General features: G+C 59.8%; 57 protein-coding genes and 2 pseudogenes (1 of these 59 running past the window's edge). 29 read left to right on the forward strand and 30 right to left on the reverse strand.

Annotated features, from left to right (window positions below; all coding sequences use genetic code 11):
• Both AC1DXW_RS15525 and AC1DXW_RS15530 read right to left on the reverse strand, forming a co-directional pair.
• Window positions 1-2,395 (reverse strand): beta strand repeat-containing protein (locus AC1DXW_RS15525; RefSeq protein ID WP_477760169.1); only part of this gene is annotated, 2,395 nt, incomplete at its 3' end.
• Between the two features lie 88 nt (window positions 2,396-2,483).
• On the reverse strand, window positions 2,484-2,771 hold the full coding sequence (locus tag AC1DXW_RS15530) for a PilZ domain-containing protein (RefSeq protein WP_477760170.1): 288 nt from the start codon (window positions 2,769-2,771) through the stop codon (window positions 2,484-2,486).
• A 263-nt stretch (window positions 2,772-3,034) separates the two neighbouring features.
• Here AC1DXW_RS15530 and AC1DXW_RS15535 point away from each other — a divergent pair, with 263 nt between their 5' ends.
• From AC1DXW_RS15535 to AC1DXW_RS15555, 5 genes are all read left to right on the forward strand, one after another.
• Window positions 3,035-3,640: a LuxR C-terminal-related transcriptional regulator gene (locus AC1DXW_RS15535; protein ID WP_477756561.1), complete on the forward strand. Its 606-nt coding sequence runs from the start codon at window positions 3,035-3,037 to the stop codon at window positions 3,638-3,640.
• Between the two features lie 139 nt (window positions 3,641-3,779).
• Window positions 3,780-4,232, forward strand: coding sequence for a thiol-disulfide oxidoreductase DCC family protein (locus tag AC1DXW_RS15540; RefSeq protein ID WP_477756560.1), 453 nt, complete (start codon window positions 3,780-3,782; stop codon window positions 4,230-4,232).
• A 489-nt stretch (window positions 4,233-4,721) separates the two neighbouring features.
• Complete coding sequence (locus AC1DXW_RS15545) at window positions 4,722-5,000, forward strand: DUF2790 domain-containing protein (RefSeq protein ID WP_477756559.1); 279 nt, start codon at window positions 4,722-4,724, stop codon at window positions 4,998-5,000.
• Window positions 5,001-5,277: 277 nt separating this feature from the next.
• On the forward strand, window positions 5,278-5,931 hold the full coding sequence (locus AC1DXW_RS15550) for a hypothetical protein (RefSeq protein ID WP_477760171.1): 654 nt from the start codon (window positions 5,278-5,280) through the stop codon (window positions 5,929-5,931).
• An 82-nt stretch (window positions 5,932-6,013) separates the two neighbouring features.
• Window positions 6,014-6,220 carry a co-regulatory protein PtrA N-terminal domain-containing protein gene (locus tag AC1DXW_RS15555; protein ID WP_218433307.1) on the forward strand — a complete coding sequence of 69 codons (207 nt, stop codon included), beginning with the start codon at window positions 6,014-6,016 and terminating at the stop codon, window positions 6,218-6,220.
• A 184-nt stretch (window positions 6,221-6,404) separates the two neighbouring features.
• Here AC1DXW_RS15555 and AC1DXW_RS15560 read toward each other — a convergent pair.
• Window positions 6,405-6,758: pseudogene (locus tag AC1DXW_RS15560) on the reverse strand (TonB-dependent receptor domain-containing protein); the annotation flags it as partial.
• A gap of 381 nt (window positions 6,759-7,139) precedes the next feature.
• Here AC1DXW_RS15560 and AC1DXW_RS15565 point away from each other — a divergent pair.
• The gene (locus AC1DXW_RS15565; protein ID WP_477756784.1) at window positions 7,140-7,460 is read left to right on the forward strand and encodes an isochorismate lyase; all 321 of its coding nucleotides are present in this window, start codon (window positions 7,140-7,142) and stop codon (window positions 7,458-7,460) included.
• A 142-nt stretch (window positions 7,461-7,602) separates the two neighbouring features.
• Window positions 7,603-8,091, forward strand: coding sequence for a GNAT family N-acetyltransferase (locus tag AC1DXW_RS15570; RefSeq protein ID WP_477756782.1), 489 nt, complete (start codon window positions 7,603-7,605; stop codon window positions 8,089-8,091).
• Between the two features lie 123 nt (window positions 8,092-8,214).
• On the opposite strand, the gene AC1DXW_RS15575 is transcribed toward AC1DXW_RS15570, so the two are convergent.
• Window positions 8,215-9,084: an AraC family transcriptional regulator gene (locus AC1DXW_RS15575; protein WP_477756783.1), complete on the reverse strand. Its 870-nt coding sequence runs from the start codon at window positions 9,082-9,084 to the stop codon at window positions 8,215-8,217.
• Window positions 9,085-9,307: 223 nt separating this feature from the next.
• Here AC1DXW_RS15575 and AC1DXW_RS15580 point away from each other — a divergent pair.
• Both AC1DXW_RS15580 and gfa read left to right on the forward strand, forming a co-directional pair.
• A pseudogene (locus tag AC1DXW_RS15580) lies at window positions 9,308-9,628 on the forward strand (tyrosine-type recombinase/integrase); the annotation flags it as partial.
• Window positions 9,629-9,973: 345 nt separating this feature from the next.
• The gene (gene gfa, locus AC1DXW_RS15585) at window positions 9,974-10,552 is read left to right on the forward strand and encodes an S-(hydroxymethyl)glutathione synthase (protein WP_477757159.1); all 579 of its coding nucleotides are present in this window, start codon (window positions 9,974-9,976) and stop codon (window positions 10,550-10,552) included.
• 299 nt (window positions 10,553-10,851) lie between these two features.
• Here gfa and AC1DXW_RS15590 read toward each other — a convergent pair whose 3' ends face one another.
• Window positions 10,852-12,303 (reverse strand): DUF1254 domain-containing protein, encoded by a 1,452-nt coding sequence (locus AC1DXW_RS15590; protein ID WP_477760180.1) that lies wholly within the window; start codon window positions 12,301-12,303, stop codon window positions 10,852-10,854.
• Window positions 12,304-13,040: 737 nt separating this feature from the next.
• Here AC1DXW_RS15590 and AC1DXW_RS15595 point away from each other — a divergent pair.
• On the forward strand, window positions 13,041-16,433 hold the full coding sequence (locus AC1DXW_RS15595) for an Ig-like domain-containing protein (protein ID WP_477760172.1): 3,393 nt from the start codon (window positions 13,041-13,043) through the stop codon (window positions 16,431-16,433).
• A gap of 239 nt (window positions 16,434-16,672) precedes the next feature.
• Here AC1DXW_RS15595 and AC1DXW_RS15600 read toward each other — a convergent pair whose 3' ends face one another.
• From AC1DXW_RS15600 to AC1DXW_RS15610, 3 genes are all read right to left on the reverse strand, one after another.
• Window positions 16,673-17,242 carry a YceI family protein gene (locus AC1DXW_RS15600; protein WP_477753154.1) on the reverse strand — a complete coding sequence of 190 codons (570 nt, stop codon included), beginning with the start codon at window positions 17,240-17,242 and terminating at the stop codon, window positions 16,673-16,675.
• Between the two features lie 136 nt (window positions 17,243-17,378).
• Window positions 17,379-18,050, reverse strand: a complete 672-nt coding sequence (locus AC1DXW_RS15605; protein WP_477753155.1) for a phosphoribosyltransferase — start codon at window positions 18,048-18,050, stop codon at window positions 17,379-17,381.
• 169 nt (window positions 18,051-18,219) lie between these two features.
• Window positions 18,220-19,578, reverse strand: a complete 1,359-nt coding sequence (locus tag AC1DXW_RS15610; RefSeq protein WP_477760173.1) for an MATE family efflux transporter — start codon at window positions 19,576-19,578, stop codon at window positions 18,220-18,222.
• Window positions 19,579-20,018: 440 nt separating this feature from the next.
• Here AC1DXW_RS15610 and AC1DXW_RS15615 point away from each other — a divergent pair, with 440 nt between their 5' ends.
• Window positions 20,019-20,291 carry a hypothetical protein gene (locus AC1DXW_RS15615; RefSeq protein ID WP_095946406.1) on the forward strand — a complete coding sequence of 91 codons (273 nt, stop codon included), beginning with the start codon at window positions 20,019-20,021 and terminating at the stop codon, window positions 20,289-20,291.
• Between the two features lie 256 nt (window positions 20,292-20,547).
• On the opposite strand, the gene AC1DXW_RS15620 is transcribed toward AC1DXW_RS15615, so the two are convergent.
• The 4 genes from AC1DXW_RS15620 to AC1DXW_RS15635 form a co-directional block, all read right to left on the reverse strand.
• A complete protein-coding gene (locus AC1DXW_RS15620) occupies window positions 20,548-20,820 on the reverse strand; it encodes a hypothetical protein (protein WP_056725156.1) in 273 nt (90 codons plus the stop codon).
• Window positions 20,817-22,592 (reverse strand): S-type pyocin domain-containing protein, encoded by a 1,776-nt coding sequence (locus tag AC1DXW_RS15625; protein ID WP_477760174.1) that lies wholly within the window; start codon window positions 22,590-22,592, stop codon window positions 20,817-20,819. The genes AC1DXW_RS15620 and AC1DXW_RS15625 overlap by 4 nt, the downstream gene beginning before the upstream one ends.
• A 259-nt stretch (window positions 22,593-22,851) precedes the next feature.
• Window positions 22,852-23,037, reverse strand: coding sequence for a hypothetical protein (locus tag AC1DXW_RS15630; RefSeq protein WP_477753158.1), 186 nt, complete (start codon window positions 23,035-23,037; stop codon window positions 22,852-22,854).
• A gap of 55 nt (window positions 23,038-23,092) precedes the next feature.
• Complete coding sequence (locus tag AC1DXW_RS15635) at window positions 23,093-23,287, reverse strand: hypothetical protein (RefSeq protein ID WP_477753159.1); 195 nt, start codon at window positions 23,285-23,287, stop codon at window positions 23,093-23,095.
• Between the two features lie 294 nt (window positions 23,288-23,581).
• Here AC1DXW_RS15635 and AC1DXW_RS15640 point away from each other — a divergent pair, with 294 nt between their 5' ends.
• The 4 genes from AC1DXW_RS15640 (at window position 23,582) to AC1DXW_RS15655 (ending at window position 26,446) form a co-directional block, all read left to right on the forward strand.
• Window positions 23,582-23,719, forward strand: a complete 138-nt coding sequence (locus AC1DXW_RS15640; protein WP_177413232.1) for a hypothetical protein — start codon at window positions 23,582-23,584, stop codon at window positions 23,717-23,719.
• A 999-nt stretch (window positions 23,720-24,718) separates the two neighbouring features.
• Window positions 24,719-25,123, forward strand: a complete 405-nt coding sequence (locus AC1DXW_RS15645; protein WP_477753160.1) for an antitoxin Xre-like helix-turn-helix domain-containing protein — start codon at window positions 24,719-24,721, stop codon at window positions 25,121-25,123.
• The gene (locus AC1DXW_RS15650; RefSeq protein ID WP_477753161.1) at window positions 25,117-25,809 is read left to right on the forward strand and encodes an RES family NAD+ phosphorylase; all 693 of its coding nucleotides are present in this window, start codon (window positions 25,117-25,119) and stop codon (window positions 25,807-25,809) included. The genes AC1DXW_RS15645 and AC1DXW_RS15650 overlap by 7 nt, the downstream gene beginning before the upstream one ends.
• 235 nt (window positions 25,810-26,044) lie before the next feature.
• Window positions 26,045-26,446, forward strand: coding sequence for a hypothetical protein (locus AC1DXW_RS15655; protein ID WP_477753162.1), 402 nt, complete (start codon window positions 26,045-26,047; stop codon window positions 26,444-26,446).
• A gap of 69 nt (window positions 26,447-26,515) precedes the next feature.
• Here the strand turns inward: AC1DXW_RS15655 and AC1DXW_RS15660 are convergent, their stop codons facing one another.
• The 4 genes from AC1DXW_RS15660 to AC1DXW_RS15675 all read right to left on the reverse strand — a co-directional run bounded on the left by AC1DXW_RS15660 (window position 26,516) and on the right by AC1DXW_RS15675 (window position 30,497).
• Window positions 26,516-28,108: a DHA2 family efflux MFS transporter permease subunit gene (locus AC1DXW_RS15660; protein WP_477753163.1), complete on the reverse strand. Its 1,593-nt coding sequence runs from the start codon at window positions 28,106-28,108 to the stop codon at window positions 26,516-26,518.
• Window positions 28,105-29,190, reverse strand: a complete 1,086-nt coding sequence (locus AC1DXW_RS15665; RefSeq protein ID WP_477753164.1) for an HlyD family secretion protein — start codon at window positions 29,188-29,190, stop codon at window positions 28,105-28,107. Before AC1DXW_RS15665 ends, AC1DXW_RS15660 begins: the two co-directional genes overlap by 4 nt.
• 96 nt (window positions 29,191-29,286) lie before the next feature.
• Window positions 29,287-29,700, reverse strand: coding sequence for a cupin domain-containing protein (locus AC1DXW_RS15670; protein WP_477754284.1), 414 nt, complete (start codon window positions 29,698-29,700; stop codon window positions 29,287-29,289).
• A 44-nt stretch (window positions 29,701-29,744) separates the two neighbouring features.
• Window positions 29,745-30,497, reverse strand: a complete 753-nt coding sequence (locus tag AC1DXW_RS15675; protein ID WP_477754283.1) for an SDR family oxidoreductase — start codon at window positions 30,495-30,497, stop codon at window positions 29,745-29,747.
• A 259-nt stretch (window positions 30,498-30,756) separates the two neighbouring features.
• On the opposite strand from AC1DXW_RS15675, the gene AC1DXW_RS15680 reads away from it, so the two are divergent.
• From AC1DXW_RS15680 to AC1DXW_RS15710, 7 genes are all read left to right on the forward strand, one after another.
• Window positions 30,757-32,346, forward strand: a complete 1,590-nt coding sequence (locus tag AC1DXW_RS15680; RefSeq protein ID WP_477754282.1) for a winged helix-turn-helix domain-containing tetratricopeptide repeat protein — start codon at window positions 30,757-30,759, stop codon at window positions 32,344-32,346.
• 246 nt (window positions 32,347-32,592) lie between these two features.
• Entirely contained in the window at window positions 32,593-33,966 is a 1,374-nt protein-coding gene (locus tag AC1DXW_RS15685; protein ID WP_477754281.1) for a glutamine synthetase family protein, read from the forward strand.
• 7 nt (window positions 33,967-33,973) lie between these two features.
• Entirely contained in the window at window positions 33,974-35,365 is a 1,392-nt protein-coding gene (locus AC1DXW_RS15690) for an aldehyde dehydrogenase family protein (RefSeq protein ID WP_477754280.1), read from the forward strand.
• A gap of 3 nt (window positions 35,366-35,368) precedes the next feature.
• Entirely contained in the window at window positions 35,369-36,529 is a 1,161-nt protein-coding gene (locus tag AC1DXW_RS15695) for an iron-containing alcohol dehydrogenase (protein ID WP_477754279.1), read from the forward strand.
• A gap of 56 nt (window positions 36,530-36,585) precedes the next feature.
• Entirely contained in the window at window positions 36,586-38,139 is a 1,554-nt protein-coding gene (locus tag AC1DXW_RS15700; protein WP_477760175.1) for an amino acid permease, read from the forward strand.
• A 217-nt stretch (window positions 38,140-38,356) separates the two neighbouring features.
• Window positions 38,357-38,647 carry a DUF7693 family protein gene (locus AC1DXW_RS15705; protein ID WP_477754277.1) on the forward strand — a complete coding sequence of 97 codons (291 nt, stop codon included), beginning with the start codon at window positions 38,357-38,359 and terminating at the stop codon, window positions 38,645-38,647.
• A gap of 81 nt (window positions 38,648-38,728) precedes the next feature.
• Window positions 38,729-39,301 (forward strand): chorismate mutase, encoded by a 573-nt coding sequence (locus AC1DXW_RS15710; RefSeq protein ID WP_477754276.1) that lies wholly within the window; start codon window positions 38,729-38,731, stop codon window positions 39,299-39,301.
• Between the two features lie 66 nt (window positions 39,302-39,367).
• On the opposite strand, the gene AC1DXW_RS15715 is transcribed toward AC1DXW_RS15710, so the two are convergent.
• Window positions 39,368-40,333 (reverse strand): GlxA family transcriptional regulator, encoded by a 966-nt coding sequence (locus tag AC1DXW_RS15715; protein ID WP_477760176.1) that lies wholly within the window; start codon window positions 40,331-40,333, stop codon window positions 39,368-39,370.
• 104 nt (window positions 40,334-40,437) lie between these two features.
• Here AC1DXW_RS15715 and AC1DXW_RS15720 point away from each other — a divergent pair, with 104 nt between their 5' ends.
• From AC1DXW_RS15720 to AC1DXW_RS15740, 5 genes are all read left to right on the forward strand, one after another.
• The gene (locus AC1DXW_RS15720; RefSeq protein ID WP_477754274.1) at window positions 40,438-41,007 is read left to right on the forward strand and encodes a thioesterase family protein; all 570 of its coding nucleotides are present in this window, start codon (window positions 40,438-40,440) and stop codon (window positions 41,005-41,007) included.
• Between the two features lie 136 nt (window positions 41,008-41,143).
• A complete protein-coding gene (locus AC1DXW_RS15725) occupies window positions 41,144-41,518 on the forward strand; it encodes a hypothetical protein (protein WP_477754273.1) in 375 nt (124 codons plus the stop codon).
• Complete coding sequence (locus AC1DXW_RS15730) at window positions 41,515-41,715, forward strand: helix-turn-helix transcriptional regulator (RefSeq protein WP_007988375.1); 201 nt, start codon at window positions 41,515-41,517, stop codon at window positions 41,713-41,715. The genes AC1DXW_RS15725 and AC1DXW_RS15730 overlap by 4 nt, the downstream gene beginning before the upstream one ends.
• Window positions 41,716-41,742: 27 nt before the next feature.
• On the forward strand, window positions 41,743-42,486 hold the full coding sequence (locus AC1DXW_RS15735; RefSeq protein WP_477754272.1) for an SGNH/GDSL hydrolase family protein: 744 nt from the start codon (window positions 41,743-41,745) through the stop codon (window positions 42,484-42,486).
• Window positions 42,479-42,907: a nuclear transport factor 2 family protein gene (locus AC1DXW_RS15740; RefSeq protein ID WP_477754271.1), complete on the forward strand. Its 429-nt coding sequence runs from the start codon at window positions 42,479-42,481 to the stop codon at window positions 42,905-42,907. The genes AC1DXW_RS15735 and AC1DXW_RS15740 overlap by 8 nt, the downstream gene beginning before the upstream one ends.
• 137 nt (window positions 42,908-43,044) lie before the next feature.
• On the opposite strand, the gene AC1DXW_RS15745 is transcribed toward AC1DXW_RS15740, so the two are convergent.
• From AC1DXW_RS15745 to AC1DXW_RS15760, 4 genes are read right to left on the reverse strand one after another with little or no spacing between them, the layout of a single operon-like run.
• Window positions 43,045-44,169 (reverse strand): agmatine deiminase family protein, encoded by a 1,125-nt coding sequence (locus AC1DXW_RS15745; RefSeq protein ID WP_477754270.1) that lies wholly within the window; start codon window positions 44,167-44,169, stop codon window positions 43,045-43,047.
• A 49-nt stretch (window positions 44,170-44,218) separates the two neighbouring features.
• Window positions 44,219-45,319 (reverse strand): extracellular solute-binding protein, encoded by a 1,101-nt coding sequence (locus AC1DXW_RS15750; protein ID WP_477760177.1) that lies wholly within the window; start codon window positions 45,317-45,319, stop codon window positions 44,219-44,221.
• A gap of 1 nt (window position 45,320) precedes the next feature.
• Window positions 45,321-46,229 (reverse strand): N-carbamoylputrescine amidase, encoded by a 909-nt coding sequence (gene aguB, locus AC1DXW_RS15755; RefSeq protein ID WP_477754268.1) that lies wholly within the window; start codon window positions 46,227-46,229, stop codon window positions 45,321-45,323.
• Window positions 46,230-46,233: 4 nt separating this feature from the next.
• A complete protein-coding gene (locus AC1DXW_RS15760; RefSeq protein WP_477754267.1) occupies window positions 46,234-47,286 on the reverse strand; it encodes an agmatine deiminase family protein in 1,053 nt (350 codons plus the stop codon).
• A gap of 134 nt (window positions 47,287-47,420) precedes the next feature.
• Here AC1DXW_RS15760 and AC1DXW_RS15765 point away from each other — a divergent pair, with 134 nt between their 5' ends.
• Window positions 47,421-48,296 carry a LysR substrate-binding domain-containing protein gene (locus AC1DXW_RS15765; protein ID WP_477760178.1) on the forward strand — a complete coding sequence of 292 codons (876 nt, stop codon included), beginning with the start codon at window positions 47,421-47,423 and terminating at the stop codon, window positions 48,294-48,296.
• Here AC1DXW_RS15765 and AC1DXW_RS15770 read toward each other — a convergent pair whose 3' ends face one another.
• From AC1DXW_RS15770 to AC1DXW_RS15795, 6 genes are all read right to left on the reverse strand, one after another.
• Window positions 48,297-48,686: a c-type cytochrome gene (locus AC1DXW_RS15770; protein ID WP_477754265.1), complete on the reverse strand. Its 390-nt coding sequence runs from the start codon at window positions 48,684-48,686 to the stop codon at window positions 48,297-48,299.
• Between the two features lie 124 nt (window positions 48,687-48,810).
• A complete protein-coding gene (locus tag AC1DXW_RS15775; protein WP_477754264.1) occupies window positions 48,811-49,206 on the reverse strand; it encodes a DUF1801 domain-containing protein in 396 nt (131 codons plus the stop codon).
• Between the two features lie 62 nt (window positions 49,207-49,268).
• On the reverse strand, window positions 49,269-49,712 hold the full coding sequence (locus AC1DXW_RS15780) for an arsenate reductase ArsC (RefSeq protein WP_477754263.1): 444 nt from the start codon (window positions 49,710-49,712) through the stop codon (window positions 49,269-49,271).
• Between the two features lie 24 nt (window positions 49,713-49,736).
• Window positions 49,737-50,666, reverse strand: coding sequence for a Ppx/GppA phosphatase family protein (locus tag AC1DXW_RS15785; protein WP_477754262.1), 930 nt, complete (start codon window positions 50,664-50,666; stop codon window positions 49,737-49,739).
• Between the two features lie 275 nt (window positions 50,667-50,941).
• A complete protein-coding gene (locus AC1DXW_RS15790; protein WP_477754261.1) occupies window positions 50,942-51,280 on the reverse strand; it encodes a YgdI/YgdR family lipoprotein in 339 nt (112 codons plus the stop codon).
• Window positions 51,281-51,347: 67 nt separating this feature from the next.
• The gene (locus AC1DXW_RS15795; protein WP_477754260.1) at window positions 51,348-52,010 is read right to left on the reverse strand and encodes an ATPase; all 663 of its coding nucleotides are present in this window, start codon (window positions 52,008-52,010) and stop codon (window positions 51,348-51,350) included.
• Between the two features lie 230 nt (window positions 52,011-52,240).
• Between AC1DXW_RS15795 and AC1DXW_RS15800 the strand changes: the two genes are divergently transcribed.
• Window positions 52,241-52,558 carry an NIPSNAP family protein gene (locus tag AC1DXW_RS15800; RefSeq protein WP_477754259.1) on the forward strand — a complete coding sequence of 106 codons (318 nt, stop codon included), beginning with the start codon at window positions 52,241-52,243 and terminating at the stop codon, window positions 52,556-52,558.
• 1 nt (window position 52,559) lies between these two features.
• Here AC1DXW_RS15800 and AC1DXW_RS15805 read toward each other — a convergent pair whose 3' ends face one another.
• The 3 genes from AC1DXW_RS15805 to AC1DXW_RS15815 form a co-directional block, all read right to left on the reverse strand.
• The gene (locus AC1DXW_RS15805) at window positions 52,560-53,018 is read right to left on the reverse strand and encodes a GNAT family N-acetyltransferase (protein ID WP_477754258.1); all 459 of its coding nucleotides are present in this window, start codon (window positions 53,016-53,018) and stop codon (window positions 52,560-52,562) included.
• Between the two features lie 211 nt (window positions 53,019-53,229).
• Window positions 53,230-54,918, reverse strand: coding sequence for a choline dehydrogenase (gene betA, locus AC1DXW_RS15810; protein WP_477754211.1), 1,689 nt, complete (start codon window positions 54,916-54,918; stop codon window positions 53,230-53,232).
• A 2-nt stretch (window positions 54,919-54,920) separates the two neighbouring features.
• Window positions 54,921-56,069: the 3' portion of a purine-cytosine permease family protein gene (locus AC1DXW_RS15815; protein ID WP_477754212.1), read on the reverse strand. 426 nt of this gene lie beyond the right edge of the window; only the last 1,149 of its 1,575 coding nucleotides appear in the window; the start codon falls outside the window, past its right edge; its stop codon occupies window positions 54,921-54,923.

The following is a 56,069-nucleotide window of genomic DNA, read 5'->3' on the forward strand; positions in this document are numbered from 1 at the left end:
AACCGTAGGTGCCCGTATCCGTACCCGCAATGCTCCAGGTCGCCGTGGCATCGTGATCGATGTCGGCCGCGCTGAACTGGCCGTTCACGCTGAGCGTGGTGTCTTCCTGCACCGCGCCGGCCGCATTGCCCGTCGCGAAGCTGAGCACGGGCGCGTCGTTGCTGCCGGTAATGGTGACGGTCACCAGCTGGGTGTCCACGCCGCCCAGGCCGTCGCTGACTTGCACCGTGAACACGTCATCGTGGCTCTCGTCAGCCTTCAGCGACTGCACCTCGCTGGCGACCCCATCGGTGCCATTGGCCAGTGTGTAGGTCCACTGGCCGCTGCTGTCCACGGCGATCGCGCCGTAGGTGCCCGTATCCGTACCCGCAATGCTCCAGGTCGCCGTGGCGTCGTGATCGATGTCGGCCGCGCTGAACTGGCCGTTCACGCTGAGCGTGGTGTCTTCCTGCACCGCGCCGGCAGCATTGCCCGTCGCGAAGCTGAGCACGGGTGCGTCGTTGCTGCCGGTAATGGTGACGGTCACGTCCTTGGTCACCGTCGCCCCGAAGTCATCGGTCAGCGTCACCGTGAACACTTCGGTCTTGGTCTGGCCCGCGGCCAGGTACTGCGCCGCGCTGTTGTTCAGCGTATAGCTCCAGCCCACGCTACCCGCCGCGTCGCCGGTACTCTCGTCGTTCACAGTGGCCACCAGCGTACCCAGCGCACCGGACGGAGCACTCACGCTGGCCAGATGGGCGTGATCGGCCAGGTCCACGTCGCCGAAAGCGAAGCTGCCGCTGGTCACCGTGGTGCCGTCTTCGGTCACCGCCGCGCTTTCGATTTCTGCCGCCGTCACCGTCGGCGCGTCATTGGTGCCGGTCAGGGTGATCGTCACATTCTTGGTCACCGTCGCCCCAAAGTCGTCGGTCAGCGTCACCGTGAACACTTCGGTCTTGGTCTGGCCCGCGGCCAGGTACTGCGCCGCGCTGTTGTTCAGCGTATAGCTCCAGCCCACGCTGCCCACCGCGTCGCCGGTGCTCTCATTGCTGACAGTGGCCACCAGCGTACCCAGCGCACCGGCCGGCGCACTCACGCTGGCCACATGCGCGTGATCGGCCAGGTCCACGTCGCCGAAGGCGAAGCTGCCGCTGGCCACCGGGGTGCCGTCTTCGGTCACCGCCGCGCTTTCGACTTCTGCCGCCGTCACCGTCGGCGCGTCGTTGCTGCCGGTAATGGTGATCGTCACGTTCTTGGTCACCGCCGCCCCGAAGTCGTCGGTCAGCGTCACCGTGAACACTTCGGTCTTGGTCTGGCCCCCAGCCAGGTACTGCGCCGCGCTGTTGTTCAGCGTGTAGGTCCAGCCCACGCTGCCCGTAGCGTCGCCGGTGCTCTCGTTGCTGACAGTGGCCACCAGCGTACCCAACGCACCGGCCGGCGCGCTCACGCTGGCCACATGGGCGTCATCGGCCAGGTCCACGTCGCCGAAGGCGAAGCTGCCGCTGGTCACCGTAGTGCCGTCTTCGGTCACCGCCCCGCTTTCGATTTCTGCCGCCGTCACCGTCGGCACGTCATTGGTGCCGGTGATAGTGATGGTCACATTCTGCGTTACTGACGATCCATGACCATCGTTGATGGTGACCAGGTAAGTTTCGGTGACTGTCTGTCCCTGGGCCAGGTACTGCGCCGCCGCATTGCTCAGGTTGTACGTCCATTGCACCGAACCGTTGGCTGCATTCGCTGCTTCGCTTACCGGCGAGAGTACGAACGTACCAAGATGAGTAGCGTTGCCCGCCGCCGGCGCGAACGTCGCCATGTGCGTGTCACTCAGGTCGACGTCGTTAAAGACAATCGTGCCGCTGGCTGTCTGCGAGTCGGTCGTGCTCGCCGTGGTGTCGGCGTCTTCGGTCACCGTGCCGGCCTGCGCGCCGATGCTGATCGTCATACCATCATTCACGCCCGAAAACTGCACCGTCGCAGTGGCCCAACTGAGCGTTCCGTTGCCAAGACGAATCGCATAGGTAAAGCTGTCCGTCAGGAGCTCGCCAGTAGCCAGCGCCTGGAGTTGTGCCTTGAAAGCAGACGAGAAAGTAGTGGCGTCGTAGCCGACCTTACCGTCCGAGGTGATCCAGATCTTTGCACCATTCAAACTGGTGTCAGAACTCGTCGCCTCAGCCCTCGCCGTATCCTGGGTCAGGAGGTCGGCCGGAGCATAAGCCTTGGTGGCAGTAGAAAGACTGTCCGCGTTGTCGAGTGACCAGAGTGTCTTCGCGTTGCCACCGAGGTCATTGGACATGACGTCCCAATACACGACCCCCAACAGATTTTCAGTGGTGGTGAAGATGTCATCCTTCGCCTGCGGCGTATTGGAAAACGAGGTAACGGTTCCGCCGCTGGTAGTTGTAGTGCTAGCCATGTCTTTCTCCCAAGAATGTCACCCTGAGCAAAAAACCGCCGTGGGCCGCTAACAGCCACAAGCGCTTCTTCCTCAACCCACGAAAACCTCATTCCACCGGCACCAGCCGGCTGGCCAGCAGCTTCACGCCCGCCCCGGTCCTGCCGCCTTGTGGCTCAATGCGCACAATTTGTCCTTGAGCCTTGAACTTCATGGGGCCGCCGGGAGTGTCGAGCTCGATCTCGAAGTCAATCAAGCTACCCACCTGCAGCTCACTATCGGTTTCGAAATACAAACCGGAGGCGCTGATGTCACGGGTGACACCGTTGCCCCCGCCGATCAGTTGCAGCGGCAGGGTGATTTGCTCACGGGGCTCAATTCGGTATGTGCCTTTCATGGTTGCAGTCTAAAAACGACCGCTGTTTTATACATGGGAGCGCTATCCCTTTTTTCTGGGAGTCAATCAGCCATGAAAACAGGGCTTTACGGGACAAATGTCATGGGTGGGGCTACCTGAAGCGTTATAGAAAAAAGCTACAGGCTGCAACGATTGCTATCATGATCAGCTAACACAACCCGCCTAAAGAGGCAGCGACCCGCATGCCAATTCAAGTCCTGTTAGTAGCTCTACCGCTCGTGGCCTGGGGCCTTGAGCGTCTGGTGGAAAGCGCTCAACCGAGGTTGACGCTGGCGGGCTCGGTGGCGTCGGTGGCGGAGTACCTGCTTTCGCTTCACCAATACGCGCCAGATGTGGTGGTGCTGGACCTGGACAGCGAGGACTGTATCGAGTCGCTGGTCGACTTGCACAGCCAGACCAAAGCCAGGATTCTGGTAGTGACAGGGTCGAGCGACGTGGCGCTGCATGACAGAGCGGTGCTGGCGGGCGCACGTGGCGTGGTGGATAAGCGGGAGTCGGCCTCCGCATCGACATTGCTCAAAGCCATAGAAAAAGTGCATGACGGCGAACTCTGGATTGACCGCAATGCGACCAGCCGTATCTTCCTTGAACTGGCGCGCAAGAAAGCCGAGCGCGATATTGACCCGGAGCAACAAAAAATCGCCAAGCTAACGCGCCGCGAGCAGCAAACCATTGCATCGCTGGCCAGCGACCCCTCAGCCCCTGGCAAATTGGTGGCCGAGAAGTTGCACATCAGCGAGCACACGCTGCGCAACCATTTAACATCGATCTACAGCAAGCTGGGCCTGACGAACCGCGTAGATCTGTACGCCTACGCACACAAGCATGGCCTTTCCACAGGCGACTGAGGACTGCGGCAATACTCCTTCTGCTTACACAGAATTCAGTTTTGTTGCATCGACCGGTTGAATCCACAGCCAAATGCAGACTTTAACGCTGGCACGTGGTTATGATCCGGGATAACCAGGATCCCTTGGACCCACGCTTATGCCAGCCTCGCAAATCCGCCCCTCACCCGCGCCACTGCTCAAACCAGGAGAAACGGTGGTCCTGTTCGACGGTGTCTGCAAGCTGTGCAATGGCTGGGTGAGGTTCTTGATTCGCCATGACCGCCAGCGGCGAGTGCGGTTGGCGGCGGTTCAGTCACCCGAGGGGCAGGTTCTGCTCGCGTGGGCAGGTTTGCCCGTGGATCAATTCGACACCATGGCGGTGATCCGCGACCGACACTACTGGGACCGTTCGGATGCATTTTTCGAAATCATCGCCCAGTTTTCCGCACTCTGGCGCCCCGTGAACCTGTTGCGTATCTTCCCTCGCAAACTTCGAAATTGGGCATACGACCGCATTGCGCTTAATCGTTATCGGCTCTTCGGGAAATACGACACGTGCCTATTGCCGGAGCCTGATCATGAACAGCGTTTTTTGAAAGCGCCCCTATGAACGCCCTCACACGCATTAACCGGATCACCCGTTCCACATCTGGCATCACCGCCAAATGCCTGCAAACGATGCTACCGAAATTTCCGTAGCCACCGACCACCATCACCCTGAATACCCTTCAGCTATTCCCTGACTGACAGGCTGCTTTCGGCTGTGGATTCAACCGGTGGTGAAAGGCAACAATCGGCCAATACCCGACATTTCCCCCTGGCTCGATAGCAGGCGTTTTCGGTCCACGTACTGTCACAACCACCGCGCGAAAAATCCGTCATGACATGTCATGACCTCCTTCAGAAACGGACTTTGACCAACAAATACGGGGTTTAAAGGACGAATGGTCGAGAGGCGTCAAGCGCGGGGAATTGCCGGGAGTTTGCAGCCACTACAGGCTTTTCAGGCAGGCACGTTCGTCGCGGTGCAGTGAACTTCACTCTCATCACGTGTCACATTAGGTCCTTGTCAAGCCAACTACAGAAGAGGTACAGCCTTATGAGCATGGCCACAATTGTCAGTGCCGTGATTTCCAGTCTCGCACCCAGTGTCTTCGACCAGAACAGCCTGCAAGACCCCGGCGCGCATGTTTCGGCCGTTGAATACCACTATGGGATGGACATCGATGTGAAACGCGTACTGCAGCGCACCGATACATCCGACAAGACCGGCGTGGTACCGGTGACCCTGGTCTACGAAGACAGCGAGGGCGAGGTTCACAAGATCCGTTTCCTCGAATGGGGTGCAAGCCCCACCGCCCCCACCAGCATTGCCTGATCCGCTCGCCGACAGGGTTCCGGGCCTCGCCTGCCCCCCCAGAAGCGGAAGCTAAACCTCATAGGCACCCAGTGCGGATGATGTTTTTGTTACCTGAAAATTAAAATAATCGAATGATTAAAAGTTCATTCGTGAAAATCACTATTATCTTGGCCGCGTCATGCCGCAAGATTAATTAATAGTAATTACTGGATCTTGACTGCCATCAGCAACGGCAAACTCCAATTATGCCGTGCCGAGAGCCAAGTTGATTCACTATTACAACCAAGAGGTCACCATGGAACTTAGTATGTTTTCTTCGTCCACCGTGGAATATGTGCGTTTGGGCGTTGTATATTTTCATCTTATCGCCTGCTGCGTGGCAATCGGGCTGGTTTTGACCAGTGACATTGCAATGGTCAAACAACTCCTGAAGGGCGATGCATCAGGTCACCATGATGACGCGCACATGGACAGTCTTCAAAAAACCGTATCGCTTGCACTTGTCGCGCTCTGGATTACAGGCATTGGTATTGTCGGGATCGATTATGCCGGCAAGGGGATGGAGTATTTCCTCAATCCAAAAATACAAGCCAAAATCGGCATCGTTGTGCTGTTGACCGTTAACGGCTTCGTGTTGCATCGCGCTGTATTGCCGGCGCTGAAAAAAGCCGGTTCGTTACTGAAACTCTCCTTCAACCTGCGCATGCTGGCGCTGTTCTCGGGGGCGTTCTCTGGCGTGTCGTGGTTCTATGCCGCCATGCTGGGCGTTGGTCGTCCACTGGCCTGGAAGTACTCGCTGGTGGAGTTGCTGGCAGCCTATCCGGTGCTCATCGTCGCTGGATTCGGGATGATGGTATTGCTCACTGCCTGGGCCAAAAACAGAGACACCGAAGCGCACATGGAGCAAGGCACCAGGACTCCAGGAAACGCCGCCCTGGCTGGCTGGTAACTCCAGGTTGAACAAGGACGTTCAGCGCTAGCCAATGAATCCCGCTTTAACTGTTAATAAAGTCTCACTTGAGGATACCCAAATGAAATCCATGAAAGTTCTCTTCGTAGTCGCCACTCTGACCGCTTCTTCTCTGGCGATGGCCACAGGTGGCGGTGATCGGACCTTCGCACGCATGGAGTCGGCCCGCAAAGTCTCGATGGAAACCTACCAGGTTGCCCAGAAACAGAAGGCTGAAGCCGCTGTAGCTCAAAGCAAAGCCAAGGCGACCGACCGCAGCAATAGCTGATCCGTATAGCGCGTCCCCGGGCTGACAGAAATGTGCGGCCTCAAGCTTCGAATGCAGCACCCAAGGTGCTGCTTTTGCTTATTTAACCGAAATCCCGCTAACACAAAATCCAGTGTGTTGAATCCACAGCTATAAGCAGCCTTTCACGAAGGGCTGCTTTGGGGCCTGTTCTTCAGGTCTGGGCTCAGAAGCGATAGTTGGTGCTCAGCTCCAGCGTCCGTGGGGCACCGGGCGTGATCAGATCCACCGAACCATGCGCCGAAGCGTAATACTCCTTGTCGAAGACATTGCGCAGACGCAGGGCCATGTCCCATTTCGGCTGGTTGTACAACAGCGCGGTGTCCACTGTTGTGTAAGCCGGCATGACCACATTGTTATCCAGCGCGGTATAGCGATCATCGACATAGTTGGCCCCCATGCCCACACGCCAGGTTTGCGTCAGCGAACGCACCAACCACAGGTTGGCGCTGTGGCGCGGCGTCAAGGTGGGTACCTGGCCTTCGTTGACGACACCGTTAGTAAGGCTGTTGGACTTGGATCACGTAGAGGGGCATCGATCTTCAGCGCGCTCCTGCTCTCGAATGAGTGGAGTCACTTAAGGCGACAGGCAGAAATCGGCCGATTCTGTTGAAAAAGTCGGCCGTGGTTTCCACGGCAGAAAAATACGCGCCTGAGATTGAAGTCTTTACTTTTGGGCAGAGGCTTCCGGGCTCAGATTTCACGTAGCAGCGTGTAAAAAAGGCATATTCACCACTCAATATTCAGGCCATTTGGGCGGGCCGACTTTTTCAACGGAATCTGYCAGAAGCAGCCACTCAAACACCGACTTATGGTATTCAGTCTGTATCACTCATGGAAAACAGCGCGCCGATACTTCTTCCGAAGGCCGACGATTTTTTCAGTAAACGGAGTCACCTACATGGACGTCATCAATCAGTTGCAACCCGAAGAGTGTGCAGGCATGGAGGATATTCGACGCGAAATCGATGCCCTTGATCAGGTTGTTATCAAGCTGTTGGGCAAGCGTTTTCACTATGTACTGGCTGCCTCGAAGTACAAGACCTCAGCAACTTCGGTGCGTGCTCCGGAGCGTTTCAAGGCCATGTTGGAGACACGACGCGAGTGGGCCGAGGCTGAGGGCCTGAGCCCGGATGCAATCGAGAAGATGTACAGTGACCTGGTGAACCACTTCATTGCAGAAGAGATGAAACACTGGGCGGCTCATCAATCCAACACCTGACTCTAGTGTCCGCCATGGGGCGTCAACCGCCCTTCATGTCTGCTGTAATCGGCCATTTGCGGGCATGCCATTGCTTTCCATCACCCTGCGCTAGCCTTGGGACTCAGCTAAAGTACCGATTCATGGAGCTTAGAGACGAGCAATGAAACTGAACCACAGGCCAGTGAAGGCTAGCGACGTTAAAATGATCTGCGGCTTTCCTCAGAACGCTCAAGAGTTGTTTTTCATGTTTCCAAAGGCGCACTTCCCGCTAACGGAAACGCAGTTGATTACCGCGATCTCCCAACGCTTTGACTCTACCGTCGTGGAGATCAATGGGACTGTCGTTGGGTTTGCAAATTTCTATCGAGCTGAACGCAATGGCGTTTGCTGTATCGGCAATGTCATCGTCTCGCCGAGCGCTCGGGGTGAAGGAGTGGCCACGTTCATCGTAGAGACGATGACCGGCTTGGCATTCGAGCGTTACGGAGCCAACGAGGTGCAGATTTCCTGTTTCAACGAAAACACCGGAGGGCTGCTGCTCTACCCCAAGCTTGGGTTTGTGCCTTATGCAATTGAGGAGCGACCTTCTTTGGGAAACGGCCGATCGGCCCTCATACACATGACGCGCAGCAGAATCTCGACAGGTTGAATACGCGGTCGATTGTTACCCTGGAAGACAGGCAGAGATCGGCCAATAGCTGCCCCTTGGCGAGAGGCAGATTACAACGATGAACTCAACGACGATCGTTTCAAACCAGCAGCGACCTGTCCGCTATTGCAAAGGCACATAAATATCGGTCTGCCATTGATCCTGCGGTGTCTCGGGGGAAATGCTCAGATAATCGAAGAACAGCGGCTGGTCTCGAAGCTCCTCGCCGCTGGTAGGGAGCCAGTCGCGATAGATCGGATAGATCGATTCGCCGATGTGATCCGTCGAGCCCACGTGACGCACCACGACGCAGCGCCCGCCGGGGATAACCCTCTCGGTTACGCCGAACTCATTCGCTGCTACCGCCTCGTGAATCTCGCCGCAGATTGCAAACCGGAACGCTTCGGCCGGGGTCGTATCGGGGTTACCGAAAGGAATACCAAAGCTGCGACTTGATGCCACCGGCGACTGTCCGCTCTGCATGCGCCATTCGATAAATTTACGCACGCTCTCATTAATGAGCCCGGGCGCTCCGCAATGCTCCAATGCTGCAACCCTGACTTCGCGAAACTCCACAATTCGTATCTGCATGATGATGCTCCTGGAAAAATGAGGGATGGTGAACACCGCACTCCAGACCTGCCAATTCGGTTGCTTCCTGAATGCACTCGGCGTCATACCGAACGCCCGCCTGAACGCTCTGGAAAATGCTTCGGGGCTTTCGAAACCCGCACCGAAAGCGGCGTCCAGCACCGAGTAATTCGCGAGGGAAGACAAGCAATGCGCCGCGCGTCGTAGTCGCATCAGTTGTACATAACGTGAAACAGGCACGCCCACGAACGCGGTGAATTGTCGATGGAAGTGACACGCCGAAAAATTCGCGACTTGGCTCAACGTCTTCACGGACAAGTCACCTTCGAGATTGGCGTCGATGTAGGCGAGTACCAGGTCGAAGCGTTTTGTGTAGGCGGCGTTGCTCAGCAAGTCAGACACTGGATGGAGGCTCCGGGAAATACGGTAGGCAATAGAGTCGACTATACCGGCGTGCCCGCGCCTAGCCGTGTTTGCTCAGGTCGCGTTTGAATTGCCTGTTCGACGTGGCCGCCTTGGATGCACCGTCTTGAAGGCTACCGGGCGGTTCATCTGAGCCTCCGATTGTAAATCCTGTGCGACCGCCAGCTTCACGCCCTGAGGAAGTCAGTCAACCAGAATCGAGGTTCTGGAGGCCTGGATTCATCAGGCCCACCTCCGTGGTGAGGAGTTCTTGTTTCCGACCCGGTTGCATGGCTCAGATCATCTCTCCACCGGGCAATACGCTCGAATAGTCAAAGCGTGGGTGACAGCCATTGGCCTTGACCCAACCATGTACGGTACCCACACGCTACGGCGAACCAAGGCATCGTTGATCTATCGCAGGACGAAGAACTTGAGAGCTGTCCAACTCCTGCTTGGTCATACGAAGCTTGAAAGCACTGTCAGATACCTGGGAATCGAAGTCGATGACGCCCTGGAAATGGCGGAACAGACGGAGGTCTGATCACCTGCTGCGACGGTCAATGCTTGGCCGTCGCTGTCCAGCCAGAAGCAGACCTGAAAAACCTTGGGCGTGTGTGGATTCCATCTGAATTCGACACACTCGCCCGTGCGCTGGTCCTGGCCGCGCTCGAGACATCATCGCAGACTATTCTTGATCTGGGTAACCGACCGGTCGCACCGAAGGAGGTCACTCGTTTATGCACTGTGTCCTTTTCGAAATCCGCCGCGGTTCGATCGGATGCATGAAGGCAAATCGATCCGCGCCGGCATCGAGTTCCGATGAACTACCGGTCTGGGGCACGGCCCCAGGCACTTTTGTCTGACACCCTGAAACGGAGACGCCAGCATGAGCACTTTGCAACTTCACCCTGTACTGGACAATGGTATCCAACCCGCCGCCGCGAATTTCACAGGTGGCACCCTGCAATGCCTGTGTGCGACTGACAAGGTCGAGGTCAAGATCGACGCACAAACTCTGCATAACCACGCGTGCGGCTGCAGCAAATGCTGGAAACCACAAAACGCGACATTCGCCGTCATCGCCGTGGTGCCTCGAGATAAGGTCAGCGTGATTGCCCACGGCGAAAAACTGGCGATTGTCGACGAATCCGCCACCATCCAGCGCCACGCCTGCAAGCAGTGTCACGCCCATCTCTTTGGGCGCATCGAGAACAAGGACCATGCGTTTTATGGCCTGGACTTCGTCCACACCGAGCTTTCGCCACAGAGCGGATGGGCTGCGCCGGGATTCGCGGCGTTCGTGTCCTCCATCATCGAAACCGGCACACCGCCCGCGCAAATGAAGGCTATCCGCGAGCGCTTGCGCTCGATCGGCCTGGAACCCTATGACTGCCTGTCCCCGGACTTGATGGACGCACTGGCGACTCATGTCGCCAAACAGAAAGGCCTGCTCCCCACCGCCTGATTGATCGGTTGCCGCGGTTTCTTTTCCGGACCGCGGCTCCGATTCACCTTTGATGTTGTGCGCCCCACATAATTAACTGGGGGGCTGTGGGCATTAAGACAATGGATTACGCCAGTTTTAAATTCCGCTCGTACCAATTTTGTACCACCAGGCTCTCTCAACCCACCTTTTCGCTATGGCTAACTGCATCTACATCAGGCAGATAGCGGCCAATAGCAGCCCTTCATGATCGGCTGCTATTGGCAAAAACGCAGGACTGGCCGACACCTGCCCACGGCGGGTGTCAGCAATGGGTCGCACTACTTCGATACCACCAACGCCGGTGGCTGCCAGCTGCCTTCGCCGGCGGGAAGAATCGAAGGCGGTGCGGTCTTCGGCCAGTAGAGGCGCATTACCAGAAAGACCGTGTCGTCAGGCGCGGGCAACCAGTTTGCCTCCTTGGCCTTGCCGGGGGAGTCTTTCTGGATGTACAGCGTCAGTGAACCATCCGTGTTTTTCTTCATCGCCGACAGCATCGGCGAGTTGATCAGGTAACGGTTGAGCGGATTCTTGATCAGCAGCTGGCTCTTGCCGTCGTACATGGTCACCGACCAGAAGGCATTGACTGGCGGCAGTTTGCCGGCCGGGAAAGTCAGCGTGTACTTGCGCTTGCTGGTATCCAACGTCTGGCCGGTGCCGTCGGTGCGCGTGTTGGGATACATCGCCTCGACGGCGTCGTTACCGTAGAGGCCGCCTTTCGCGGCACCGGCACGCTTCAGCCAGTCGGCCTTGTAGAACGTTTGGTCGCCGAAGTACGCGCCTACGTTCCAGCCGTTGATTATCTTCGTCCCGCTCGCGAGGAACTTGTCGACCTTCTCGTCACCGGCCTTCATCCCGAGCAGGACCACGGCCTTGTGCTCGAGCGAGAGGTCCTTGAATTCGAAGCTCCGACCGGGGCCTACGCCGATGCTGGCCAGCTTCGCCCGAATCTCCTTGTCGTCAGCCGATGGCGGCACATACTCCATCGCGGCCGACAGGTACTCGAAGAAGTTGGCCTTGATGCCTTCCGTCGTAGCCGGCACGAAATCAATCTTCGGCGCAGTGGGCGGCGCGGGTTGATGGAGGAAGGCGGACAGCGGCTGGACCTTGTAGCCCGCTTGCACCTTCTCGACATTCGGCATGTCCTTGGCATTGTAGAGCTGAGTCCGAATGGCGCTCACGGCGAAGGGAGTGGTCGAGGTGAAGACTTTTTTGATACCGGGAGGGGGCGCGCCTTTCCAATCGGGACCGACCACCATGTATTGGCCTGGCTCGTTGCCGGTGGTACGGCTGCCGATGTAACCATAGTTGTAAGTGTTGCCGTCGATCATCTGCACCGAGTAGTAACGCCGCTTGTCCACTGCCGGCACCGAGATCACCATCGGCTCCGCGCGCAGGTCCAGCCAGACAAACGAATACGGGGTGTCGCTGTTCGGAGTGATGATGGCCGTGTCTTGGTAGGTGAAGACGCGAGGCTCGTTCTTGATCTGGTTGAACGGCGCCTTGTATTGCGGGCCGCCCTTGTCCACAGCATATTCGTTCATCACGGCGTAGTTCATGACCAGCGGTAAGCCGTAGATAAAGCCTTCCTCGGCGATCGCCTTGGTCTGCTCGAGACTCGGCGCGGGTACGCCCTTGGTCACATCCGTCTTGTCTGCCTGCGTGATCGGATCGTTCTTGCTCGCACACCCCGCAAAAAGCGTTGAACCCACTACGACGAGTGCCGCAGCCATTGTCCAGCCCCGGTTAGACTTCCTGTTCATTTCCACCTCGTTAGTTTTGAGCAAGCTGGCACCGTGAGCGTTCATGGCCACGGTGAAATAATTTGAATGCTTGAAACCCTCCCGACTTTTCAGTAGTGCCAAGTCATATTGGCGATCTGGGCTTCAATCCAGGCGTTGTCGAACTCGCCTGATACACGATAGCCAGACAAGGTTTTTTGCTGATCGACTGGCATGCCCCATCCAGACCGCGGCCCAATGGAAACCAAGGTCTGTCTCCCGACTAAGTAAATCCTGTGGCGAAGCGCCAACTCACACGCCCTGGGAGGGTAGATCACAAAAAGCCAGCATCCCCTTGCGCAGCTGAAATAGTGCCCGCTATTTGTACGTCCTGTCACCACGATAAATACGAGAAGCCGGTCTGATTCAGTTATGTAACATTATCCATGTCGCCCTAGGGCGAGCAGCCCCTGCCAAAAGCGGGCGGTGAAATAGGGCCGCTACTATTTCCATAAATGGGGCACTACACCCACCCAACCGGGCGTTTACTACCTCATTTGAGGAATATCCCCCCACCCAGCACTTACCAAAAAAAAACACGTTGAAACAACTTACTAATTACTCGGAATTTTCATTCCCCCTCTCGTCCATGGCCCGGTGGTTGCATGGCGCCTTGCAACGCAGGCAGTTACTGTCACCAGGTGGGGATGGCTGGGTGCGCCGTTTTGCTATGTCGCGGAGGGAACCTCATGAGAATCCTTGCATCGCCATTCAATTCGATCCGTTCCTCAAGGGTTTCGGGCGCAGTTTCTGTACTGTTGATCACCTTCGGGTTGGATCCGGTCAGTGCCGCACCGCTGGATGATTTCGGCCTGCCACCACCGACGGACCCCTCTGCGTTTACCAACCCGCCGGCCGACCCCAAGGCCGCGCTGGATTCGATACTGACCATGCCGCCCACCAATCAGGGCGCCATCGCCCTGCCCAATGGCATGTACGGCACCCGCACCACGCCAACGACCGACAACGTGCTGCAGCCGGCCCAGCAAACATCCTTCAAGATCCCCACCAATGGCAAGCCCAGCCCATTGTTCGGGGCCGCGCCGTACTCTCAGCAGCTGCTGCTGTTCGAAGAATTCGGCACGGAGAAACTCGACCCGACACTGCCRGCACCGCCYCTGACYTTCCCGSYTCCGACCGTCGGCCCGGCKCCCGTGCAGGACCCGAACARCATCGCCCGCAGYGGCCCTTCGGCCGCGGCGCTGGAAGCCTTCATGCGCCAGCCGGGGCTGTACCCGTWTCCGTCGCAGTATTCCAACKYGCTGGACCGCAACCCGTGGAAAGCGCAGATCGAAGCCTTCCTCAACCGCCATCCGGTCGGCTCGCCGGCCGAAGGTCGTCCGCCWGGAAAAGGCTGGTCGCACCAGCGCTGGAACGAGTTCTACCCACAGGTCGCCTTCAAGACCGCTCAAGCAGGCGCCAAGCTCAACGGCGGCATGCGCGACCGCCGACAGTTGCACAACTACGCCGTCGGTGAGTTCGGGCCTGGCGGACTCTACAACCAGACCTCGGACACCCCGGTCATTGCGGGCACCACCAAAGGCATCGACACCCGCTTTCACCCCAACATGCCGATTCAGAACCACAAGGCGCTCTGGACCTTTGACGGCACCTTTCCGCCAAAACTGTTGATGGTACGTTACGGCCAACCGGTGCTGATGCGTCACTACAACGCCCTGCCGATCGATCCGTCGGCCAACATGGGTTTTGGCCTGCACACCCTCAGCACCCACGAACACAACGGCCACTCCCCGGCTGAAAGCGACGGCTATGCCAATGCGTTTTTCTTTCCGGGGCAGTACTACGACTATCGCTGGCCRGTCCAGCTGGCCGGTTACGACACCATCAACACCAGCGCTCAGGATCCGCGCGCGGCGTTCCCCTGCGCCCCGGGCGAAACCCTRTATGTCAACGATGCCACGCCGGGCCTCAAGACCTGCAACAACGGCAGCATCAAGATCCGTGGCGACTGGCGCGAAACCATGAGCACCCACTGGTTCCACGACCACATGCTCGATTTCACTGCGCAGAACGTCTACAAGGGCAACGCGGTGATGATGAATTACTACAGCGCCATGGATCGCGGTAACGAAGCGCTCGAAGACGGCGTCAACCTGCGCCTGCCCAGCGGTTCGGCGTTGCCCTGGGGCAACCGCGACTACGATGTGAACCTGATGATTGCCGACAAGGCCTGGGACGCCAATGGCCAGCTGTGGTTCAACCCGTTCAACACCGATGGCTTTCTCGGCGATCAGATCCTGGTCAACTGGCAGTACCAGCCGCGCCTGAACGTGCGGGCGCGCAGCTATCGCTTCCGCATTCTCAATGGCTCGGTGTCGCGCTTCTTCAGGATCGCGCTGGTGCGTGAAGTCGTTGGCACCGGCGGCGAATTCCCCGGCCCGGCAGGTTCCGGCTTGTCGTATACCCGCGTGCCGTTCCACATGATTGCCAACGACGGCAACCTCATGGAACACGCCGTGCCGTTCGACGGCAGCATGGACCTGGACGSTGACGGCGACCTGCAGAACCACAACGCCATCCTGCCCACCATAGGCATCGCCGAACGTTACGACATCATCGTCAACTTTGCGAAAAACGGGATCAACACCGGTGACAAGCTGTACTTCGTCAACCTGATGGAGCACCAGACCGGCAAGGGTCCGGAGATTACACCGCTGAGCCTGGCCGATGTGCTGTCCGGGAAGTACAAAGCGGTGCTCAAGTCGGGCAGCAAAGGACTGGAATGGGACAATGGCGACCCGGTGGTGGGCAAGTTCCTGCAGCTGGTGGTCAAGCCTTATGCCGGCCAGGACGTGAGCATGAACCCCGCCGACTACGAACCCGCCAAACCGGGTAAAGCGGCCGGCAAGGTCATGATCCCGCTGACCCTCAACCGCGACGATCCAGTGGTGCAGGCCACGCTCAAGGCAGCGCGGCATCGTGAGTTCATCTTCGGTCGCTCCGACGGCACCGACGCAGCCCCCTGGACCATCAAGACCGACGGCGGTTTCGGCTACACAATGGACCCACGCCGGATCAGCGCCGCTCCGCAACTGGCCAACGGCCCGACCGATGCCGGGTTCTCCGGCGACGGCACCCTCGAAGTGTGGAAAATCAAGAACGGCGGCAACGGCTGGAGCCACCCGGTGCACGTGCACTTCGAAGAGGGGATCGTCCTCTACCGCGATGGCAAGGCGCCACCAGAATGGGAAAAATGGGCCCGCAAGGACGTCTATCGTATCGGCGAGGGCATCGACAGCTCGCAGGACGTGGAAATGGCGATCCACTTCCGTGAATTCGCCGGGACCTACATGGAGCACTGCCACAACACCCAGCACGAGGACAACGCCATGCTGCTGCGCTGGGATATCGAGCACCCCGGCCAGTTCCAGTTGATGCCAACGCCCCTGCCCGGCTGGGACGGTGTCAACTACGTCAACTCCGCCGCGCTGCCAACCTTCCGCACTGGCGATACCCGTGTCAACGATGGCGATAACAAAAACCCGATCGCCAACCCCGACAGCGCCGTCAGCGACAACGGCCAACCACTGACCATCAACGTCCTGGCCAACGACAGCGACCCTGACGGTAACGTGCCACTTAAAGTGGTGGGCCTGGCACAACCGGATTCCGGCAAGGGCACGGTCACCACCGATGGTGCGCGCGTGATCTACACACCACCGGCCACGGTCCCCGCGCCGTTCACCGCGACCTTTACCTATAAGGCCGCCGATACGAAGGGCGCGGAGTCGGCATCGGCAACGGTGTCCGTGGCGGTCTCGGCAGCGGTCAACGAGAGCCTGATCGTCACCAGCGCTACCGTCACCGCCCGCAGTAACAGCCGCTACTACTGGGTCCTGTCCGGCACCACCTCGCGTGGCACGGGCAATACCATCACGGCGACTGCCACGGTCGCAACCGGTACGGCGAACCTTGGCACCGCCACCCTGACGCCTACGGCGACAGGCGCGCGCTGGAATATAGCGGTGACGACCGTCGGCAGTGGCCCGTCGGCTAGCCCGACGGCGACCATCAAATCAGCCTTCGGCAAAACCGTGACGGTGCCAATAGTGGCGAACTAGAGCGGATTGATCGGCGCCCGGTCCATGCAATGTGGATCGGGCGCTTTTTTTTGTGCAGCTCCCACCTTTGAATCAGCGTCGTACACAGATTTTGCATTCACCAAGGATCAAATGTGGGAGCGAGCCTGCTCGCGATGGCGGAGTGTCGGGCGACATCTCTTCGACAGTTCTGCCGTCTTCGCGAGCAGGCTCGCCCACAGGAGGAATGTCGTCGACCGGAAGTTAACGTTCAGCCCGAGTCACCGCTGCGGCGCCACCATCCGAAAGCGGATATTGATCTCGTTGGACACCACACTGTCCGCCCACTCGCCATCGCCGATCTTGAAGTCGTCACGCTTGAGCACCAGTTGGCCCTCGAAGATGCCGATGGCGCTCTCCGATTTCAGCAGCACCGGTACACTCACTTCCCGAGTGAGCCCCCGCAGGGACAGTTTGCCGGTGATGGTGTAGCGGTTATTGCCCAGGGCCTTGATGGATGTCGACTCGAACGTCGCCACCGGATAAGTCGCGGTGTCAAACCACGCCGTTTTTTGCAGCTCGGTGTTGGCGTCGCTGCTGCCGGCGTCGATGCTCTTCAGGTAGATGGTCAGCGCGGCATGGGCGGCGCCAGGGTTATCGGTGTCGAAGTCGAGATTGGCCTCGAACTTGCCGAAAGTGCCGTAGCTTCGCGAACCCATCTGCTGATAGGTGAAACTCAAGGTGCTGGCCCTGGCGTTCACTTTCTTGTATTCCACGGCTTCAGCGAACGGCACCAGGCCGAACACCAACGTGCCGGCCAGAGCGACACAACGCGCGGATCGAAGGTTCATGACACTCTCCGGGAGGGCTCCCGTGTTGAGTTGGCGTGCCGCACACGAGGGGTGGCATCAGTTGACTAAAGCAAACAACCGGCCTTTATTCCACCTCACGCGGCGATTTGCGACCACCTGCAGATGGCCGCCAGCGCTATCCGCACTCCCCGCGTTGCCACGCCCGCTGCAACAGCTCGATCACCTCGGCATCCGAGGTCTGGGTAAAATCCATGTACCAATGCCCAATCGACGTGAACCACTCGGGCAGCAGCGGGCAGACCAGTTCATCCACCTCGCTGCGCAGCGCCTGCACCGTCTCGATCGGCGCCACCGGCACCGCCACCACGATGCGCGAAGGCGCCTGCACCCGCAGCGCCTGGATCGCCGCCCTCATTGAGGCACCGGTGGCCAGGCCGTCGTCGATCAGGATCACCACCTGATCCTTGAGCTGCACCGGCGGCCGCGTGCCGCGGTAGACCTTCTCGCGGCGCAGCAGCTCGCGGGTTTCACGTTCGACCACGGCGTCGAACGCAGCGCGATCAATCGGGTGCACGCGCAGTGCCTCTTCATTACGAATCTGGATACCGCCGCTGGCAATCGCACCCATGGCGTACTCCGGGTGGGACGGCACGCCGAGCTTGCGCACCAGCATCAGGTCAAGGCGAACCTTCAGCGCCGTGGCCACTTCATAAGCCACCGGCACACCGCCACGGGGCAAGGCCAGAACGATGACATCGGGGCGGTTAGCGTAAGGCAGCAGCGGCTCTACCAAACGCCGCCCGGCCGCTGGCCGGTCTTGCAGGATGGAATGGGACAAGGGGTTCATATGAAAACCTCCCCAGGCAGGCATGCCTGTCGTGCACAAGTACTACGAACACCGCTACCCCTGTGGGAGCGGCGATGCGGCGATCCGACTTGCCCGCGAAGACGTCAGTACAGTCAACCTCTACATCAACTGAACCACCACAATCGCGAACAGGCAATCAAAAAAACCACTAAACCAACCGCTCAATCTTCTGATGCTGCCACACCAGTTTGTAATACAGCGTCTGCAACACCAGCATCCCCAGATACGCCACCGGAAACGCCATCCACACCCCCTGCAACCCGAACTTCGCATCCAGCAGATACGCCGCCGGCAACTGAATCCCCACCACGCAGACAATGGAAATCGCCACCGGCACCATCACCGTGCCACTGGCGCGCATGATGCCGCCGATGATCGCCTGGAAACCAAACACCAACAGGCTCCAGAGCATGATGTGCAACAGGTGCTGGGCCATGGTTCGCGTCGCCTCTTCGGTGAGGAACGACGCCAGCAACCAGTGCGACAGCAAATACCCGAGCACCACCAGACCACCGGTCAGGCACACATTGATCATCAGCCCGGTCTTCAAAATCGGCCCCATGCGCTCGATGCGCCCGGCCCCGATCGCCTGCGCCCCGAGGATCGACGCGGTAATCGCAATGGACAGCGCCGGGAACTGCACATAATTGACGATCTGCGTCACCGCACCATACGCCGCCGTCGCCTGGGAACCGTGCTGGTTCACCAGCGCCAGAATCACCAGCTCCGACAGCGACAACACCACCATCTGCAAGCCGGTGGGCAAACCGATGCGCAGCACCTTGCCGAGAATCGCCATGTCCAGCTTCATCGCGGCAAAGAACTCCCGGTCCGGCGCCAGTGGATGGCCCTTGCCAATCAAGCGCCACGCCAGCAACCCCATCGCCACCAGGTTACCCACCAACCCGGCAAACGCCGCACTCTGAATCCCCATCGGCGCAAAACCCAACCACCCGCGAATCAACGCCGGCGTCAGCGCCAACCCCACAATGGTCGACACCACCAGCGCCAACAATGGCGACAACGTATCACTCACCCCACGCAGCAACTGCGTGAACAACACAAACACCAACAGCGACGGCATGATCCACAACATCACATGGGCATACGCCACCGCATCGTCCAGCACATCCGCCGGCGTCCCCAACCCCACCAACGCCGACCGCGCAAACACACTCCCCACCACCGCCGCCACCAACCCGATCAACACCCCCAACAACACCGTCGCCCCGGCGATGGCCTTCACCAGATGCATCTCCCGCGCGCCCCACGCCTGCCCGATCAACACCCCCGCGCCGGCGCCAAGGCCGATGACCAGGGCGATGAAGAAAAACACGATGGGGAACATCCCCGACACCGCCGCCAGCGCCTGGGTGCCGAGCATCTGGCCGATGTAGATGCTGTTGACCGTGCCGGACATGGATTGCAGGAAGTTCGACAGGACCATGGGGGCGAGGAACAGCAGGTAGGTTTTCCAGAGGGGGCGTTGGGGGGTTGGGGTTTGCATTCGGGAAGATCCATCTCGACGGCGGGAGCGATGATTAAGGATAGCGTTGGTGGCTGAATCCAAGGGGCTGTGAACATCCCAGGTCGGTGTTTATATTTCCAGTGACGTTATGTGAAAGGTCTGAAGTTTCATCATCAAAGGTCCTACACAAAGCTCGGAATGCCTCACCTTCCCGCGCTGATCTCATGGGGCTTATAGTCGGCGCCGTCGCCCTAAATGGCGATTCGGGTTTGGCGACCTGATCATAGAGAATGCGAAGGCTATCCGCTTTATTGCAGGTATCATCGCACCCGCAAAGCCGCTGTCATGGCGGCTGTGCGCGGGAGACCTCCGGGTCTGCCGGTTTTCTCTATGCCGGTTCGCCAACCTGCGCACAGCTGCCACCCTCGTTTGGCGACGACTGAGTGACGGCTTAAGCCAATCAAATAGAGATCTTCAAAATGAATCGATACATGCCTCTCACCGGAATCGACCTGGTTCCGGCCTCCCTGCTCATCGACACCCAAGCCCCACTCGACGTCCTGCAAGCCATGGCGGATTACCGCATTCGCACAGTCACGCAGGTACTGGAAAACATCGCCTACCGATCCGAACTCGGTTGCGACACCGTGGTGCTGGAGGACTTCTCCAAGTTGCTGGTCATTCCTTTGCGCGATGGTTGTGATTTGATGGATGTGATTGGGCGGCGGTTGCGGGCGCAGGCTGCGGAGTAAATGAAAATGGGTGCTCTTGCGCCCATTTTATTGCTACTCCAGAAAGGGGTTGCCCCTCAGCTTGATTCGAGGCTGCGAAAAACCGATCAGGCGAAGATACTCAATATGCCCGTAACAAAGAGAAGAGCCGCTGCGGCAGCGGCTCAACCTGGGAAACCTTCGATGATTTAAACGACTGGACAAGGGAACTGGACGGCCACGAAATGATGGCTACGGTCACCGCTCTCTGGCACCTGCGCTCAGGTACTTGGTGCTGTCAGTCAAAGGTATATTTGCCTTCGAGCATGAATGCCGGCTCTCTCCAGTTGGGTCCTCTCACTACTATGCACCCATTATTTTTTATAAAACCGGCATCACACATTTTCTTGACAAGGTTCAATAGCCCTATGTTGTTCTCCACATGCGCCCAGTTAGCCCGATTATAAAGGCCATCAAGCCGAGGAAAGGAGATGCCCAATTCATTTTTGGTAAGAAATAGAATTACCTCTTCAGGCTTCTCGTTTAGTACGATGTTTTTTATGACGTTCATCGTTTTATTCCTCCAATTTGCTTGGACTCTCTGTCCGTTTGTTTGTTGTCTGCCTCTATAGCCTCGGGCGTGTAGAGTAATTCAAAATCATCTTTTAGCTTGTAGTCTTCCAGCGTCGCGGCGTGAGTATTGTTCCAAATAACACCGTCGTCATTCGGGTTTACACCGTCAACCACACCTAATGCTCTGAAACGTTCCAGCTCTCTGAGTTCATGAGTATAGAAGCGTTTGTCAGCATCTGTGATTACCAATTCACCCAGCAGAATTTTTTTCAAGCGAAAAATCATAATGGCATTGGCGTCCGAAGGACCAAAGCGTCCAGTATGTAATTTTACCAGGTCAATACCCGCCTGGGTCACGGTAGCACTTGTCCAATCGAGATCGAGTATTGGGCCTCCGGCTTTGGCGGGATTGAAAAATCGACCGCTGTATTTTCCCCTTGTGGTTGCTCCCTCATAAGGACTATTAAAAACAACGTAGATTGGCGGCAGACCGCTTTCAATCGGAAAGCAGTAAATGCAATCCCTGAAATCAGGCAATTCGACCGCGGGCAAGGTTTCAGGCTGCACAAGCAATGGCGACAACGTAACTCCAGTGTAAGTCGGTACTTGCGCAGGGCGGGCAGGCGAAGTTGTCGATCCGTTTCCCAAGTGAATAATGGGAAAACTGAGGATAATGGGCGGTGTATCGTTTGACGTGAAACTGTAGCTGCTGGCCGTTGGATCGAATGCCAATGCTCGCACTGGCACTTTTGCCGAGACACTCCCTCCAGCCGGGGTTGCAACGAGAGTGTATTGGTTAAGGTCGCCAAAAATCCGATAAGGAAGGTCAATGGTTCCTTCGGTAGCGGCGATTTCATTCAGGTTTGACGGCGGCTTTGGCAAAAAATTGCTACCGGGAAGTGTGAGAACGGTTTGAGGAAAGCGTTCGCCGTTAGCAAGAGCAGGTGAATAGAACAAGGCCCCGATCCCAACAGCAGCGGCCCGACTGATAAGTACCTCCCCCAACCCTGCCAACAACTTAATGCCTTCATGGATCACTGCCCCGAAGGTCCAACCTTCGGCGACATGGATGGCAATGGCACCCGCCACAGTGCCCGCCTCTATGCCATTACCAATGTGTAACCTGTAGGTGTAAGCGACTTCGCCCCTTGCCAAGGCGCTATGGATTGCCGCGTCTGCAGTTGTGGAAGCGTCCTCCAGAATGGAGATGGCTTCGACAAGGATTCGTTTAACGTAGGCGGCAGTTAGCGATAATAGATATTCTTCATAAAAGCTTTGTCGCACTGCCATATCGTCTTCTGCATCCGCATTCGATGCAAATACCGCGGCACTCATTTTTCTGTCTAGCGACAATGCGTCTAAACCATTATACAGTAGTGCATCGAGCCAACATCTATGGATTCTGGCTCTTTGCAGAAGTTCTACAATGATCGCTTTCTTTTTTAAGGCAGCTTCCAACGCATTGAACCCCTGCCCGTCAATGGCTGCGACTATGCGTCTTTCTAGATAATCTCGAACATTCGGTGTAGCACCAGAAAAAACACTCGTTATCTGATCGCGCACCGAAAGTCCTATCGCCTCCAACTTTTGGTATGCGTTACTGGGGTTTTTGGTACTCTCAATACTATGGGGCGTAGTAACTGCCGGGACAGTCCCATCCCAAAACAAAACACTATCGAAGCTTGAAGGAAAAACTTGGGCTTCTGTAGCTTGAACCTGTCGAGACTCAGGCGTTATTAAAGGTGAATAATGTGTAATTGGTTCTTGCATATAGCGCTCCATGCACAATATCAATTCCATAAAATAGACAGAGCAAAAGTTATGCCGCAACAACGTAGCATTTTCAATACTTCAATATTTACTGTATACGTCGCGCACGAAAGATGATGGGCGGCAGTTGCGGGCGCAGGTGGGAGAGTGACTACATTTGGGCGCCGAGGGCGCCTGTATTCTTCTTTTGGTCTAGTCCTGAAACAGATTTACACCTGTTTCACCCAAACGCCCCAACCATCGGCGCAAGGGTAAAAGACTAGACCAGTCGGACTACCAGGGCGGCGACAACAAAGATTGCCAGTGCCAGCGCGGCACCGATGCTGAACGGCACCACAGTAGAGCGGATCGCGTTCGGGGCGGGACTACGCATCTCCTCGACAAAAGCTGCAACGTCGCGGTGCAGTTGTTCAATGCTGGCTTGATTCGTAGGTTGTGTGGACATGCTGCTACTTCCTGTGTGGGTCACGAGTCGTATCTGTTGTGGCGGGTACGAATGCTCAAAACTTCGCCCATAGGCTGACAGCAGCGACGATAGCGGTCACCATACCAGCCCCTACCGCGATCGGGTACCAGAAGGTCTCTTGCCTGAGCTTGCGTTCTTCTGCCGTGAGTTTTCGGGTTTCGGCCATGGACCTTCGGATTTCGAGTTGCAGCTTATCGAGTTCCAGATTGTCGCGGTCGTTTTGTAGCATGGCTCATCCCTTCGCGCTTTGCTGTTCAAAAGGTTCTCCCCGAACAGCCGGTGATCCCCCCTTTCTACGCCGTCAATATTTCCCGTTTTTCATCTTTGGAATAGCGGGATACTCCTGCCGAAGTTGTAGGCAAAATCCGAGGATTGCGTAAGGGGGTCTATCAATGGGGCTGAAAACAAAAGCCGATCGCTCACAACACACGCCCCAAGAGCCAATCGACCCAACCCACAGTCAATTAGCTAAACTTCATCAGTAAACCACTTCGCGAATCCCTGAAAATTCAGGAGGCGAACCATGAGCAAACAACCTCAACCCCAAAGCCGCTCCAACCCCCAACCCAGATCCCGTCCGCTGGTGCCGAACCTGCCGAGCAAAACCACCGGCAAAAAGTCCGGTCGCTTGCGCAGCAACTATCCGCCGAAGAAATCGTAATTGCCTCGGATGTACGGCAGGCTTTGCACTGGAGTCTGTCGTACTCCCCCCGTCAATTCGGCATTACTGCCTCTATATCGGACATTGTTTTTCCACAAGCGGCGTCGTACCCGCCTGGAATGACGGCCAAGGGCTACGCCCTCCACTGTTTCTCAAATACACCTCGACCACGCCGGAAATCGATTTGCTTAAATAGCTCAGCGTTAAAAGACCTGTGGCGAGGGAGCTTGTCGGGCGCTTGCAGTCGGTGCAGAGCATTGCGCAGAACACGGCGGATGATGTGCAGACGCTGGCGTTGAGCAGTCGGCGTTTGCCGCCTATTGCGACTCGGCTGAATGCACTGGGGCGGACGTTTCACCAGTGATGCAGTCGTGGGCGCGGCGTTTATTCCCAATGGAAAAACGGCGGGCAACCCGCAGGCCAGGCAAGTGCAGGCGCTACTTGAGGGCGTCGCAGCGAAGTAATTGAATACGAGCGCCTGATTTGTATTTGCTGGCGATTGGCATTCCAGAATCCTGGAGTTTTCAAATAAAATTGTGAAATAAAACGTGAAGGCAGCTCAGTTAAAAAGCTCCACAAAGCCATATAAAAACCAACAAAATAAGGCTTTTTAAACGATTATCTATATGAAATAAAATGTGAAGACAATTCTGGCGATACAAACTGCCATGTCCTTATTCACCTCGAAATCCTGGCTGGACCCGGTTCCCCCCGGAGTCATTGCCTCCATCGATCATTGATAACGAGTTATCCAGGCTTATAAAAGTCGGCCTGGTAGAAAGCCGGACGCCAAAATCCAGAGTCGTGCCCCCGGCCTGCCCGCCTGGTTTGCCCAGGATGTCTTTCCAGACCTGCATCGTCGGTTTCAGTAACACATAGCTTCAGCAAGATCGCGGCCCTATTGCATTGGCATGTTAGGCCCATCCGTCGCACCAATATTGCTCTACAGACTCAATAAATCTACATTTGAATCTATAGATGCAACCCAAGGACACAAACATGGCCGTCCCCCTGCAACCCCAATCCTTCAGCAAAAACCAATGTGTCACCGGCCTGCGCGCCGCCGTGAGCATTCTGGAAAAGTGGCACGCCACCAGCGACCAGGCCTGCCGCATCTTGCGCATTTCCCGCAGCACCTACACCCGCGCCCGGCAGCGGGACCCGGAATGGGCGGTGGCGCTGGATGCGGACCAGATGCAGCGCATCAGTTTTGTGCTGAACATTCACGCGACGTTGCGGCTGGTGTTCGACAACCCGGACAACGTGTATGGCTTTGCCTCCATGGCCAATGACAACGAGTTTTTCAACGGGCGTTCGCCGCTGGAGATCATGGCGCAGGGCGACATGATTTCGCTGTATGAAACCTTCCGCCGCATCGACATGCTGCGGGGTGCGTTATGGTGATGGCGAGTGAACTGGCGGTGTTTGCTGGTCAGTCGTTGCAGGCTTATCGCCTGGTCAATTCGAAGTTTCCGCCCATTGCGTTGTTTGATGACGTGGCGGACGCGGATGAGTTTGAGCTGTTGTTCGAGATTCAGGCGCTGACCAATCCGCGGTTGAAGAATGAAGTGGGTCAGCTGGAGTTGATTGCGCGCAGCGAGATTCCGTTCGGGATCGCGGGTTGCTCCTACGCGATTGCGCCCTTTACCCACGTCAACCCGGCGGGTTCGCGTTTCAGCAATGGTCGTTTTGGCGTGTTGTACCTGGCGGATTCGATGGACGCGGCGCTGGCCGAGGTGCGGCATCACCAGGCTCTGTATTGGTCGAAGGTGCCGAGCCTGAACTATGAGCGGTTTGTGTTTCGTGGGTTGGTCTGTGCATTTGACGATGGGGGGATGAAGGATGCCACCGCCCTGCTGCTGAGCGATCCTGTGTATGCGCCGGACGACTACAGCCATTCCCGTGTTCTGGGGCGGGCGGTGCGGGACGCCGGTTGTCCGGGTTTGCGTTATCACTCGGTGCGGATGCCGGGCAGTTATTGTTGGGCGTTGATGACGCCAAGGCCTGTTTCGTCGATTGTGCAGACGGCTCATTACGAGATGGTCTGGAATGGACAGATCACGAGTGTGAGTCAGATCAGTGAGGCTTGACCCCGTTGTCAGGTGCATGAAAACCTGTGGGAGCGAGCTTGCTCGCGATTGCTGTGTGTCAGTCGACACAAATGTTGAATGTGAAACTGCCATCGCGAGCAAGCTCGCTCCCACAGGGGGGTTCGATCCATTGACTGCGTCGATAGTCACCATTGATTCAATGAAGTTCTCTTAAAAAATCCCCGGCGTAACATCAGCTCCATACCAACCCATAAGCACCCCGGAGCACACCATCATGAAACGCCAGACCCTCCTCAGCATCGCTTTCTCGGTTTTCGCAGTTAACGCTTTTGCCGCCACCTCCGCTCAACCTGTGGTCGCTGAAGGCGGCTCGGATCGTCTGATTGAAAGCCGTGTGGCTGAGGGTGGTTCCGATCGTCTGATCGAGAATCGTGTGGCTGAAGGTGGCTCGGATCGCCTGCTGGAAAAACGTGTTGCCGAAGGCGGTTCCGACAAACTGCTGGAAAACCGCGTCGCCGAAGGCGGTTCGGATCGCCTGCTGGAAAAACGTGTTGCCGAAGGCGGTTCCGACAAGCTCCTGCAAAACCGCGTCGCCGAAGGCGGTTCCGACAAACTGCTGGAAAACCGCGTCGCCGAAGGCGGTTCGGATCGTCTGATCGAAAGCCGCGCTGTCTGAATGCAGTGCTTTACCGCAGGACTCAACGAAAAGCCCGGCCTCACCCGCCGGGCTTTTTCGTGCGGGTCATCAATTCGTCGGTTGTCCGTGCGCTTTCGCGTATCGCGAGAGACCGATCTTGATGGCGACCAGAATGGGCGCGGCAAAGACGAACAGCAGGGCCACGGCGAAGAACGCCGTATCGAAGGCAATCACCGTGGCCTGACCTGACACCGCCTTGCCCAGCAGGCTGGTGGCTGCCCGGCCAGCGGCCACCTGATCCATACCCTTCCCTACCAGCATCGCGGTTGTGGTTGTCAGCCGTTCGATGACCGCGCCCCCCCCTGGGGTGACGTTGGCGCCGAGGACCACGCCATTGCTGACAACCTGATGGTCGATCAAGGTCTGAAGCCCGGCGACGCCCATTAAGCCCCCCAACTGGCGCCCGGTATTGAACAGGCCGATGCCGTTGGCCAGGTTGCGGCTATTGAGGTGGGTGAAGGCGATCAGGGTGATCGACAGAAACAGCAAGCCAAGGCCCAGGCCGCGCAACAGGATGGCCGCCATCATGTCGTCGCTGCCGCTTTCGTTGGTGGAGCCGGAGAGCATCCACATCGCCGCCATGATCAGCAGGATGCCAAAGGGCACGGTCGCCACCGGTGGTACGCGGCGGACCTTGATCAACCAGGCAGCGATGAGCAGCGAGCCGACAAAAAAAACGCCACTGGGCAACAGGAGCAGGCCGGCATCGGTCGGTGTGAATGCGAGTACCGACAGGGCGAACGCCGGGATCAGGTAGGCGCTGCCGAACAGCGCGGCTCCGGCGACGAAACTGACGATAAAGGCAAAGGTGAAATCGCTAGTTTTGAACAGGCTGAAGTCGAGCAGCCCCTGGCCGTTGGCCAAGACCTGTTGGCCGAGAAAGGCCAGCAGCGCGGCGCCGCCGATCACCGTCAGTATCAGGATGCGCGGCTCCTCGAACCAGTCCCAGCGGCTGCCCTGGCTGAGCACGTAAGTGAAGCAGAACAGCACAGCACCGATCAGTGCACAGCCGAGCCAGTCAAACGAACGTTGCCGGACCCTGGCGGGCACGGGGTGGTCAGCGATGAGCAAGAGCCCCGTCGCCGCCAGGGCCAGCGGCACCACGCTGAAGAAAATCCAGGTCCAGGACTGGCTGTCGATCAACCACCCTTGCAGGGCTGGCGCGAGGGTCGCCGACGCGACCACGGCCGCCATGGCGAACAGGGCTTGCAGGACCGGCTGAAGGGCACGCGGATAGCCGCGAAAAATCAGCGCCTGGCCCGCCACCAACAAAGTACCGCCAGCGAAGCCTTGCAGGATGCGCAGTGCGATCAGCAGCTCCAGCCAGGCGGTAATGGCAGCCACGCAGCACGCCAGGCCCATGACCAGGGTGGCGCCGATGATCACGTTGCGCGCAGAAAACCGCTGCATCAGCCAAGGGGCAAGCATGAACCCGATCAGCTTGAACGCGATGTAGCCGACATCCAGCCAGGCGAACTCATCAGGCGTGGCATAGGTGTCGCCGATGATGTCGCTGCGGCCGAGGGCCAGCACGGTGCTGGCGATCGCTTCCGTCAACGTCGCCAGCACGATGCCCACCATGAGCAGGACGCCGTTCGTCGTTCTGGCGCTGCTCGGCGTGGCACAGGCAACGCTGCTCATGAACCTGCCCCTTGCGCAACCTCTACCCGCGCGGACAGGCCCGGTACGATGCGCCCCGGCAGCGGATTGTGGGCCAGGCGGATCTTCACCGGCACGCGCTGCACGACACGCACAAAGTTCCCGGTGGCGTTGTCGGGCGGCAGCAGGCTGAACGCCGAGCCACTGCCCGGTGCAAAGCTGTCGACCACGCCATCGAGTGCCGCATCGGGGTAGCCATCGACCGTGACGCGCACGGGCTGACCGGGGCGGATATGTTCGAGCTGGGTTTCCTTGAAGTTCGCCACGATCCACACATCGTTGACCGGCACGATATCGAGCAGGGAGCCGCCCGGCGTTACGAAGCGGCCGAGGCGAACCTGACGGTTACCGACCACGCCATCCACCGGTGCGTGCACCACGGTGTGATCGAGATCGATCCGGGCGAGATCCCGCGCGGCCTGTGCCTGGGTCACTGCGGCCACGGCAGCCTCGCGCTCGGCCACAAACACCGCGATGCGTTGCTGTTGTGCCTCGACCGTGGCCGAAGCGGCCGACACCGAGGCCACGGCTCTGGATTGCGCCGTGCCGGTTTCATCGACCAGGGCCTGGCTGACCGCGTTGCTGACGATCAGTTTGCGGCTGCGGTCGTGGGTCTTGGCCGCCAGGCTCATGTCGGCGGTGGCCGAGCGCCTTTGCGCTTCGGCCTGCCTGATCAGCGCATGCTGAAGCTGGATCTGCGCGTCGACATGGGTCAGGCGCGCCTGGGCGGCGCTGACATTGGCCTCGGCTTGCGCAAGTCTGGCGCGATAGTCGCGGTCATCGATACGAAACAGCACATCACCGGCGTGCACGGCCTGGTTGTCCTCGACCTCGACCGCTGTGACATAGCCGGCGACCTTGGCGGCGAGCGAGGTGACATCCCCGCGGACATAGGCGTTGTCGGTCGAGGTCACAGCACTTGAAAACGCCAGCGCCCCCCAGGCTGCCAAGACCACCAGGGCACCGACGCACAGCATCAGGCCGATGGTTTTGTACAGGTTTCGTCGTGCCACGACGCTTGGGGGACTGGCTGCAATGGCGGCCTTGTCCAGGAGCGAGTTCATTTTTTCATTTCCTGTTCAGTGCCAAGAACTGACGCAGCCACTGGGCGGCAGGGTCTGCCGCCCGGCTGTCGAGCCTTCATGAGCGGGTTGACCGGCTCACTGTTTGATCGGTGTGACGAGTACCTTTTCCTCGGTGTCGAGGACGAACACCGCCAACAGGCGTGCAGGTTGGGTGTCGCTGGCGTTGGCGCTGACCAGGTGCACGGAACCCGGCTCTTCTACGAAGTTTTCGCCGGCCTTGTAGATCTTTTCCGGCTGGCCTTTGACCTGGATGCGAAACGAGCCCTCCAGCACCGTTGCATAGATGAAGGCCGTTTTCGGATGGGTGTGAGCCGGCGACGCGGCACCCGGCCCATACTCGACGACCACGCCTCTCATGCTCTTGCCAGGGATGTTGGGAATGGGACGGTCAAACACCACCGTCACCTTGCCGGGAGGCGGCTCGGCGGCCGCCGCTGCGCTGATCGAGAGCGCTGCGAAAACAGCAGCCATCAGCAATCGGGTAACCATGGGATTTCTCCTGGATTCGTAGGGATATGTGAGAGTGCGATCCGTTACTGCGCCGTCGACCGGGCCAGCCAGTCGTCGAAGCGGATCGCCCCCAGGCGTGCGTTCTTGCCGGTGACCAGCGATTGATCGTTGAGCACGGCACCGAAGTAACGCGCATGCACGTCCGGCACGACCTTGCGGCTGTCCTGGGTCGCCCGCAGATAACGCCTGGCCAGTTCGTCGATCGGCATGGCTTCCGGGCCGCCGACTTCCACCGTGCCATTGACCGGTGCTGCCAGCACGACATCGGCCAGCGCCGCTACCACATCGTCGGACGCAATCGGCTGGATCAGCGCCGGCGAAGCATGAATTTCCTCGCCAACGGCGAACGACTGGACAATGCCGCCGGCAAACTCGGAGAACTGCGTGGCACGCAGAATGGTGTAAGGCATGCCGGACGCCTTGATAAGGGCTTCCTGCGCGACCTTGGCGCGGAAATAGCCGGTATCGGGAAGCCGTTCGCTGCCGACAATCGACAGGGCAACATGATGACGAACCCCGGCAGCGGCTTCGGCGGCCAGCAGGTTACGGCTCGACGTTTCAAAGAAATCGAGAACGGCCTGGTCCTCCCACGACGGCGCGTTCGCCACGTCGACCACCACATCAGCACCATCCATCGCTTCGGCCAGGCCTTCGCGGGTGATGCTGTTCACGCCGGTGCTGGGGCTGGCGGCGAGCGCGTCATGGCCGCGCTCGCGGAGTGTATTTACAAGTTTCGATCCGATGAGGCCGGAGCCTCCGATGACGACGATCTTCATGACTTTTCTCCACTTGTCGACTGCAACCATTGCGTCGGTGTAGAGAGATTGCCTGCGCGCATCAGGCAAGTCCTTGCGCCGGGCTTGGGTTTACCTTGGCGAGCGCTTGGATTTATGTCCAAAGCTACTGAGGTTCTTCCAGGCTCCCTTGCCGCTGACGGTGCAGCGGGTGTCGAGCTGCCGTATCATCTGCCTCAGTTACCAACCACCCGCCGCCTGGGACACGGAGTTGAGGGCGCTTTGCCAGGGGATGCTCAACTTGCCATTTGCGTTTGAAGACTACGTACTCGATCAGGAGCGCCGGGAGCTGACCTTGCGCGGGCAGGTCGTAGCCGTCGGCCCGCAGGTCTTCGACCTGTTGCTGCTGTTCGTCAACAATCCCGATCGAGTCCTCAGCAAGGACGAATTGCTCAATTCAGTGTGGAGCGGCCGGATCGTTTCCGAATCGACAATCACCAGTCACATCAATGCGGTGCGCAAGGCCATTGGTGATACCGGTGAGGAGCAGCGCCTGGTGCGTACCGTCGCCCGCAAGGGCTACCGTTTCGTTGGCAGGATCAACGGCGCCATGACCGGGGAAGCGCGACAGCCTGACATCGACGAACGCTCGACCGCTACCCCGAAACAAATCCCCTCCTCTACGCTCGCCCTGCCGGATAAACCCTCGATTACCGTCCTGCCGTTCCAGAACCTGAGCGGCGATCCGGAGCAGGAGTACTTCGCCGACGGCGTCGTGGAGGACATCATCGCCGCCCTGTCGCGGATTCGCTGGCTGTTCGTCATCGCGCGCAATTCGAGCTTCACCTACAAGGGCCAGGCCGTGGACGCCCAGGGCGTTGGCCTGGAGCTGGGCGTTCGCTACGTGCTCGAAGGCAGCGTGCGCAAGTGCGGGAACAAGGTGCGCATTACCGGACAACTGATCGACGCGACAAGCGGGGCGCACATCTGGGCAGAGCGCTTCGAAGGCCTGCTCGACGATATCTTCGAACTGCAGGACCAGATCGCCGAAAGCGTCGTCGGCGCGATCGCGCCGCAGCTGGAGCGGGCAGAAATCGAACGCGCCAAGCGTAAGCCGACGGACAGCCTGGACGCCTACGACTATTACCTGCGCGCCATGGCCAAACTGCACAGCGGCACCCGGGAAGCCATCGAGCAGGCGCTGCCGATGTTCTACCAGGCCATCGAACTCGATCCGGAGTTTGCCTCGGCCTATGGCATGGCCGCCTGGTGCCACTTCTGGCGCAAGCTCAATGGCTGGATGGTCGATCGGCCTGCAGAAATCGCCGAGGGCATACGGCTGGCGCGGCTGGCGGTGACCCTCGGTCGCGATGATGCCGTCGCGTTGACCCGGGGCGGACATGCGCTGGCTCACCTCGCCGGCGAAGTCGACGGCGGCATTGCACTGCTCGACCGGGCGCGCCTGCTCAATCCCAACCTCGCCCCCGCCTGGTTCCTGGGCGGTATCCTGCGGGCGCTGCACGGTGAAACAGACGCTGCCATCGAGCATTTGAACCATGCCGTTCGCTTGAGTCCGCTGGATCCGGAAATGTTCAGGATGCAGGTCGGGATGGCGCTCGCGCATTTCTTCGCCGGGCACTTCAATGCCGCTGCGGACTGGGCGGAAAAGGGACTGGGCAACCTGCCCAGTCTGCTGGTTGCGGCGGCGCTGGTGGCGGCCAGTCATGCGCTCGGCGGACGAATGGATAAAGCGAAGTGGGCGATGCAACGTCTGCAAAAGCTGGATTCTTCTTTGCGCCTGGGCACCCTCAAGGACTGGCTGCCCATTCAACGGCCTGAGGATTTCGCCCGTTTCGTCGATGGACTGCGGCTGGCCGGGTTGCCGGAGTGAAGGCGACCAACCCTGTAGGAGCGAGCTTGCTCGCGATGGTCGTCAACGATGACGCGGGGGTTCTGATTAATCGCGGTGTCTTCAAGTCCATCGCGAGCAAGCTCGCTCCTACAATTGCAACGGTAGGCTAAGCTTTGAGCAACTCGTTGCTCATGATGCTCGGTTCTGCAGGTTTTGGGTTTTTCTGGAGAGCGTCTGCAACAGCTATCCCAGACTGGCCCCAACCTTTCACGCAGGATTGCCGTGATGACCGAGCCCCTCCTCAGCTTTGATGCACTCAAGCGCGCCGCGGCTGCCGGCGAAATCGATACCGTGCTGGTCTGCATGGTCGACATGCAGGGACGCCTGGTCGGCAAGCGCTTCCAGGTCGAGTTTTTCATCGACAGTGGCCACGAAGAAACCCACTGCTGCAACTACCTGCTGGCCGATGACATCGACATGGAGCCGGTGCCGGGTTACGCCGCGGCCAGTTGGAGCAAGGGCTACGGCGATTTCGTGCTCAAGCCCGACATGTCCACCCTGCGGCGCGTGCCCTGGCTTGAATGCACGGCGCTGGTGCTGTGCGACGTGCTCGATCATCACCATCGCCAGGACCTGCCCCACAGCCCTCGGGCGATTCTGAAAAAGCAGGTCGAGCGCCTGCGCGAGCGCGGCTATACCGGCATGTTTGCTTCGGAACTCGAGTTCTATCTGTTCGATGAGAGCTACGAGGCGATCCACGAGCGCAACTATCACAAACCGAAAACCGCCGGCCATTACATCGAGGACTACAACATCCTGCAGACCACCCGCGAGGAGCCGGTGCTGCGGGCGATTCGCAAGCACTTGCAGGCCTCGGGCATTCCCGTGGAAAACTCCAAGGGGGAATGGGGCCCGGGGCAGGAAGAAATCAACATCCGCTACGCCGACGCCATGACCATGGCCGACCACCACGTCATTATCAAGCACGCCTGCAAAGAGATCGCGCAGTTGCAGGGCAAGGCGATCACCTTCATGGCCAAGTGGCGCTACGACGCCGCCGGTTCCAGCAGTCATATCCATAATTCGCTGTGGGACAAGAACGCCAAAAAGCCGCTGTTCTTCGACGCCAAAGCCGAGTTCGGCATGTCGAAACTGATGCGTGCCTGGGTCGCCGGGCAGCTCAAGTACGCCAACGACATCACCTGTTTTCTCGCGCCCTATATCAACTCCTACAAGCGCTTTCAGGCTGGCACTTTTGCGCCGACGCGGGCGGTGTGGAGCCGCGACAATCGCACCGCCGGCTTTCGCTTGTGTGCTGAAGGCAGCAAGGCCATTCGCATCGAATGCCGCATCGGCGGTGCCGACCTCAACCCCTATCTGGCCTTCGCCGCATTGATCGCGGCGGGTTTGGCGGGTATCGACGAGAAGCTCGATCTGGCGCCGCCGTTCGAAGGCGACGCCTACCTCGATGAGCATTTGCCGGAAGTGTCCAAGACTCTGCGCGAGGCAAGCGCCGCCCTCAAGAGCTCAAGCATGTTGCGCGAGGCGTTTGGCGACGAGATTGTCGACCATTACGTGCACACCGCCGAGTGGGAGCAGAAGGAGTACGACCGGCGAATCACCGACTGGGAATTGCAGCGCGGTTTCGAGCGCTACTGAGAACATCATGACTGAGAAGGTACAACTGATCTCCCCGGTCGATGGCCGGGTGTACGTCGAACGCGAGGTGGCCGATGCGGAGCAGGTCGAGCAGGCACTGACGGCCGCTGCCAATGCACAGGCGTCATGGCAACGCCGCTCACTGAGCGAACGTGCGGCTTATTGCAGTGCCGCGGTGGACGCGATGCTGTCGATGCAGGCGGACATCGTGCCGGAGCTGGCCTGGCAGATGGGCCGCCCGGTGCGTTACGGCGCCGGCGAGCTGCGCGGTTTTGCCGAACGCGCCCGACACATGATCGCCATCGCTCCACGGGCACTGGCCGCTGTAGAGCCTGCGCCCAAGGCGGGTTTTCGACGCTACATCAAACGCGAGCCGCTGGGCACGGTGCTGGTGGTCGCCCCGTGGAACTACCCCTATCTGACGGCGGTGAACACGATCATCCCGGCGCTGATGGCCGGCAACAGCGTGATCCTCAAGCACGCGTCGCAAACCCTGCTGGTGGGCGAGCGTTTCGCCGAGGCCATGCGTCGCGCAAAACTGCCCGAAGGGCTGTTCCAGAATCTGCTGCTCAACCATGTGTCGACCGGGGCGATCATTACTTCCGGGCGCGTGCAGCAAGTGAACTTCACCGGTTCCGTGGAGGCTGGCAAAGTCATGGAAAGCGTCGCCAGCGGACAATTTCTCGGCATGGGCCTGGAGCTCGGCGGAAAAGACCCGGCCTATGTCCGGGCAGACGCCAACCTTGAACATGCGGTGGAAAATCTGGTGGACGGCAGCTTCTTCAATTCCGGGCAGAGTTGCTGTGCCGTGGAACGCATTTATGTCGACCAGAAAATCTTCCCGGTGTTTGTCGAGCGCTTCGCCGAATTGACCCGCCAATACGTGCTGGGCAACCCGCTGGACGAAGCCACCACCCTCGGCCCGCTGGTGACACCGGGCGCCGCATTCTTCGTTCGTGGCCAGATCGCCGAAGCTATGGCCCAGGGCGCCAAAGCGCTGATCGATCCGAAGTCCTTTCCCGCCGACGTGCAGGGCAGCGCCTACCTTGCACCGCAAGTGCTGGTGGACGTGACCCATCAAATGTCGGTCATGCGCGACGAAAGCTTTGGCCCCGTGGTCGGCATCATGCCGGTGGCCAGCGATGAAGAAGCCATCGCCTTGATGAACGACAGTGAGTTCGGGCTCAGCGCTTCCATCTGGACCCAGGACCTCGCGGCGGCCGAACGCCTGGGCAACGAGATCGCCACCGGCACCGTGTTCATGAACCGCTGCGATTACCTGGACCCGGCTCTGGCCTGGACCGGCGTGAAAAACAGCGGGCGCGGCGTCACCCTGTCGCCATTGGGCTACGAGCACCTGACCCGGGCCAAATCCTTTCATCTGCGTCACGAGGTGTAGACCATGAACCTGACAGGAAACTGGAGCTACCCCACGAGCGTTCGGTTCGGTGTCGGGCGCATCGCCGAGCTGGCCGACGTCTGTCGCAGCCAGGGCATCCAGCGCCCCTTGCTGGTGACCGACAGCGGCCTGGCGCGCGCGCCGATCACCACGGCGGCACTGGATGCGTTGCGCGCCGCCGGTCTTGGCGTGGCGCTGTTTTGCGACCTCAAGCCCAACCCGGTGGAAGCCAACCTGGCCGGCGGGCTCGACGCCTGGCGTGCCGGCCAGCACGACGGCGTGATCGCGTTCGGCGGCGGCAGTGGCCTGGACATGGGCAAGCTGATTGCCTTCATGAGCGGCCAGACCCGGCCGGTCTGGGACTTCGAAGACATCGGCGACTACTGGACCCGCGCCGACGACAGCCGCATCGCCCCGATCATTGCCGTGCCGACCACGGCGGGAACCGGTTCAGAAGTCGGTCGTGCGGCGGTGATCATCGACGAGCGCACCCACACCAAACGCATCATCTTCCACCCGAAAATGATGCCGCGCGTGGTGATCAGCGACCCGGCCCTCACCGTCGGCATGCCTGCCAAAATCACCGCCGGCACTGGCATGGACGCGTTATCCCATTGCCTGGAAGCCTACTGCGCCCCCGGTTTTCACCCCCTGGCCGACGGCATTGCCGTGGAAGGCATGCGCCTGGTAGCCAATTCACTGGTGAAGGCGGTACACACGCCGTCGGACCTCGAGGCGCGCGCACAAATGCTCGCGGCGGCGGCGATGGGCGCCACGGCATTCCAGAAAGGCCTGGGCGGGATGCATGCGCTCTCGCATCCGGTGGGTGCGCTGTACGACACCCATCACGGCATGACCAATGCCACCTTCATGCCCTATGTCCTGCAGTTCAATCGCACGGCCATCGAGGAGCGCATCACCCGCCTGGCGGCGTACCTGCGCCTGCCCTCACCCGGCTTCGACAGTTTCATGGCCTTCGTCCTCAAGCTGCGCAAGGACATCGGCGTGCCCCATACCCTGTTTGAGCTGGGCGTGGATGACCGGCAGGCCGACCTGATCGCGGACATGGCGGTTGTCGACCCCTGCGCCGGCGGTAACCCGCTGCCATTGACCCGGGACGGCGTGGCAAAGATTTTCGACGCGGCGTTTCACGGCCGTCTGTAGGAGCGAGCCTACGGCGGCTCAGTTCGACCTGTCCAAAACCTGAAGGGGCACACATCATGAACCCAGCAAGCCAGCCGGGCACCGAAACGCACGACGATGACGTCAAGGTGCTGCACAGCATGGGCTATGCCCAGCAACTCTCACGACGAATGGGGGTTTTCTCCAACTTTGCGATTTCCTTTTCGATCATCTGCATCCTCTCGGGTGGCATCAACTCGCTGGCCCAAGGCACTTCGGGCGCGGGGGGTATATCCATCGGCATCGGCTGGCCGATCGGCTGCCTGATCTCCGGGGTGTTCGCCATGGCCATGGCGCAGATTTCCTCGGCCTATCCCACCGCTGGCGGCCTGTACCACTGGGGCTCGATTCTCGGTAACCGCTTCACTGGCTGGCTGACCGCCTGGTTCAACCTGCTGGGACTGGTCACGGTGCTGGGCGCGATCAACGTCGGCACCTACTACTTCTTTTTCGGCGCCTTCGGACCGGCACTGGGCATGGAGGATACGACCACGGTCAGGGTGATTTTCCTGGCGATCCTCACGGGCTTGCAGGCCTTGTGTAACCACTTGGGCATCGGCCTGACGGCCAAGCTCACCGACTTCTCCGGCTACCTGATCTTCGCCACCGCGCTGGCACTGACCATCGTCTGCCTGATGTCGGCACCCAGCTATGAATTCGCGCGGTTGTGGACCTTCAGCAACTATTCCGGTGAGGYGGGTGGCAGCGTCTGGCCGCAGGTCTCCAATGGCTGGGTGTTCATGCTCGGCCTGCTGTTGCCGATCTACACCATCACCGGCTATGACGCCTCCGCGCACACCTCCGAAGAAACCCGCAACGCGGCCATGTCGGTGCCGCGCGGCATGGTCATGTCGGTGGTCTGGTCGTTGCTGTTCGGCTGGCTGATGCTCAGCGCGTTCGTGCTGATGCTGCCGAACATGGACGAAGCGGCCAAGCAAGGCTGGAACGTGTTTTTCTGGGCCATGAACACCCAGGTCAACCCGACCTTGAAACTGGTGCTTTACGTGGCGATCTTCATCTCGCAGGTGCTCTGCGGGCTGGCCACCGTCACCTCGGTTTCACGGATGATCTTCGCGTTCTCACGTGACGGCGGCCTGCCCTGTTCCAAAGCCCTGGCCTCCGTCTCGCCGACCTTTCGCAGCCCGGTGGCAGCCATCTGGACCGGTGCCACCCTTGCCGTCCTGTTCGACTGGGGCTCGTCGGTGATCTCGGTCGGGGCAACGCCGGTCTATACGATCGTGGTGTCCTGCACGGTGATCTTCCTGTTCTTCTCCTTCGCCATTCCCATCGTGCTCGGCCTGTTTACCTTTGGGACTTCGAAGTGGCCGACCATGGGGCCGTGGAACATGGGGCGGTTCTGGTACTCGGTGTTCGCCATCCTCTCGATCCTGTCGATGATCATCATTTTCGTCATCGGCATCCAGCCACCGAACGATTGGGCGCTGTACATCACCATCGGCTTCCTGATCCTGACCGCCATCGTCTGGTTCGGCTTTGAAGCGCGGCGCTTCCAGGGGCCGCCGGTGGGCGACATGATCGTCAAGCGCCAGGCTGAAATCGCCGCGGCGGAGGCGGCGTTGAACGGCAAATAGAGCGAGCAATGAGTAACCTGTGGGAGCGAGCTTGCTCGCGATGGCGGCGTGTCAGGCGCCATGGATGCTGGATGTGCCGGCCTTATCGCGAGCAAGCTCGCTCCCACAAGGGTCGTGGTGTTCCAACGCTTGACTGACTGGCATTAGCCGCATCTGCCGGGCTTTTTTGTATGGCGATGATTTATCCTGTGCCTCCGATTCCCCCCCGGAGACACCTGTGCCCGCCCTCACCGCCCGCGAGGTTTACCAGCCATTGCGCGATGCCGCTCAAGGCATTCGCACGTTCCAGCGAGTCGACGACGCTTGCGAGTCTGGCCATGTACGGGTCGACATCGACGGCTGGCGCCTGACGCTCGACGTCGACACCGGCCACTTGCGCCACTGCCTGCACGGCCAAAGCCCCGATGGCCGTGAATATATGTTCGACAACGGGCAGCGCTTCGGTACCGACCCCGTGAGTTTGCTCAGCACCTGGGAGCTGGCGCAGATTGAACGGCTACTGGCCTGAATCCTTCGCAACCTGTCGTTCCCTGGCCGCACTTGTGATAAACAAGCCGGAGTGATTTTTGCGTCCAAGGAGGTTCTGCCCATGCCCCGTTCCCCACGCCTGCCGCAATGGCTGGCCTGCGCCCTGCTCGGTTTGTTCGTTGGTGTTGCCCAGGCCGGCACGACGCCCCCGGCGCCCGATGCCTTGCAACCCTTGCTGGCAACGATGAATGAGCGGTTGTACATCAGCGAGCTGGTGGCGCTGACCAAGTGGGACAGCGGTAAACCGGTCCAGGACAACGCCCGGGAAGCGCAAGTCATCGCCAACGCCCGCAAGCAAGCCACCCAGCGCCAGCTCGACCCCGACGATGTCGCCGACCTCATCGCTGCGCAGATCGAAGCCAGCAAACTGGTGCAATACGGCCGGCTCGCGCAATGGCAAGCGGCGCACAAGGCACCGGACACACCACGGCCGGACCTCATTAACGACATCCGGCCCAAGCTCGACAAGCTGCAAAACCTGCTGCTCCAGCAGTACGCCGATTTCCTGCCCTACCGCAAAGACCCGAACTGCCCGCAATGGCTGGCCACCGAACGCTCCGCGCTGATCAAGGATTACCTGCATGGCCAGGCGATGATTCGTGCGACCGGAGAGCTGTGCGTTGTAGGTCGATGACAGCGAAGTGATCCAGACGAAGAGCCCGGCCCAATCGGCCGGGCTTTCATGGACGCTCTTTCTTCTTCAGTTCGCCGCCGCTTGAAACCGCTTGCGGTAAGCCGCCGGCAGTAGCCCGACGCGTTGTTGAAACAGCCTGCGAAACGAGTTGCCATCCTCGTAGCCCACGGCATAGGTGATGCTGTCCAGCGTCATGCGTGTGGATTCAAGCAACTGTTTGGCCTTTTCCAGACGCAAGGTCTGCAGGTAGGCAATCGGCGTGTAGCCGGTGGCGTCCTTGAAACGTCGCTTGAAGTTGCGCACGCCGAAGCCGAATTGTTGGGCCACATCATCGATCAACAACGGCTGATCGAAGCGTTCTTCCAGCCAGTTTTGCACCCGCAGGATGTCGCCATCACCATGGCTCTTGGGCATTGACCACATCACATACACCGACTGCTCGCTGCGCACCGAGTCGACCAACAGGTACTTGCCACACTTTTGCGCCAGTTCCAGTGACGCAAAGCGACGCACCAGGTGCAGCAACAGGTCCATGGCCGCACTAGCGCCGCCACTGGTGACCACGCGATTGTCCTCGCAAATGATTTGCCCTTCGTCCAGCAACGCTTCGGTATAGCGGCGACGGAAAAGCTCGGCAAAAGCCCAGTGCGTGGTCGCACGGGTGCCGTTCAATAGCCCGGCCTCACCCAACATGAACGCCGCCGTGCACATGGAAGCCACCACCGCGCCTTGGGCGTGCTGCTCACGCAGCCACGGTCCATAGGCGCAAAACGCCGGTAAGGCGTCCTTGAGGGTGAAGAGGAATCCCGGGATCAGGACCAGATCGGTTCGCGGGATCTCGCGAGTGGAACGGTTCACATGCAAGCGCTGCCCGCCCCAGGCGGCCACATCGGCGCCATCGAGCGAAGCGCTGACCACCCTGAACGGTGGTGGGTCGCTATCGGCGAACAGGTTGGCGGCACTGAGCACTTCCAGGGCCATGGTTGCGCTGGCGGCGGAGCATTGATCGGCCAGTAACAAGGTGATGTGCATAGCGACTCCATTGCACTTTCCGCATGAAAAATGTCATTTGCGCACCTACCTTAGCCGATTTCCATGGCCTAAAGTGCAGCCATCAACCCAACGGTGGCGCACTTATGAATCTCTGGTTTCGACTTTTCCTTATGCTGTTGCGTCGCCCGTGGCGCAACCCCGTGGACGCCTCGGCGACCACCGTTGTGTGCATGCGCGTGTGGCCGCTGGATCTGGACCTCAACCGGCACGTCACCAACGGTCGCTATTTCACGCTGGCAGACATCGGGCGAATGGATTACGTACTGCGCAGCGGCGCCTTTCGCGTGGCGCTTCGTCATAAGGCCGTGCCGATTGTCGGCGATACCTGGGGCAAGTTCCGCCGAGAGTTGCGCCTGTTCGAAGCCTTTGAAATACATACCCGCATGCTTGGCTGGGACGACAAGTGGACCTTTATGGAGCACCGTTTCGTGAGCAAGGGCCGGGTGGTCGGCGTGGTGGTGATGCGCGGTCTGTTCCGCGCGGGCAGAGGCACGGTGGCACCCGGTGAATTCGCGCTGGAACTGGGTTTGCCAGAGCAATCGCCGTCGATGCCGCCATGGCTGAAGGACTGGTCGCGTAACTGCAACGACATGAGCCATCAGTTGCGTACACAAGAGGCTCCGCCTGCGCGGCAACCGGAGACAGTCGGCTGACCGCCAACCTGTGTACGCTCTATTCTGTGCCTACCTCGCGCAACGGGCGAGTTGTGTGTTGTGAGTCGATCACAGCGAAGTGATCCAGACGAAGAGCCCGGCCCAATCAGCCGGGCTTTTACATCAGGAGGATGCATTGAAACGCTACTACATCGAAATGGGCGTCGCGATTACGCTGTACGCCGTGTTGTTGCTGGTGTCGGTGATCTTGCTTAAAGACCAGCAAGAAATGGCAATGATGCTGAAGATCATCATCACGCTGTTGCCTGTGATTCCTGCGGGGCTGATGTGTTGGGCGGTGGTGCGCAATATGCGCGCGCTGGACGAAATGCATTTGCGTATTCAGTACGAAGCTCTCGGTTTTGCCTTTGCCGCTTCGGCATTGCTGACCTTCACTTACGGTTTTCTGGAGAATGTCGGCTTTGCGCACGTGTCCTGGGTCTGTGTGTGGCCAGTGATGGGCCTGATGTGGATGATCGGGCTCAGACTTGCCAAGCGGCGYTACCAATGAAAAACCGTCTCAAGGAACTGCGTGCCGAACGCAAGTGGTCTCAGGTCGATCTGGCGGCGTTGCTGAATGTTTCGCGGCAGACCATCAATGCCATCGAAAATGGCCGCTATGATCCGAGCCTGCCCTTGGCGTTTCAGATTGCCCGGGCATTTGCGCTGCCTATTGAGAGCATTTTTGATGATGAGTTCGCTGGATAATCTCCCTCTTCAATCAGGCGCCCGTCCATGAGCCATACTGAAATCCTCGCTAAAATCTTCCTCGGCCCGGTGTTGCTGGCGCAAGGTCTCTACACCAGGCGGGTGACGCCGAGGCTGCCGGAGGCCGAAGGCGAACGTCAGGGCGATGCCGGCAGCGGCGACGTTCTGCGGTTGTTGATTGTCGGCGACAGCGCCGCTGCAGGCGTGGGTGCGGCGACTCAAGGTGAGGCCCTCAGCGGTCGGTTGGTGGAGCGCCTGGCCGATGATTATCAGGTGGCGTGGAAACTCTGGGCGCGCTCGGGCCTGGATTCGCAAGGGTTGCTGGAGCTGCTCGAACAGCACGCCCCCGAGCCGTTCGATGTGGTGCTGTTGTCGATTGGCGTCAACGATGTCACCAGCTCACTCAACCTGGATCAGTGGCTCGCCCGGCAACGGCGCTTGATCGCGCTGCTGTGCGACAAGTTCGCGGTGAGGCAGATCGTGGTGTCGCCGCTTCCGCCGATGCATCTGTTCCCCGCGCTGCCGCAACCCTTGCGCTGGTTTCTGGGGTTCAGGGCGCGTCGTTTCAATGCACATTTGGCGGATCTGGCCGCACGCCTGGATCAATGTACGATGCTCACCACCCCGTTGGTACCCGAACCGGGCTTGATGGCCAGCGATGGTTTTCATCCGGGGCCGATGCTCTACCGTCAATGGGCCGACGATGCCGCCAGGGCTATCGACCAACGCTTTCGCACCACAACAATAAAAACAGGAGTTGAAGATGTCTGAGCTGAACCTGAACCCCAATGTCGCAGCGTCCCTGAAGCAGTGGCACGCGATGATCGGCAAGCGCGACTTGAGCGCCTTGCCCGAACTGCTCGATCCGCAGGCGGTGTTCCGTTCGCCGATGGCGCACACGCCGTATCCGGGAGCGCCGGTGGTGTCGATGATCCTCAACACGGTCATGAACGTGTTCGAGGACTTTGCCTATCTCCGCGAGTTGGCGACGGCGGATGGCTTGAACGTGATTCTCGAATTCAGCGCCAAGGTCGGCGGGAAAGAGCTGAAGGGCATCGACATGATCCGCTTCAATGAACAAGGCAAGATTGTCGAGTTTGAAGTGATGGTGCGACCGTTGAGTGGCTTGCAGGCGTTGGGTGAGGAAATGGGGCGGCGGTTGGGGGCTTATCTGAAGGCCAGCAAGGCCTGATTTACCTGATTCAACAAATTACCCTGTGGGAGCGAGCTTGCTCGCGATAGCGGTGGGTCAGTGAACAACATATTGACTGACACTCCGCYATCGCGAGCAAGCTCGCTCCCACAGGGGTTGTGTACAGCCTGAAAACTTCACACCATCGGCTGGTGACTGGTCACGCAGTGAATCCCTCCACCACCGGCGGAGATCGCGTCGATGTCGAGCTGCACCACCTCGCGGTCCGGGTAGAGTTCGGACAACAGGTCGAAGGCTTTGGCATCCGCTTCCTTGTCACCGAACTGCGCAGCGATGATCGCGCCGTTGATCACGAAGTAGTTGATGTAGCCGGCGGCGAAGTCCTGATTGTCTTTGCTGAACTGGCTGTTGCGCGGGTTGAGCGGCGGCGACACGGTATGCACCTGCAATTTGCGGCCATCGGCATCCGTGGCGTTTTCCAGGACTTTCAGATGGGCGCGGGTGACCTTGTAGTCGTAGGACTCAGGGTCGTTGTCGAGGTTGGCGATCACCACACCAGGCTTGACGAAACGCGCATAGAAGTCGACATGGGCGTCGGTGATGTCCTTGCCCTTGATGCCCGGCAGCCAGATGATTTTACGCAGGCCCAGCCGTTCTTTCAGTTCTGCTTCGACCTCGGCCTTGCTCCAGTCGGGATTGCGATTGCGGTTGATCCAGCTGCTTTCGGTCATGATCCCGGTGCCGTGGCCATCGACTTCGATGCCACCGCCCTCGCCCACCAGTTCGCTACGCAGGTAATCCGCCTTGGCGTTTTCAGCGACCAGGGCGGCCAGTTGCGCATCGTCCGCATGCTGCTGTTTGTTGCCCCAGCCGTTGAAGTTGAAATCCACGGCACCGAGGTCGCCGTTGCCATCGACGACAAAATTGGCGCCGATGTCGCGCATCCAGATGTCATCCAGATCGGCGATCACGAAGGTGGTGTTGTGGCTGCCGCATTTGGCTTCGGCCAGGCGCCGCTCGCTCTGGCGACAGAACACGGTGACCGGCTCGTATTCGGCGATGGTGCGGGCGATCCGGCCAAGGGCGTCTTGCACGTGGGGCGTGAAGTCCTCCCAGATCGCGGCCTGTGCGCTGAAGGCGATGAAGGCTCGCTGGTGTTTGTCACCTTCATCGGGCATGTACCAATTGCCTTTACCGGCCGCTCGCGCCGACATGGACCCGAAGCCCAGTCCCATGGACGCCACCGCGCCCAGTCCGGCGATGACCGATACCTGCTTGATGAATGTTCGACGTGTCGGCATGTGTTTTCCTGAAATCCGGGGTTTGGCCGGCCCTCGGGCCGGCCGGTGATCATTTGACTGTAGCGGTCTTGAACTTGGTCCAGGTGCGCATGCGTGCCCGCATGTCGGCCTGGGGAATGTCCTTGCCGGGAATCAGCCGTGCGTAGGTGGCGTCATCGAGGTAGATGTCCGGGTTGTTGCGCATCGCGGCATCGACGTCCGGGCGGGCCTTGGCGTTGGAGGTCGGGTAGCCGGTGAAGTTGCTGATGGCTGCCATGTTCTGCGGGCGCATGACAAAGTTGATGAAGGCGTAGGCGTACTCCGGGTGCCGGGCGTCGACGGGAATGGCCATGGTGTCCATCCACACCGTGGTGCCTTCGCGGGGAATGCGGTAGTGGAAGGTGGTTTTCTTGCCGGCACTGTCCGACGTGCGTTGCGCCTGGGTCATGTCGCCGCTGTAGCCCAGGGACACGCACAGGTTGCCGTTGACCAGGTCGGTCACCGGTTGCGACTGGAACTTGCGGATGTACGGCCGCAACTTCATCAGCAAGTCACTGGCCGCCGCCAGGTCCGCCGGTTTGGCGCTGCGCGGATCGCGGCCGAGGTAGTTGAGCACCACCGCCAGCACTTCGTCCGGCGAGTCGATCATCGAGATGCCGCAGTCGGCGAATTTCGCCGCCAGTTCCGGTTTGAACAGCATGTCCAGGCTGTTGACCGGCGCGTCCGGCGCACGCTGGGTAATCTGCTCGGCGTTGTAGGTCAGGCCTATGGTGCCCCAGGTATACGGGACCGTGGCTTTGCTCGAATGCTCATAGTGCGAGCGCAGCTTTTGCAAACCGGGCTCGACGTCGTTGATAGCGGTGATTCTGGACTGGTCCAGCGGTTGCAGGCTGCCGGCGCGCATCAGGCGTTCGGCCACGGTGTCGCCGGGGAAGATCAGGTCGTAGCCACTGCCACCGGCAAGCATCTTGGCTTCCAGGGTTTCACTGCCGTCCATGACGTCGTAGATCACCTTGATCCCGGTTTCGGCGGTGAACTTGCTGAGGGTGTCCTCGGCAAAATAATCGGCCCAGTTGTACAGCCGCAGGGTTTTCTCCTCGGCGTGCAGCGCAGGCACCGCACAGCTCAGCGCCAGCCCCATGGCCAGGCACAGCTTGTTGATCATGTTCATGTCACACCCCTTGGGTTGCCCAGCGTGAGTGGATCTGACGACCGTCCTGGGTCAACAAGGCGCCGTACATTTCCGGACGGCGATCGCGGTAGATGCCCCAGGTCAGGCGGTCTTCGCGCATGGCCGCCAGGTCCAGGCTGTGGACCAGCACGCCGGTGCTGTCGCGGTCGGCCTCGGCGAGCAATTTGCCCTTGTGATTGCAGATGAACGACGAGCCGTAGAAGCTCATTTGCAGGGTCGGGTCGGTAGTCGCCGCTTCCCGGCCGACACGGTTGGCCGCCACCACCGGCAGCAGGTTGGCGGCGGCGTGACCGCGCATGGTCATTTGCCAGTGATCCCGGGAATCGAGCGTGGCGCAACCCGGTTCGGAGCCAATGGCCGTCGGGAACAGCAGCACTTCGGCACCCATCAAGGCCAGGCAGCGAGCAGTTTCCGGGAACCACTGGTCCCAGCAGATGCCCAGGCCGATGCGCCCGAACGCGGTGTCCCAGACCCGAAAACCGCTGTCGCCGGGGCTGAAATATTCCTTCTCCTGGTAGCCGATGGCGTTGGGGATGTGGGTCTTGCGGTACACGCCCAACAGGCACCCGTCGGCGTCGGCCACGCTCAGTGAATTGAAGTAAGCGTTACCGGCCTTCTCGTACCAGCTCAGCGGCAGCACCACGCCCAACTCTTTGGCCAATGCGGCAAAGCGCTGGAGCACGTGGCTGTCGCGATACTCCTCGGCCAGTGCCAGGTGCTTGTGGTGTTGCTCGATGCAGAAATACGGCGTGGCGAACAGTTCCTGCAACAGGATGACCTGCGCGCCCTTGGCTGCGGCTTCGCGGACCAGTTGCTCGGCCTGGTCGAGGTTGTGTTTCAAGTCCCAGGTGCACGGCATCTGGGTGGTGGCGATGGTGAGTAAGGTCATGGCATCAACCCCGCACCGGCCAGGCCGGCTGTTGCTGGGTGATGCAATGCACTCCGCCACCGCCATGAGCCAGATGGTTGATCCGCACCGGCACCACTTCGCGCCCCGGGAATGCCTGCGCCAGTACTTCGGCAGCGACCTTGTCGGCATCGATGCCGTAGGCCGGCATGATGATCACGCCGTTGGCGATGTAGAAGTTGGTGTAGGAGGCGCAGAACACTTCGGCCTCGGTGTCCACTGCATCGGAGGCTTCATAGAGTTCGATCAGCTCGAACTTGCGGCCCTGGGCATCGGTGGCCAGTTCAAGGGCGCGGCGGTTTTCCCGTGCGACTGCGGCATACACAGAGTCCTGGTCGTGGGTGGCGTCCACCAGCAACACGCCGGGGCGGGCAAAGGCGCACACACCGTCGACGTGGCCGTCGGTCATGTCGCCGGTCAGGTAGTCCGGATCGCCCGGCAGCCAGATGGTTTTCTTCACGCCCAGCAGGCGGGTGAAGATCTCTTCGATCTCGGCCTTGGTCACGCCCGGGTTACGGTTGGGGTTGAGCAGCACCGACTCGGTGGTGATCAGCGTGCCCTCGCCGTCCACGTGAATGGCGCCGCCCTCGTTGCTCAGCGCCGTGCCGAAACACTCCAGCCCCAAATGATTGAGCGCGCGCCGGGCCAGGCTTTCGTCCAGATCATGGGCCGACTTGCCGCCCCAGGCGTTGAAGCGCCAGCTCACACCGGCCAGGCCTTGCTGCGGATGGCAGACGAAGCTCGGGCCGGAGTCACGGCACCAGCTGTCGTTGACCGCCAATTCGATCAGCTCGATGTTCGGCCCGCACAAGGCCTTGGCGCTGGCGACGGATGACGGATCGACCACCAGTTTCACCGGCTCAAAACGGGCGATGGCGTTGGCCACCCGGGCGAAGTCCTCTTGAACCTGTGGCAGTGTCACCCGCCAGCCTGACTCCCACAGAGTCTTGTTGTGCGGCCAGACCATCCAGGTGGCGGCGTGGGTGACCCACTCGGCCGGCATCGTCCAACCGCTGTTTTGAATTTGGTTCTGCTGCATGACAAGCACCTCTGAGTTAAGTCATTGTGTTCAATGAAAACGGCCTTGGCGGTTTTGGCATGCATGCTACGGCTGGAAAAACAGGCAAACAAACGATGGATTTTGCAGGAAACTGATTAGAGGAACTTATCGATATGCTCAAACACTGGCCGCCCCTGAGCACCCTGCGCGGCTTCGAAGCCGCCGCCCGGCTGGGCAGTTTTCACAAGGCCGCCGACGAGTTGCACCTCACCCAATCGGCGATCAGCCAGCAGATCCGCAGCCTTGAAGCCTACCTGGAACAACCGCTGTTCCATCGCAGCGGGCGCAGCGTCAGCCTGACCGATGCCGGGCACGATCTGCTCAGCACCACCCAGGCGCTGTTGCAGCAACTGGCGGTGGGCATTCGCCGGTTGGGGCAATACCAGAAACCCAATCAACTGGTGCTCAACACCACCCCGGCGTTTGCCCGGCACTGGTTGTTGCCGCGCCTGGGGGATTTCCGTCGCCAGCATCCGCAGGTCGATCTGTGGATTTTCRGTACCGATGAAGTGCCGGACATGGCCAGCCAGACCATCGACCTGGCGGTGCGCGACGACATCGGTTCCCAGGCCGAATGCAGCTTCAAGGTGCTGCACGCCGACCGCCTCTACCCGGCGTGTCACCCGAGCCTGTTGGCCGTGCCCGTGGAACAGCGCACCACCCTGCATGGCGAGCGGGAAATGGACTGGAGCCACTGGGCGGTGGAGTCCGGCATTGATGTGGGGCAGATGGATCAGGGGCTGAATTTTTCCGATCCGGGGTTGCTGCTGGACGCGGCCTGCACCGGGCTGGGCATTGCGCTGGTGAGCCAGTTGCTGAGTCGGCAGGCGCGGGCCACCGGGCTGTTGCTGCCGATGGTGGAGCAAACCATCCGCGGCCCGAACTGGGCACTGCTCACCCACCGTGACAGCGAGAACATCCCGATGGCGCGGGCCTTCACCGAATGGCTGGCCGACAACCTGGCGGCCGCCCCCCAGACCACGGCGTGATCATTGCGCCGGGAAGGTTTGCAGGTAGGCGAGCAGGTCTTCGATTTTTTCCGGGTCGCTGAGGCCCCAGAAAATCATGCGGGTGCCAGGGACAACTTTCTTCGGCGCTTCGAGGTAGGCGATCAGGGTTTCGCGGTCCCAGACCAGGTTGGCGGATTTCATCGCGTCGGAATACACGTAGTCCGTGGTGACGGCGGAGTGGCGACCGATCACGCCATTGAGTTGCGGGCCAAAGAAGGCACGAGCCGATTCGCCGATCTGATGACAGCCGCTGCAGAGGCGCTTGAACACTTTCTCCCCGGCCTGGACATCGCCCGCCGCAAAGGCAGGCGCGCTGAACAGGCCTGCGGTGAGTAGCGAAGCGAGGGTCAGGGCGGCGATTTTTTTCATGTTCCGTTTCCAGTCTGCGAGTGCTCGCTATTGGAACATGACAGCTGAGGATATCCAAAACGGTCAGGTGGACACCGCCCCCTGTGGGAGCGAGCTTGCTCCCACAGGGGGTCTGTGTACTGGCTTACTTTTTGGTTCGAGAGGTATTGAGCTCAATGGCTGCCTTAATCAACGACGCCAATGCCTTTTCATCGATCGGCTCACCCTCGTGGATATCAATCGCACGCCGGGTATTGCCTTCAAGGCTTGAGTTGAACAACTTCGACGGATCGTCCAGTGAAGCGCCCTTGGCGAAGGTCATCTTCACCACCTGCTTGTAGGTCTCGCCGGTGCAGATGATGCCGGCATGGGACCACACCGGCACGCCGCGCCACTTCCACTCTTCGATCACTTCGGGGTCGGCCTGGCGGATGATCTGGCGGACGTGGGCCAGGGTTTCGCCGCGCCAGTCGGCCAGCTCCCGGATTCGCTCGTCGATCAGCGCCGAAGCTTCGTTTGGGTCAACCTTGTCCGTTTTCATCACCGTTTCGACCCTCATCATGATGGTTGTGACCGATGAGGGTAGACGGTGCTCCAAAGTTTTCAGGAATCGCTGACTGACGGCGCCTGGGGCACGGGGCGGGTTTTCACGGTGACGAACATTTTGATGCGGTCGCCGATTTCCTGGAGGGTATGACGGAATGGGTCGTGTCTTTCGCTGGTGGTCGGGTCTTCGAAGCTCCAGACCATCACTTCACCGGTAAACGGTATGCGCGAGACCTCTTCGGAGGACTTGTCGCACAGGGTGATGACGTAGTCGAACGCCTGACCTTCGAAATCTTCGAGGGACTTGCTGCGCAGACCGCTGGCATCGACGCCGATGTGATCGAGGGATTCGAAGGTGCGTGGATCGATCCCGGTGGCCTCGAGCCCGGCGCTGAAGGCCTGGAAATCGGCAGGATCGGTATGGCGCAGCAGGGCTTCGGCCATGGGTGAGCGGACATCGTTTCTGGCGCAGACGAACAGCACGCGACGTGGGTCGGTCATGGGGCTACCTCGGCTGGCAGGGTTTCAGTGTTTGCTCATCAATCCATGCAGCACGCCGAACCGCAAACCCGGTTCCGACGCAATCATATGCGTGATGCCAAACACCTTGAACGCTGCCAGCATCAACACCAGGCCGCCGGGCAAAATGCTCAGGCGATGGGTGGGCAACTCCGCCAGCTTGAGGTGTTTCACATGTTTGACTTCCAGCAGGCGCAACGACAGGCGCAACAGGCCACCGTAGGTGATGCCGCTCTGGTCGTCATCATTCAAGCCATTGGCCTTGAGCACCTTGGCCAGCATTCGCGCCGTCCCGGAAGAACCGATCGCCTGCTGCCAGCCCACGGCGCGGTAACGGCGGGCAATGCGCTCGAACTGCACGGTGGCCGCGCGTTCGGCCTCCAGCAGCGCTTCGGCCATGATCCGCCCGCCGTGGAAATAATGCGCACCGAAGGTGCCGCTGCCGATGGCAATGCTCTCGGTGAGCAGCAATTGGTCGCCACGGCCAATGATCATTTCCGTGGAGCCACCGCCGATGTCCACCACCAGCCGTGTGCTTTGCGCCGGCAAGGTGTGGGCCACGCCGGCGTAAACCAGTTGCGCCTCTTCGTGACCGGAAATGACGTCGATGCGAAAGCCCAGGTGGCGCTCGGCACTGGCCAGGAACAGCGGCGCGTTGTCCGCTTCGCGCACGGCACTGGTGGCCACCGCCCGCACACGCCCGGCCTCGAAGCCGCGCAACTTTTTGCCAAACCGCGCCAGCGCCTGCCAGCCACGGTCCAGCGCCAACTCATCGAGTGCCCCACCCTGCAGGCCTTCGGCCAGACGGACCGGTTCACGCAGGGTTTTCACTTCCTGGATGACCATCTGCTGGTTCCGTCTTACCGACTGGCCAATCATCAGGCGAAACGCATTGGAACCCAGGTCGATGGCGGCAAACAGCGGGGCGTCTTTCATAGGGGGTTCCTTGCACATTCATCTGCCGGCGGACTGGCGGCCGTCGGGCACTCAAGACGGATTGCGAGGATCTTGCCATTGCTTCGATGACACCCAGATGACACCGCCTGGAGATATGACCCACACCACAAGTGGCAGGATTTGCGGCATCCGGATGAATGGCCATCAAACCGTCATCGAATCGTCATGAATCGGGCGGCATAATCAAGTCATTCAATGCGTGCTTTACTTTTCTGCTGCCAATTCTGGTGGCTTTTTTTTGCCTGAAATTCTGCTTACAGACACTCCTGCGCCGCACGCTCGAACGTCGACGGCACGAACGCCGAGGCCAGCAGCTTGCGCTCGTACAGGAACACCTTGCCGCCATTCGAGGCTTTGTAGGTTTCAAGCACGTTGTCCGCCGCCACTTTGCTCGGGACGACGATCCGGTAGCTGCGCTGGGTCTGCGATACCGTGGGCACCAGCGCATCGTGCTGCAACTTCGGCACCACGCAATGGGTGTACTCCTCGGGCGACTTGCTGGTCTGCAAGGTCATCGTCGGATTGTTCGGCGTGGCACAACCGGCCAGCAGCAGCGAAGCGAAGGCCAGGGTCGGGGCAAAAAAAGTGCGCATGAATCAGGTCCTGAAAAGAAATCTACAGTGAATTGGGTTGCCCGCCGCTCAATGGACGTCGGGCTTGTTAATTGGTTGCTGCAGTTAATCCGGCGGTTACCAGCGCCTTCAACGACGCATCGAACTGTTTCAGCGCGGTCAGTTGCAGGTCGCGTTGCTGTTCGATTTGCGCGGCGATCTCGGGCGCGGCCTTGTCATGCACCCACACCGACGGCAGTTGTTTTTCCACCGCGCCCTCGGCCTTGCCGATGTACTGCAGGTTGGCGTCGTAGAACCGCGCGGCGAATCGCGCCTCGACCCGATCGTTACGCTGGGTCAGCAACTGGTTGTGGGTATCGAGCATCACCACCACGTCCGGGTGGGCCTGCACCAGGGCTTCGAGGTTGTCGTAGACCGTCACCGACACAAAGGTGTGGTGCAGCGAACTCATCAGCCAGTCGATGGCCAGGTCCGGATCGGAGCTGTTGACGAAGGCTTGGCGAATCCGCGCATCCAGTGCGTTTTTCGCACCATTCACGGCCACCGAGTGGTATTGCGCAAGGTATTGCAGGTTTTCCACGGTGTTCTCGCTGTAGAGCACCCCGACCGTCTGCCCGTATTGCAACCCGCCCTGGCTACCGGTGATGGGCGGCAGATGGCAGGCGCGTGCGTCCTCGGCATAGGCCGATGCGGTGGATGCAACACTGCCCAGCAACAGGGCAATCACAGCCAGTCGGGTCAAGATTTTCATCGCGCAGGTTCCTTGAGCAGCGTGTTCAATGCAGGCAATTTTCCGCCTTTGCGCAAAAAACAGAACTTGCGATTCTTGATGGTGACTATTGACTGAACCAATAGTGCGGCGACGCCAGCGCATGCCTCTGGCGCAAAGTTACCGGTCAATGTCGAACAAGCGGCTGTGCCGGGCGCCCACGGTTGATTACAGTGGCGACTGCCCTCAAAACCTGATCAAGGAACGAAACAATGGTGACCTGCTACCTGAAATACGTGCTCGATCCCTACCAGCTCGAAGCGTTCGAGCACTACGGCAAGTTGTGGATTCCCTTGGTGGAAAAGTTCGGCGGCCAGCACCACGGCTACTTTTTGCCGTCGGAGGGCGCCAACAACATCGCCCTGGCGCTGTTCACCTTCCCCAGCCTGGCGGCGTACGAACATTACCGGCAGCAGTCGATGAACGATCCCGAGTGCATCGTGGCGTTCAAGTACGCCGAAGAGAGGAAGTTCATCTTCAGCTACGAGCGTTCATTCATGCGCCCGGTATTTGGCGAACAGGATCGCTGAGTCAGACTTTTTTCAGATCCAGGCAATAGGTGTAGTAACCGGGGTCGCGCACCCAGCCCAGGGATTCATACAGGCGTTGGGCAGTGAAGTTGTCGGTGGCGGTTTCCAGGGTCATGCCTTTGCCGCCGGCCAGCTTCGCAAAATCCCGGGCGGTGTTCATCAGCAACTTACCGACCCCTTTGCCCCGGGCGGCGGGCGTGGTGAACAGATCACCAAGCAGCCAGGTGCGATGGGCGTCGATAGAGGAAAAAGTCGGGAACAGTTGGACGAAGCCGAGGTTTTCACCGTCGGGGTCCCGGGCAAGAAAAATCACCGATTCATCCCGGGCGAGTCGCTCAGCGATGAAGGCGCGCGATTGCGCAAGGTTCGACGGCTGCTTGTAGAACATCCGGTAGGCGTCAAACAAGGGGGCGATCTGGTCGATGTGCGATGCGTCGGCGCGCAGGGCCTGAATAGCCATGAGGGTGCTCCATTGCGGTCTCAAGGAGTTACAGACTAGCAATGGAAGCTCAATCGAGACGTAATATTTCCTAAAAGCACCGCCGCCCACTGTGGGAGCGAGCTTGCTCGCGATAGCGGTAGATCAATCAACATAAGTGTTGAATGTGATGCCGCCATCGCGAGCAAGCTCGCTCCCACATTAGGTTTCCACATTGGATTGCGGGTTGCGGTCAGACCCGCACGTTACGCCCCGGCAACGAAGTACGCTGGCTGCTCTCCCAGCCCTCGACCAGCCCCACCGGCACATCCGCTGACGGCAGCATCTGCACGCCACGCACCAGATCGGACGCCCGTTCGGCAAGCATGATGGTCGGCGCATTGAGGTTGCCGTTCGGCTCAGTCGGGAACACCGACGAATCGATCACCCGCAGACCGGCGATGCCGCGCACGCGCAATTCGGAATCGACCACCGCCATGTCGTCCTCGCCCATGCGGCACGAACCGCACGGATGGTAGGTGCTTTCCAGGTTGTCACGGACGAAGGCGTCGAGGTCTTCATCGCTGGTCACCTGCGCGCCCGGGGCGATTTCGCCGTCGCGGAAGCGGTCCATGGCTTTCTGGCCGATGATTTCGCGGGTCAGGCGAATGCAGCGGCGGAAACCTTCGCGGTCCTCTTCGCGCTCCAGGTAGTTGAAACGGATTTCCGGATGCTCGTACGGATCAGCCGAACGCACCCGCACATAACCACGGCTTTTCGGCTTGTTCGGCCCGGTCAACACCATGAAGCCGTGGCCCTTGATCGGCTTGTTACCGTCGTAGCGCATCGCCGCCGGCAGGAAGTGGAACTGGATGTCCGGCCAGCGCAGGCCCTTCTCGGAGCGGATGAAACCACCGGCCTCGAAATGGTTGGTGGCGCCCAGGCCGTCCTTGAACAGCAGCCAGCGCAGACCGATCATCAGTTTGCTCAGCGGGTCCATCTTGCTGTTGAGGGTCACCGGTTCCTTGCAGCCGAACTGGATGTACACCTCGGCGTGATCCTGCAGGTTCTCCCCTACTCCCGGCAGGTCATGACGTACGCCGATCCCGGCCTTGCGCAGGACGTCCGCCGGGCCGATGCCGGAGCGTTGCAGCAGGTGCGGCGAGCCGATCGGCCCGGACGAGATCAGCACTTCGCGGTTGCAATACACTTGGTGAGTCTGGCCACCGTGGTCATACATGACCCCCACCGCACGCTTGCCTTCGAGGATGATCTGGCGCGTCATCGCATGGGTGATCACCGTCAGGTTCGGACGGCCCATGGCCGGGCGCAGATAGGCGTTGGCCGTGGAGCAGCGCACGCCGTTCTTCACGGTCATGTGCATGGCACCGAAACCTTCCTGCATGTAGCCGTTGCAGTCTTCGGTCTTGATGTAGCCCGCCTCTGCGCCGGCTTCGACCCAGGCACCGTACAGCGGGTTTTTCATGTGGTTGCCGTTGGTGGTGTGCAGCGGCCCGGTCTGCCCGCGATAGCTGTCGCCGCCCGACTCGTAGCTCTCGGCACGCTTGAAGTACGGCAGGCAGTTGCGATAGCCCCAGCCTTCGGCACCCAGGGATTCCCACTCGTCAAAGTCCAGCGCGTGGCCACGGATGTACACCAGGCCGTTGATCGACGACGAACCGCCCAGCACCTTGCCCCGTGGGCAGTGGATGCGTCGGCCGTTGAGGTGGGTCTCCGGCTCGGTTTCGTAGCGCCAGTTGTATTTCTTGGTGTTCATCGGGATCGAGAATGCGCTCGGCATCTGGATCACTACGCTCTTGTCACTGCCGCCGAATTCCAGGACCAGCACCGAGGTGGCCGGGTCTTCGCTCAGGCGGTTGGCCAACACACAACCTGCCGAGCCTGCGCCAATGATGATGTAGTCGTATTTTTGCGTGGTCATGACTATCTCCCGACCGTCGATTCAGTGAATACCGGTTGTGGTGGCTGTTTGTGGGTCAACGTGTCGCCGGTGGTGTATTGCGGGGAGGTTTTCTCGATCTGCTGGATCACTACTTCTTCGCGCTTGAGATCGATCGAGCGGCTCAGCCAGTAGTACGCCAGGCCGGATACGATCAGCCCGACCAGCCAGGCGATGTCGATGCTGCCCAGCGCCTTGGCGAGCGGGCCGACATACACCTCGCGCTGTTCAACGCCGTCGAAGATGTAGAAGAACGGGATCATCGAGATAAAACCGATGGCATAGGCGGCGATGCCGCGCAGGCCCCAGCTGCCGTAGATGTTGCCGTGGGGCATGAAGAAGTGCGGGATGGCGTAGCGGCCCTTGCGCACGAAGAAGTAGTCGGTGAGGTTGACCGAGGTCCAGGGCACCAGGAAGTACAGCATCACCACCAGGTAGATCCCCAGCACCGACAGGCCTTTGCCCGAACTCTGGATGCTCAGGGCCACGCCCAGCTGCAGCAGGATCACGAAGCCGATGGCCAGGATGCGCGCCTTGCGGGTGGGTTCGATGTGCTTGATCGAATCGACGCAGGTCAGCGTGGTCAGTTTGGCGCTGTAGATGTTCATCGCGATCACCGGCAGGAACGCCAGGATGGTGACGATCACCACAGCCGTGCCCACCAGCGGCGACACGGTGTTGCCGACTTGCCCCAGGGCCACCAGCACGTCTGTGGAGTGCAGGTGATCGGCCAGCCAGCCACCCACGGAAATCATCCACGCGCCAGACAGCGAAGCCCCGAGGAACACCACGGCGATCAACTTGCCGCTGGAGGTGTTTTTCGGCAGGTAGCGCGAGTAGTCCGACACATAAGGCGCATAGGCGATGTTGTAGCTGGCGGCCGCCGCAAACTGCGCGATGAAACCGGTCCAGTTGAAACCCAGCGGCTCCCGGGCCACTTCGCCCTCCGCTAGCGCCGGCAGCACTGCATCCGGCACCCAGCCCATCACCACCGCCACGGTCACCAGGCCATACAGCGGCAACGACAGGTACAGCGCCCATTTGAAGCTGCGGTGCATCCAGTCATGGCCGAGAATCGCCAGCACCGCCGCCGGTATGGTCACCGCCACCGCGATCACCGCCGGGTTGAACCC

It is taken from the genome of Pseudomonas sp. P4_C4 (assembly GCF_056402055.1).

Coding starts and splice junctions, on each gene's coding strand:
- AC1DXW_RS15530 (WP_477760170.1), bottom strand. CDS start 2,771: ATGAAAGGCACATACCGAATTGAGCCCCGTGAGCAAATCACCCTGCCG.
- AC1DXW_RS15540 (WP_477756560.1), top strand. CDS start 3,780: ATGCCAGCCTCGCAAATCCGCCCCTCACCCGCGCCACTGCTCAAACCA.
- AC1DXW_RS15545 (WP_477756559.1), top strand. CDS start 4,722: ATGAGCATGGCCACAATTGTCAGTGCCGTGATTTCCAGTCTCGCACCC.
- AC1DXW_RS15550 (WP_477760171.1), top strand. CDS start 5,278: ATGGAACTTAGTATGTTTTCTTCGTCCACCGTGGAATATGTGCGTTTG.
- AC1DXW_RS15555 (WP_218433307.1), top strand. CDS start 6,014: ATGAAATCCATGAAAGTTCTCTTCGTAGTCGCCACTCTGACCGCTTCT.
- AC1DXW_RS15565 (WP_477756784.1), top strand. CDS start 7,140: ATGGACGTCATCAATCAGTTGCAACCCGAAGAGTGTGCAGGCATGGAG.
- AC1DXW_RS15570 (WP_477756782.1), top strand. CDS start 7,603: ATGAAACTGAACCACAGGCCAGTGAAGGCTAGCGACGTTAAAATGATC.
- gfa (WP_477757159.1), top strand. CDS start 9,974: ATGAGCACTTTGCAACTTCACCCTGTACTGGACAATGGTATCCAACCC.
- AC1DXW_RS15590 (WP_477760180.1), bottom strand. CDS start 12,303: ATGGCTGCGGCACTCGTCGTAGTGGGTTCAACGCTTTTTGCGGGGTGT.
- AC1DXW_RS15600 (WP_477753154.1), bottom strand. CDS start 17,242: ATGAACCTTCGATCCGCGCGTTGTGTCGCTCTGGCCGGCACGTTGGTG.
- AC1DXW_RS15605 (WP_477753155.1), bottom strand. CDS start 18,050: ATGAACCCCTTGTCCCATTCCATCCTGCAAGACCGGCCAGCGGCCGGG.
- AC1DXW_RS15610 (WP_477760173.1), bottom strand. CDS start 19,578: ATGCAAACCCCAACCCCCCAACGCCCCCTCTGGAAAACCTACCTGCTG.
- AC1DXW_RS15615 (WP_095946406.1), top strand. CDS start 20,019: ATGAATCGATACATGCCTCTCACCGGAATCGACCTGGTTCCGGCCTCC.
- AC1DXW_RS15620 (WP_056725156.1), bottom strand. CDS start 20,820: ATGAACGTCATAAAAAACATCGTACTAAACGAGAAGCCTGAAGAGGTA.
- AC1DXW_RS15625 (WP_477760174.1), bottom strand. CDS start 22,592: ATGCAAGAACCAATTACACATTATTCACCTTTAATAACGCCTGAGTCT.
- AC1DXW_RS15630 (WP_477753158.1), bottom strand. CDS start 23,037: ATGTCCACACAACCTACGAATCAAGCCAGCATTGAACAACTGCACCGC.
- AC1DXW_RS15635 (WP_477753159.1), bottom strand. CDS start 23,287: ATGCTACAAAACGACCGCGACAATCTGGAACTCGATAAGCTGCAACTC.
- AC1DXW_RS15640 (WP_177413232.1), top strand. CDS start 23,582: ATGAGCAAACAACCTCAACCCCAAAGCCGCTCCAACCCCCAACCCAGA.
- AC1DXW_RS15645 (WP_477753160.1), top strand. CDS start 24,719: ATGGCCGTCCCCCTGCAACCCCAATCCTTCAGCAAAAACCAATGTGTC.
- AC1DXW_RS15650 (WP_477753161.1), top strand. CDS start 25,117: ATGGTGATGGCGAGTGAACTGGCGGTGTTTGCTGGTCAGTCGTTGCAG.
- AC1DXW_RS15655 (WP_477753162.1), top strand. CDS start 26,045: ATGAAACGCCAGACCCTCCTCAGCATCGCTTTCTCGGTTTTCGCAGTT.
- AC1DXW_RS15660 (WP_477753163.1), bottom strand. CDS start 28,108: ATGAGCAGCGTTGCCTGTGCCACGCCGAGCAGCGCCAGAACGACGAAC.
- AC1DXW_RS15665 (WP_477753164.1), bottom strand. CDS start 29,190: ATGAACTCGCTCCTGGACAAGGCCGCCATTGCAGCCAGTCCCCCAAGC.
- AC1DXW_RS15670 (WP_477754284.1), bottom strand. CDS start 29,700: ATGGTTACCCGATTGCTGATGGCTGCTGTTTTCGCAGCGCTCTCGATC.
- AC1DXW_RS15675 (WP_477754283.1), bottom strand. CDS start 30,497: ATGAAGATCGTCGTCATCGGAGGCTCCGGCCTCATCGGATCGAAACTT.
- AC1DXW_RS15685 (WP_477754281.1), top strand. CDS start 32,593: ATGACCGAGCCCCTCCTCAGCTTTGATGCACTCAAGCGCGCCGCGGCT.
- AC1DXW_RS15690 (WP_477754280.1), top strand. CDS start 33,974: ATGACTGAGAAGGTACAACTGATCTCCCCGGTCGATGGCCGGGTGTAC.
- AC1DXW_RS15695 (WP_477754279.1), top strand. CDS start 35,369: ATGAACCTGACAGGAAACTGGAGCTACCCCACGAGCGTTCGGTTCGGT.
- AC1DXW_RS15710 (WP_477754276.1), top strand. CDS start 38,729: ATGCCCCGTTCCCCACGCCTGCCGCAATGGCTGGCCTGCGCCCTGCTC.
- AC1DXW_RS15715 (WP_477760176.1), bottom strand. CDS start 40,333: ATGCACATCACCTTGTTACTGGCCGATCAATGCTCCGCCGCCAGCGCA.
- AC1DXW_RS15720 (WP_477754274.1), top strand. CDS start 40,438: ATGAATCTCTGGTTTCGACTTTTCCTTATGCTGTTGCGTCGCCCGTGG.
- AC1DXW_RS15730 (WP_007988375.1), top strand. CDS start 41,515: ATGAAAAACCGTCTCAAGGAACTGCGTGCCGAACGCAAGTGGTCTCAG.
- AC1DXW_RS15735 (WP_477754272.1), top strand. CDS start 41,743: ATGAGCCATACTGAAATCCTCGCTAAAATCTTCCTCGGCCCGGTGTTG.
- AC1DXW_RS15740 (WP_477754271.1), top strand. CDS start 42,479: ATGTCTGAGCTGAACCTGAACCCCAATGTCGCAGCGTCCCTGAAGCAG.
- AC1DXW_RS15745 (WP_477754270.1), bottom strand. CDS start 44,169: ATGCCGACACGTCGAACATTCATCAAGCAGGTATCGGTCATCGCCGGA.
- AC1DXW_RS15750 (WP_477760177.1), bottom strand. CDS start 45,319: ATGAACATGATCAACAAGCTGTGCCTGGCCATGGGGCTGGCGCTGAGC.
- aguB (WP_477754268.1), bottom strand. CDS start 46,229: ATGACCTTACTCACCATCGCCACCACCCAGATGCCGTGCACCTGGGAC.
- AC1DXW_RS15760 (WP_477754267.1), bottom strand. CDS start 47,286: ATGCAGCAGAACCAAATTCAAAACAGCGGTTGGACGATGCCGGCCGAG.
- AC1DXW_RS15770 (WP_477754265.1), bottom strand. CDS start 48,686: ATGAAAAAAATCGCCGCCCTGACCCTCGCTTCGCTACTCACCGCAGGC.
- AC1DXW_RS15775 (WP_477754264.1), bottom strand. CDS start 49,206: ATGAAAACGGACAAGGTTGACCCAAACGAAGCTTCGGCGCTGATCGAC.
- AC1DXW_RS15780 (WP_477754263.1), bottom strand. CDS start 49,712: ATGACCGACCCACGTCGCGTGCTGTTCGTCTGCGCCAGAAACGATGTC.
- AC1DXW_RS15785 (WP_477754262.1), bottom strand. CDS start 50,666: ATGAAAGACGCCCCGCTGTTTGCCGCCATCGACCTGGGTTCCAATGCG.
- AC1DXW_RS15790 (WP_477754261.1), bottom strand. CDS start 51,280: ATGCGCACTTTTTTTGCCCCGACCCTGGCCTTCGCTTCGCTGCTGCTG.
- AC1DXW_RS15795 (WP_477754260.1), bottom strand. CDS start 52,010: ATGAAAATCTTGACCCGACTGGCTGTGATTGCCCTGTTGCTGGGCAGT.
- AC1DXW_RS15800 (WP_477754259.1), top strand. CDS start 52,241: ATGGTGACCTGCTACCTGAAATACGTGCTCGATCCCTACCAGCTCGAA.
- AC1DXW_RS15805 (WP_477754258.1), bottom strand. CDS start 53,018: ATGGCTATTCAGGCCCTGCGCGCCGACGCATCGCACATCGACCAGATC.
- betA (WP_477754211.1), bottom strand. CDS start 54,918: ATGACCACGCAAAAATACGACTACATCATCATTGGCGCAGGCTCGGCA.